Source organism: Escherichia sp. XD33 (genome assembly GCF_019375075.1).
GTDB classification, from domain to species: domain Bacteria; phylum Pseudomonadota; class Gammaproteobacteria; order Enterobacterales; family Enterobacteriaceae; genus Enterobacter; species Enterobacter flexneri_A.
Window position 1 is genome coordinate 57672 of the sequence record NZ_JAENDM010000006.1, and the last position, 57671, is coordinate 115342.

Here is a 57671-nt window from a genome sequence, read left to right on the forward strand (position 1 = left end):
CCCTGTAATTCTCGGTTTTGTTATCGTGCCATTATTGGTATGGCCGACGGTTATTGTCTTAGCCGTACTTATATTCACGTTAACTTTTCTGGCAGAAATAATATTCTCCTTTCCGCTCCTGGTTGTGCGTATTTCTCTTCAGGAATTACAACTTGAGTTAATGGTTGAATATGCACTTTTTTTCAGTGTAATGGCTGGCATCGGTTGGCAATTCTCCCGCAGAACGCCTCCTGAATTAAAAAACAGACTGCATTGCTGGCTGGTCTTTTCGCCGGTCTATTTCTGGTTAATTCTCTCGAATTTCATTCTTTATATTTCTCCAGAGAAATCAGCGTTGCTGGAAAATATCCGAAATTTCTTTCTGACGTTTGTCTGGCCTCCCCTGAATTTTTCCCCTTTTTGGCCGCAGCCTTGGACTGATTTTGTCGGCCCGATTAGTGCACAGCTTGGTTTTGCATTGGGATATTATTGCCATTGGTGCAGAAAAAATAGAAACCAGAGGAAGAAGTGGGGCGATTGGGTAACGTGCTTAAGTTTGGCGATTTTAGCTCAGGGGCCGTTATTCAATTATTTACAATGAATAGTCTAAGGAATCCAAATAGCCCGGTTGCACTTCAACCGGGCATCATCCTTACGACGCCAGCGACAACTTCTGCTGCGTATATTCCACCAGCCACTGACTCACACGAGATTGTTGATCCGCATTCAGCCACATGCCTTGTTTTGTGCGACGCCACAGGGCATCGTCGGTGCGGCGGACCCATTCGTGATCCACCAGGTATTTCAGTTCCGCTTCGTAGAACTCATGACCGAAATCCTCCCCGAGGTCGCTTATCGCCCCCGCATTGCCGAGCAGCAGCTCGCTGTTGCTGCCGTAAGTGCGTGCGTAATGACGCGCCAGCGATTCAGCCAGGAATGGATAGCGACGGCGCAGACGAGCTGCGTAATCGTCGCGGTCGCCTTCAATGGCACCACCCGGCAGCACGCTCTCTTTCGTCCATGCCGGGCCAATGCCCTGATAATACGGCGTCAGTTTTTCCAGCGCATGTTCCGCCAGTTTGCGGTAGGTGGTCAACTTACCGCCGAATACCGACAGCAGCGGTGCTTTGCCGTTTTCATCATGGATATCAAGGGTGTAATCACGGGTAATAGCCTGCGGCGAGTCGGACTCATCATCACACAGCGGACGCACACCGGAGTAGGTCCAGACGATATCGTCACGGCTAAGCTGTTTTTTAAAGTGCGCGTTATACACTTTCAGCAGGTAATTGATTTCACTCTCTTCAATCTTCACTGCTTTCGGATCGCCTTTGTATTCCACATCGGTGGTGCCGATGATGGAAAACTCGTCCATCCACGGGATCACGAACACAATACGTTTATCTTCGTTTTGCAGAATGTAGGCCTGCTTTTGGGTATGCACGCGCGGCACCACAATATGGCTGCCTTTGATCAGGCGAATGCCATAAGGCGAAGGCAGATGCATCCCGTCGTCGAAGAACTGTTTCACCCACGGGCCGGTGGCGTTAACCAGGCCGCGCGCTTGCCAGCTATATTTTTTGCCGGTATCGATATCTTCCGCTTCCACAATCCACAGGCCGTTTTCGCGACGAGCAGAAGTAGCACGAGTACGAGTAAGCACTTCGCCGCCTTTACGCACCACCATCTGGGCGTTGGCGAGCACCAGACGGGCATCGTCTACCCAACAGTCGGAATATTCGAATCCGCGCTTAATTTCCGGTTTTAACACTGAATTTGCGCCAAAACGCAAACCAGTTGATCCCGGCAGGCTGGTGCGTTTACCCAGATGATCGTACATAAACAGACCAATGCGAATCATCCACGCCGGGCGCAGATGCGGACGATGTGGCAGGCGAAAACGCATCGGGAAGGCGATATGCGGGGCCATTTTCAGTAGCACTTCACGTTCAGCCAGCGCCTCGCTGACCAGGCGGAATTCATAGTGCTCAAGGTAGCGCAGGCCACCGTGAATGAGTTTTGAACTGGCGGAAGAGGTCGCACAAGCGAGATCCTGCGCCTCCAGCATCAGCACGGATAAACCGCGTCCAGCGGCGTCTGCCGCGATACCAGCACCATTGATGCCGCCACCTATCACAATCAGATCTTTGGTTTCCATGCTGCCCTCATTCACTTTCGTTAAAGCTCATAAATGTTCGTTATCGAACATATTAGCAAAGAATCGCGCTTTAGGTAACATTGAAAAAACATTTTAGAGTGATATGTATAACATTATGGCGTTTATCTGCCGCTTCGACGTAAACTGTGCGGTAAATTTGCCCACTTGTTTGTAAAGAAAGAGAGACGCATGGATCAGTTCGAATGTATTAACGTTGCCGACGCGCACCAGAAGTTGCAGGAAAAAGAGGCGGTGCTGGTCGATATTCGCGATCCACAGAGTTTCGCTATGGGGCATGCGGTGCAGGCTTTCCATTTAACCAACGACACGCTGGGCGCGTTTATGCGTGATAACGACTTTGACACTCCGGTGATGGTGATGTGTTATCACGGCAATAGCAGCAAAGGGGCGGCGCAGTATCTGCTGCAACAGGGCTACGATGTGGTCTATAGCATTGACGGCGGCTTTGAAGCCTGGCAGCGACAGTTTCCCGCAGAGGTGGCGTACGGCGCGTAACGCTTTATACTGTCCCCTTTTGTGTGGAATAAGCGACAGCAACGATGTTGATGATTACCTCTTTTGCTAACCCCCGCGTGGCGCAGGCGTTTGTTGATTACATGGCGACGCAGGGTGTTATCCTCACGATTCAACAACATAACCAAAGCGACGTCTGGCTGGCGGATGAGTCCCAGGCCGAGCGCGTGCGGGCGGAGCTGGCGCGTTTTCTCGAAAACCCGGCAGATCCGCGTTATCTGGCGGCCAGCTGGCAGGCGGGTCATACCGGCAGTGGCCTGCATTATCGCCGTTATCCTTTCTTTGCTGCCTTGCGTGAACGCGCAGGTCCGGTAACCTGGGTGATGATGATCGCCTGCGTGGTGGTGTTTATCGCCATGCAAATTCTCGGCGATCAGGAAGTGATGTTATGGCTGGCCTGGCCATTCGATCCAACACTGAAATTTGAGTTCTGGCGTTACTTCACCCACGCGTTAATGCACTTCTCGCTGATGCATATCCTCTTTAACCTGCTCTGGTGGTGGTATCTCGGCGGCGCGGTGGAAAAACGCCTCGGTAGCGGTAAGCTAATTGTTATTACTCTCATTAGCGCCCTGTTAAGCGGCTATGTGCAGCAAAAATTCAGCGGGCCGTGGTTTGGCGGGCTTTCTGGCGTGGTGTATGCGCTGATGGGCTACGTCTGGCTACGTGGCGAACGCGATCCGCAAAGTGGCATTTACCTGCAACGTGGGTTAATTATCTTTGCGCTGATCTGGATTGTCGCCGGATGGTTTGATTTGTTTGGGATGTCGATGGCGAACGGAGCACACATCGCCGGGTTAGCCGTGGGTTTAGCGATGGCTTTTGTTGATTCGCTCAATGCGCGAAAACGAAAATAATTCCAGGGATTTAGAAATGAAACAAACACAACGTCACAACGGTATTATCGAACTGGTTAAACAGCAGGGTTATGTCAGTACCGAGGAGCTGGTGGAGCACTTCTCCGTCAGCCCGCAGACTATTCGCCGCGACCTCAATGAGCTGGCGGAGCAAAACCTGATCCTGCGTCACCATGGCGGTGCGGCGCTGCCTTCCAGTTCGGTTAACACGCCGTGGCACGATCGTAAAGCCACCCAGACCGAAGAAAAAGAGAGGATTGCCCGCAAAGTGGCGGAGCAAATCCCCAATGGCTCGACACTGTTTATCGATATCGGCACCACGCCGGAAGCGGTGGCGCACGCGCTGCTTAATCACAGCAATTTGCGTATTGTCACCAACAATCTCAATGTTGCTAACACGTTGATGGTAAAAGAAGATTTCCGCATTATTCTCGCCGGTGGCGAATTACGCAGCCGCGATGGCGGGATCATTGGCGAAGCGACGCTCGATTTTATCTCCCAGTTCCGCCTTGATTTCGGCATTCTGGGGATAAGCGGCATCGATAGCGACGGCTCGCTGCTGGAGTTCGATTACCACGAAGTTCGCACCAAACGCGCCATTATTGAGAACTCGCGCCACGTTATGCTGGTTGTCGATCACTCGAAATTTGGCCGTAACGCGATGGTCAATATGGGCAGCATCAGCATGGTAGATGCCGTCTACACCGACGCCCCGCCGCCAGTAAGCGTGATGCAGGTGCTGACGGACCACCATATTCAACTGGAGCTGTGCTGATCCTGCACGGCTTCCCACGTCAGACCAAAACGCGCCAGGTATTTGCGTAGCCGATCCGCGTCATTGACGCTGGCTTTGCCCTGGCGCGAAACGTCAAAAAGCTGGCGTCCGGCTGCGGAAAGCGACTTTGCCTGGCGGCAGATAGCGATAACGTGTTCCAGTTGCATACGGTCGAAGAGATCGATGTTTTCTGCCTCTGCGCCCAGCAACGCCGTAAGCGCGGAGGGGCGGCTCTCCTGCCAGTTATAGCGCAGACGGTTTATCTCATCTTCAACCACGTCCAGAGTGATGCGTCCGCTAGTGGCAAAGGTGGCCATCCGCGTGACGCTGGCAGAAAGTTCGCGAAAGTTACCGCGCCATGTTGCCTGGGGAGAGGTCGCAAAAGCCAACCAGGCACGCCGCGCTTCGGTGTTAAAACGCACGCTGTCGCCGGTGAGTGAGGCGTGGCGCTCCACTTCATAATCCAGGTTAGGTTCAATATCTTCCTGGCGCTGGCGTAGCCCCGGCAGGGTGAAGGTCCAGAGATTGATCCGCGCGTACAGATCTTCGCGGAATTTGCCTTCGGCAACCAGCTGGCGCAAATCGCGCACCGTTCCGGCGATAAGCTGAAAATCACTGCTCACCTGGCGATCGCTGCCAAACGGGTAAAAGGTTTTCTCTTCAATGGCTTTTAGCAGCATTGCTTGTTCGTCTGCGCCCAGTTCGCCAATCTCATCAAGAAACAACATTCCGCCGTTGGCGCTGCGTAATAAACCTTCACGAGATTCCCGCGCCCCGGTAAACGCGCCTTTTACATGACCAAACAGCGTCGACATGGCGGTATCGCCGCGCAGGGTGGCGCAGTTCACTTCCACAAACGCGCCGCTAAACTGATGCCGCGCCTGTTTTAACTCGAAGATGCGTCGCGCCAGAAATGACTTGCCCGCGCCGGTTGGACCGTTAAGCAGAATCGGCGCGCGGGATTTGATCGCCACTTTTTCGATCTGCTCAATCATGCGGTTGAAGTGGGGGTTACGCGTGGCAATGCCGGACTTAAGAAAATCAAGCGTTTGCTGGCGTTCCTCGGCAAAGCGGCTGGCGATGGCGTTATAACGGCTTAAATCGAGATCGATAATCGTCACTTCACCTGCGCCGCGCGGCTGTTCTTTTTTGCGCGGAGGTGAAGATTGTATCAGCCGGGCGGGCAGGTAACGCGCTTCCGCCAGCAGAAACCAGCAAATCTGCGCGACGTGGGTGCCGGTGGTAATGTGAATTAAATAGTCTTCTTTTTCTGGCTGAAACTCGTAACCACGGGCGAAATCATGCAGGCAAGCGTAAACCTCTTCGAAATCCCACGGGTTATGCAGTTCAATCTCAACGCTCACCACTTCTGTTTCTGGCGAAACGCTGGCGATATCGCGTTTAAGCGTTTCAAATAGCGAGCGCGAGCGGGCGTCATGCAATAATTCCAGTCGATCGATGACCAACGATTCTTGCTGGCATAAACAGAGTGTCGGAAGCCATTTCGACCAGCGCTGACTGCCGCGCCCGGCATAATCCAGCACGGTACCGACAAAGCCAAAAGCCACTGTTTTACGCATCTTAGATATCCTTATAAAAGACGATATTTCATTATCGGTGAATTGGTTTTGTGGAAAATCTCCGTTTACGGACGTAAAGATTTAACCTATTTAAAAACAATGAATTAAAAAATTAATCTGCTTATTTAATTTTCTGGCACGACGGTTGCAATTATCACGACAGCAAACAACGAAAAGAGAAAAACAAAATGAATTACGAATTACTGACCACTGAAAATGCCCCGGTAAAAATGTGGACCAAAGGCGTGCCGGTAGAAGCCGATGCACGTCAGCAACTTATTAATACGGCGAAGATGCCGTTTATTTTCAAACACATTGCGGTAATGCCTGATGTACACCTGGGTAAAGGTTCCACCATTGGTAGCGTGATCCCGACCAAAGGGGCGATTATTCCGGCGGCGGTGGGCGTGGATATTGGCTGTGGAATGAACGCGCTGCGTACCGCGTTAACGGCGGAAGACCTGCCTGAAAACCTGGCAGAGCTGCGTCAGGCGATTGAAACGGCCGTGCCGCACGGGCGTACCACTGGCCGTTGTAAACGTGATAAAGGTGCCTGGGAAAATCCACCTGTTAACGTCGATGCTAAATGGGCTGAGCTGGAAGCCGGTTATCAGTGGTTAACGCAAAAATATCCGCGTTTCCTGAATACCAATAACTATAAACATCTGGGAACGCTGGGAACGGGTAACCATTTTATTGAAATCTGTCTTGATGAGTCGGATCAGGTGTGGATTATGCTGCACTCCGGTTCACGCGGAATTGGTAACGCCATCGGGACTTACTTTATCGATCTGGCGCAAAAAGAGATGCAGGACCAGCTTGAAACGTTGCCGTCGCGTGATCTGGCGTACTTTATGGAAGGTACGGAATACTTTGATGATTACCTGAAAGCCGTGGCCTGGGCGCAGCTTTTTGCCAGCCTTAACCGCGATGCGATGATGGAAAACGTGGTAACGGCATTGCAGAGCATTACGCAGAAAACGGTCAGACAGCCACAAACGCTGGCGATGGAAGAGATCAACTGTCACCACAACTATGTGCAAAAAGAACAGCACTTTGGTGAAGAGATCTACGTGACGCGTAAAGGCGCGGTGTCTGCGCGTGCTGGTCAATATGGAATTATTCCCGGTTCGATGGGAGCGAAAAGCTTTATCGTCCGTGGGTTGGGAAATGAAGAGTCGTTCTGTTCGTGCAGCCACGGTGCCGGGCGGGTAATGAGCCGTACTAAAGCGAAAAAACTGTTCAGCGTGGAAGATCAAATTCGTGCCACCGCGCATGTGGAATGCCGTAAAGATGCCGAAGTGATCGACGAAATCCCGATGGCGTATAAAGATATTGATGCGGTGATGGCGGCACAAAGCGATCTGATGGAAGTTATCTACACCCTGCGTCAGGTGGTGTGCGTAAAAGGATAAATGATGAAAAGGATGATTGTGCTGGATGGCGCACAGGGCGAAGGCGGCGGACAGATCCTGCGCTCGGCGCTGAGCCTGTCGATGATAACCGGCCAGCCATTTACCATCACTGGCATTCGAGCCGGACGGGCGAAACCGGGGCTGCTGCGCCAGCATCTGACCGCGGTAAAAGCGGCTGCGGAAATTTGTAGGGCAACGGTGGAAGGTGCGGAGCTGGGATCGCAGCGTCTGCTCTTCCGGCCTGGCACCGTGCGGGGCGGCGATTACCGCTTTGCTATCGGTAGCGCCGGAAGTTGTACGCTGGTGCTGCAAACTGTGCTGCCCGCGCTGTGGTTTGCCGATGGACCTTCGCGTGTTGAAGTGAGCGGCGGTACCGATAACCCGTCGGCGCCACCTGCGGATTTTATCCGCCGGGTGCTGGAGCCGCTGCTGGCGAAAATGGGAATTCATCAGCAAACCACGCTGTTACGCCACGGTTTTTACCCTGCCGGAGGCGGTGTGGTGGCAACGGAAGTCTCGCCCGTGGCATCGTTTAACACCTTGCAACTTGGCGAGCGCGGGAACATTGTGCAGATGCGTGGAGAAGTTCTATTAGCTGGTGTGCCGCGCCATGTTGCTGAGCGTGAAATCGCTACACTGGCGGGGAGTTTTTCCCTGCATGAACAGAATATTCATAACCTGCCGCGCGACCAGGGGCCGGGTAATACCGTCTCGCTTGAAGTCGAAAGTGAAAATATCACCGAACGCTTTTTTGTCGTCGGTGAAAAGCGCGTCAGTGCCGAGGTGGTTGCGGCACAGTTGGTGAAAGAGGTGAAACGCTACCTGGCAAGCACGGCGGCGGTGGGGGAATATCTTGCTGACCAACTGGTGCTACCGATGGCGCTGGCGGGCGCGGGGGAATTTACGGTCGCCCATCCCTCATGCCATCTGCTGACCAATATCGCGGTGGTGGAGCGTTTCTTGCCGGTGCGGTTTAGTTTGATAGAAACAGATGGCGTAACGCGGGTGAGCATTGAATGATGCAGAGATGTAAGCCGGATCTGGCGCGTTATCCGGCTAAACTTACACGCCGTACCCCATCATCTTCAGCAATTGCTGGGCGTGTTGTACCGCATCCTGGCGATGGGCCACGCCGAGTTTCTGATACAGATTGCGGATATGCGTTTTGATGGTGGTTGCCGCGACTTCCAGTTCTCCGGCAATTTGCTCATTGCTGTAACCAGAGTAGATCAGCCCCAGTACCTGCCATTCACGTTGCGTCAGCGGGCTGGTGCGGATCAGTTCAGGTACTTCAGGATGATTTAGCAGACGTTCAACGAAATTCTCATCGAAATGGGCGAATTTATGCCGATGATGTTGATTGATTTCTCGCAGAATACGCTGCGCGCGATGCTGTTCCAGTTCCGGCAGCGTATTAAGCTGAATCAGCTGACGCAGTTGTTGCGCCATCGCTTCGCCTTCGATGACAAAATGGCTGATAAATCCGGTGCGATTCGCCAGTTTTAATGCGTCCAGCAACACGCGCTGGGCGTCACTTTTACGTCCGGCCTGCCAGTACAGTTGATTAAGCAGCAACAGGTTACGGTTGAGATCGCTCATCAACCGCAGACTCCGGGCATTTTCATTGAGTTCTTCGAGAACAATTTCTGCCGGTTCAAACTCGCCCAGCAAGATTTGTGCACGGGCAATGTTGCGCCATTGACCTTGCAGGAAGTGGTTGTTCGCAAACTCTGGTTTAGCCGTATGACGCAACCAGTTGGCAGCGGCGGCTTTATCGCCGGTCATTTGCCAGTAAATCACCCGGACTTTGTTGGCGTTAGAGATCCAGTCGCTGTGATATTTGCCATTCCCCAGCAGGTTTTCCAGACGGTTCAGCTGGCTACGGGCGTTATCTAAATCACCACGGGCCAGCGAGCATTGAATCAACATTGCCAGGCACTGAAGCTGTTGCTGTGGCTGATAAGACGACAAGACTTCAATCCCGCTACGCGCCGACGCTTCGGCTTCATCCAGCCGCGCCCAGGCCCATAACAGCTGCGCACGAATGCGCACCAGAAACTCATGCATTGGCAGCTGTTCCAGATGCTGCTCGTTGATCAGCTGGAATGCTTTTTCCTGCGTTTCCCACGCGGTTTGCAGGAACCCTTGGGCAAACAGAATTTCACTTTGCTGGATTAAACTCCACAAAGCGTAGTGCCAGACATCGTGCTGGCGTGCCATCTGTTCGGTTTGCTGCATTAGCGCCAGTGAGCGGGTCAATTCGCCTTTGCAGTGCAGCACTTCACCCAGCACCGAGGTTGCCACAATGCGGCTATAGAACCAGCCCGGCGGCAGCTCTTCCAGTGCCAGTTTTGCCAGCCGTTCCGCTTCATCCGGATTACCATCGTTAATCGCCACCTGGGCGCGCAGAGCGTTAAATTCTGCGTGCATGGTGTCTTCTCTGATGTCCTTGATTTCATGTTCAGCACGGGCTAGCAGGGTGTTAACTTCGCCGTAGCGATGTTGGCTTTGCATCAGCCACGCCTGCAATAACACCAACTGCGGATTTTCCAGCAAGCTGTCCCACGGCAGGGCCTTAAGCGACTCTTCCAGCAGCGACAGTTCGCTATGGTTGAACAGACTCCAGGCGTGATTAAGCAGAATATCGCGCAGCATCAGCGCATCGCCTGCCGCCAGCGCATGATGAATCGCTTCGCTGGGAAATCCCTGGGCCATCCAGCTTTCTGCGGCGGCACGGTGGATTTCCGGCAGCTCCGCCGCCAGTTCCCACTGGCAGCGCTGGCGCAGGAAGTTACCAAACAGCGGGTGATAGCAGAACCACTCGCCGGTATCATCCATCCGCTGTAAAAACAGCCCCTGACGCTCAATCTCTTCGAGGCGCATTTGTCCGTTTTCTTCGCCGGTCACACGGGTGATGAGTGCATCGTTCATTGAGCGCAAAATGGCGCTTTTCAACAGAAAATGGCGCGTTGCGAGATCGACGTTATCCAAAACCTCATCGACCAGATAATCCGAAAGATGGCTGGCATTGATTCCCGCCAGGCGGCGTGCCGACTTATGGGCTGAGTGGGTATTCTGCCGGGCGGAGAGGGCGATTAGCTGTAGTGCCGTCGCCCAACCGGAAACGTCATCGCAAATCCGACTGCTTTCTGCGGCTTCAATCGGCGATGACAGACGGCAATCAAAAAACTGCTTCGCTTCCTGATGGGTAAATGCCAGTTGCTGACTGCCAATTTCCAGCAGTTGATCACGAACACGCAGATTGGCAATGCCCAGTTGCGGAAGGTTGCGTGACAACACCACCAGGGTGAGATTTTCTGGTTGATGGCGAATAAAGAAGCGCATTGACTCGTGGATCACTGGATTAGTGATCAGATGATAGTCATCGATGACCAGATAAAGTGGGCTATGCCATTCCGCCAGCTCAATGAAAAGCTGGGCGAAGAGTGACGTCAGGCTGGCATATTGCCGTTTTTGCGCCATCGTCTCACATATCGCACAGTGACCGTTGGTTGCCTGCTGCACGGCGGCAATGAGATAGCTGGCGAAACGCTCTTGCTGGTTATCACCTTCATCCAGCGAGTACCAGCCGATATCGTTTTTGCCTGCCGCCCACTGGGAAATGAGGGTGGTCTTTCCGTAGCCCGCAGGACTCGTGATCAGCGCCAGCCGGAAGTTGTTCGCGCCGGAAAGTTTAGCCAGCAGGCGCTCACGAACCACGGTATGGTCGAGTCGAACCGGACGACTGAGTTTTGACGGAATCAGCATAGTTAATCACTTCACTGTGGAAAATGAGGAAATATTATTTTTTTTGCGCTTCGTAATTAATGGTTATAAGGTCGGCCAGAAACCTTTCTAATGCAAGCGATGACGTTTTTTTATGTGTCTGAATTTGCACTGTGTCACAATTCCAAATCTTTATTAACAACTCACCTAAAACGACGCTGATCCAGCGTGAATACTGGTTTCCCTTATGTTCATCAGATTCATTTAAGCAAGGGTTTCTTCTTCATTCCTGATGAAAGTGCCATCTAAAAAGATGATCTTAATAAATCTATTAAGAATGAGATGGAGCACACTGGATATTTTACTTATGAAACTGTTTCACTCCTTTACTTAATTTATAGAGTTACCTTCCGCTTTTTGAAAATACGCAACGGCCATTTTTTGCACTTAGATACAGATTTTCTGCGCTGTATTGCATTGATTTGCTGCTAATCCTGTGGTTTGCACTAGCTTTAAGTGGTTGAGATCACATTTCCTTGCTCATCCCCGCAACTCCTCCCTGCCTAATCCCCCGCAGGATGAGGAAGGTCAACATCGAGCCTGGCAAACTAGCGATAACGTTGTGTTGAAAATCTAAGAAAAGTGGAACTCCTATGTCACAACCTATTTTTAACGATAAGCAATTTCAGGAAGCGCTTTCACGTCAGTGGCAGCGTTATGGCTTAAATTCTGCGGCTGAAATGACTCCTCGCCAGTGGTGGCTGGCAGTGAGTGAAGCACTGGCCGAAATGCTGCGTGCTCAGCCATTCGCCAAACCGGTGGCGAATCAGCGACATGTTAACTACATCTCAATGGAGTTTTTGATTGGTCGTCTGACGGGCAACAACCTGTTGAATCTCGGCTGGTATCAGGATGTACAGGATTCGTTGAAGGCTTATGACATCAATCTGACTGACCTGCTGGAAGAAGAGATCGACCCGGCGCTGGGTAACGGTGGTCTGGGACGTCTGGCGGCGTGCTTCCTCGACTCAATGGCAACTGTCGGTCAGTCTGCGACGGGTTACGGTCTGAACTATCAATATGGTTTGTTCCGCCAGTCTTTTGTCGATGGCAAACAGGTTGAAGCGCCGGATGACTGGCATCGCAGTAACTACCCGTGGTTCCGCCACAACGAAGCACTGGATGTGCAGGTAGGGATTGGCGGTAAAGTGACGAAAGACGGACGCTGGGAGCCGGAGTTTACCATTACCGGTCAAGCGTGGGATCTCCCCGTTGTCGGCTATCGTAATGGCGTGGCGCAGCCGCTGCGTCTGTGGCAGGCGACGCACGCGCATCCGTTTGATCTGACTAAATTTAACGACGGTGATTTCCTGCGTGCCGAACAGCAGGGCATCAATGCGGAAAAACTGACCAAAGTTCTCTATCCAAACGACAACCATACTGCCGGTAAAAAGCTGCGCTTGATGCAGCAGTACTTCCAGTGTGCCTGTTCGGTAGCGGATATTTTGCGTCGCCATCATCTGGCGGGGCGTAAACTGCACGAACTGGCGGATTACGAAGTTATTCAGCTGAACGATACCCACCCAACTATCGCGATTCCAGAACTGCTGCGCGTGCTGATCGATGAGCACCAGATGAGCTGGGATGACGCCTGGGCCATTACCAGCAAAACTTTCGCTTACACCAACCATACCCTGATGCCAGAAGCGCTGGAACGCTGGGAGGTGAAACTGGTGAAAGGCTTACTGCCGCGCCATATGCAGATTATTAACGAAATTAATACTCGCTTTAAAACGCTGGTGGAGAAAACCTGGCCGGGCGATGAAAAAGTGTGGGCCAAACTGGCGGTGGTGCACGATAAACAAGTGCATATGGCGAACCTGTGTGTGGTTGGCGGTTTCGCGGTGAACGGTGTTGCGGCGCTGCACTCGGATCTGGTGGTGAAAGATCTGTTCCCGGAATATCACCAGCTATGGCCGAACAAATTCCATAACGTCACCAACGGTATTACCCCACGTCGCTGGATCAAACAGTGCAACCCGGCACTGGCGGCTCTGTTGGATAAATCACTGAAAAAAGAGTGGGCTAACGATCTCGATCAGCTGATCAATCTGGAAAAATTCGCTGATGATGCGAAATTCCGTCAGCAATATCGCGAGATCAAGCAGGCGAATAAAGTCCGTCTGGCGGAGTTTGTGAAAGTTCGTACCGGTATTGAGATCAATCCACAGGCGATTTTCGATATTCAGATCAAACGTCTGCATGAGTACAAACGCCAGCACCTGAATCTGCTGCATATTCTGGCGTTGTACAAAGAAATTCGTGAAAACCCGCAGGCTGATCGCGTACCGCGCGTCTTCCTCTTCGGCGCGAAAGCGGCACCGGGCTACTACCTGGCGAAGAATATTATCTTTGCGATCAACAAAGTGGCTGACGTGATCAACAACGATCCGCTGGTTGGCGATAAGTTGAAGGTGGTGTTCCTGCCGGATTATTGCGTTTCGGCGGCGGAAAAACTGATCCCGGCGGCGGATATCTCCGAACAAATTTCGACTGCAGGTAAAGAAGCTTCCGGTACCGGCAATATGAAACTGGCGCTCAATGGTGCGCTTACTGTCGGTACGCTGGATGGGGCGAACGTTGAAATCGCCGAGAAAGTCGGTGAAGAAAATATCTTTATTTTTGGTCATACCGTGGAACAAGTGAAGGCAATTCTGGCCAAAGGCTACGACCCGGTGAAATGGCGGAAGAAAGATAAGGTGCTGGACGCAGTATTGAAAGAGCTGGAAAGCGGCAAATACAGCGACGGCGATAAGCATGCCTTCGACCAGATGCTGCACAGTATCGGCAAACAGGGCGGCGATCCGTATCTGGTGATGGCGGATTTCGCAGCTTATGTAGAGGCACAAAAGCAGGTGGATGTGCTGTACCGCGACCAGGAGGCCTGGACTCGCGCGGCGATCCTCAATACCGCCCGCTGCGGTATGTTTAGCTCGGATCGCTCTATTCGCGATTATCAGGCTCGTATCTGGCAGGCAAAACGCTAAGGAAGCTCGATGGAAAGCAAACGTCTGGATAATGCCGCGCTGGCGGCGGGGATTAGCCCCAATTACATCAATGCCCACGGTAAACCGCAGTCGATTAGCGCCGAAACCAAACGGCGTTTGCTTGACGCGATGCATCAACGTACCGCCACGAAAGTGGCGGTAACGCCAGTCCCGAATGTCATGGTTTATACCAGCGGCAAAAAAATGCCGATGGTGGTGGAGGGCAGCGGCGAATATAGCTGGCTGCTGACCACCGAAGAAGGAACGCAGTACAAAGGCCATGTAACTGGGGGCAAAGCGTTCAATCTACCGACGAAGCTGCCGGAAGGTTATCACACGCTGACACTCACCCAGGACGACCAGCGCGCGCATTGCCGGGTGATTGTCGCCCCGAAACGCTGTTACGAACCGCAGGCGTTGCTGAATAAACAAAAGCTGTGGGGTGCCTGCGTTCAGCTTTATACGCTGCGATCGGAAAAAAACTGGGGTATTGGGGATTTTGGCGATCTCAAAGCGATGCTGGTGGATGTGGCAAAACGTGGCGGGTCGTTCATCGGCCTGAACCCGATTCATGCGCTCTATCCGGCAAATCCGGAGAGTGCCAGCCCATACAGCCCGTCTTCTCGCCGTTGGCTGAATGTGATTTATATCGACGTTAACGCCGTTGAAGATTTCCATCTTAGCGAAGAGGCTCAGGCCTGGTGGCAGTTGCCGACCACGCAACAGACGCTGCAACAGGCGCGCGATGCCGACTGGGTCGATTACTCCACGGTTACCGCCCTAAAAATGACAGCATTACGAATGGCGTGGAAAGGTTTCGCGCAACGTGATGATGAGCAGATGACCGCGTTTCGCCAGTTTGTTGCAGAGCAGGGCGACAGCCTGTTCTGGCAGGCAGCCTTTGATGCGCTACATGCCCAGCAAGTGAAAGAGGACGAAATGCGCTGGGGCTGGCCTGCATGGCCAGAGATGTATCAGAACGTGGATTCACCAGAAGTGCGTCAGTTCTGCGAAGAACATCGTGATGACGTCGATTTTTATCTCTGGTTGCAGTGGCTGGCTTACAGCCAGTTTGCCGCCTGCTGGGAGATAAGCCAGGGCTATGAAATGCCGATTGGCTTGTATCGTGATCTGGCGGTTGGCGTAGCGGAAGGTGGGGCGGAAACCTGGTGTGACCGTGAACTATATTGCCTGAAAGCGTCGGTTGGCGCGCCGCCGGATATCCTCGGCCCGTTGGGGCAGAACTGGGGATTACCGCCAATGGACCCGCATATCATCACCGCGCGTGCCTATGAACCGTTTATCGAGCTGTTGCGTGCCAATATGCAAAACTGCGGCGCATTACGAATTGACCATGTGATGTCGATGCTGCGTTTGTGGTGGATACCGTATGGCGAGACGGCAGATCAGGGCGCGTATGTTCACTATCCGGTGGATGATCTGCTCTCGATTCTGGCACTCGAAAGTAAACGTCATCGCTGTATGGTGATTGGTGAAGATCTCGGTACCGTACCGGTAGAGATTGTCGGTAAGCTGCGCAGCAGCGGTGTGTACTCCTACAAAGTGCTCTATTTCGAAAACGACCACGAGAAGACGTTCCGTGCACCGAAAGCGTATCCGGAGCAGTCGATGGCGGTTGCGGCGACACATGACCTGCCTACGCTACGCGGCTACTGGGAGAGCGGGGATCTAACGCTGGGCAAAACCCTGGGGCTGTATCCGGATGAAGTGGTACTGCGCGGTCTGTATCAGGATCGTGAACTGGCGAAACAAGGACTGCTGGATGCTCTGCATAAATATGGTTGCCTGCCAAAACGTGCCGGGCATAAGGCATCGTTGATGTCGATGACGCCGACGCTTAATCGAGGTTTGCAGCGCTACATTGCCGACAGTAACAGTGCTCTGTTAGGACTACAGCCGGAAGACTGGCTGGATATGGCCGAACCGGTGAATATTCCTGGCACCAGTTACCAGTATAAAAACTGGCGACGCAAGCTTTCCGCAACGCTTGAGTCGATGTTTGCCGATGATGGCGTGAACAAGTTGCTGAAGGATTTGGACAGACGCCGCAGAGCTGCAGCGAAGAAGAAGTAGAGTGCGGTTGATGCCGGATGCGATGCTTGACGCGTCTTATCCGGCCTACTAATTCATCCCGAATCGTAGGCCGGATAAGGCGGTCACGCCGCATCCGGCAGTCAGTGTTATCAAATCACCATATTCAGCAGCAGACAGCCTACCAGACCGCACACCGAGATAATGGTTTCCAGCATCGACCAGGATTTGATGGTCTCGCCGATAGTCAGGTTAAAGTACTCTTTGAACAGCCAGAAGCCCGGATCGTTCACATGAGAGAAAATCACACTACCGGAACCAACCGCAATAACCATCAGCTCCGGGCTAACACCCGTCGTTGCAATCAGCGGTGCCGCGATACCACCCGCAGTGATTGCCGCAACGGTTGCGGAACCCAGCGCGATACGCAGTACGGCAGCAATCGACCAGGCCATCAGCAGCGGAGAAATGTTGGTTTCGTGCATCATGGAAGCAATGTATTTGTCCACGCCGCTGTCTACCAGCACCTGCTTGAACGCACCGCCACCACCGATGATCAACAGCATCATCGCAATGATTTTGATGGAAGAAACCAGCGTGTCGTTAATCTGATCCATTGAACGACCACGGTTTAGACCAAAGGTGAACATCGCAATCAGCACGGCAATCAGCGTAGCCATTACCGGGTCACCGAGGAACTCCGCTACCGGCAGGAAAGTGTGACCTTTCGGCAGGATCATTTCGGCAATCGCACGCATCGCCATCAGTACTACCGGCACCAGAGAGGTCCAGACGCTGACGCCAAAGCTCGGCATCTCTTCTTCACTGAAGGTTTTCGCGCTGTAGAGACCTTCCGGAATTGGCTTATCGATACCTTTCAACACGCGAGCGTAAACCGGACCGGCGAGAATCACGGTCGGGATTGCCAGAATAGTACCGTACAGCAGGGTTTTACCCATATCGGCATTGAAAATGGTGGCAATCGCAGTCGGACCCGGATGCGGTGGCAGGAAGCCGTGGGTCACAGACAGTGCAGCTGCCATTGGTACACCAACATACAGCAGTGGAATATTCGCAGAAGCCGCGATGGTAAACACCAGCGGCAGCATCAGCACAAAGCCCACTTCATAGAACAGGGCAAAACCAACGGTAAAACCGGTCAGTACCACCGCCCACTGGATGTGTTTTTTACCAAATTTGGCAATCAGCGTGGTGGCGATACGTTGTGCGCCACCGCAGTCTGCCAGCATTTTGCCCAGCATTGCGCCAAAACCCATGATCAGGGCAAGGCTACCGAGCGTCCCGCCGACACCGGCTTTGATGGAGCCAATAACTTTATCCAGCGGCATTCCTTGCATTAATCCAACAGCAAGCGCCACGAGGACGAGAGCGATGAAGCCGTTCATTTTGAAGCGGATCATCAGGAGCAACAACAAGATTACACCGATAGCAACAATGACTAATGGCATGATTTACCTGGCCTTTCATTTGTTATGGGTAACGTCAATTTTCTGACGACAAACTCTAATTATCCCAATCGGGAACAGAGATATTGCGGCACCACGACTGATACCCACTAAAACTAATTATTGTAGTCAGATGTCAGGAGTATGTTTGGTACCCATGTGAATGATACGGGTAACATCTGGCGTTTGAGAATCACCAGAGCGGGGTAAATTTAAATTATGAGAGGTTGGTCATATTATCGCGGGGAAACGAACCGAGGATTTGCCAAAGCAAGGCTGCGCCAACGTCTGGCACATGTTCAACGTAGGCCCGAAATGACGCTTTAGCGTCGCATCGGGCAATCTACAAAAGACGGGATAACTTAGTAGTAGGAGTGTTCGCCGCGCTGGTGTTCGGTGAGATCGCGCACACCTTTCAGCTCCGGGAATTCGTTCAGCAGCTGCTTCTCGATCCCTTCTTTCAGCGTCACATCGACCATGGAACAACCGTTACAGCCGCCGCCAAATTGCAGAATGGCGTAACCGTCTTCGGTGATTTCCATCAGCGAAACGCGACCACCGTGACCAGCAAGCTGTGGGTTGATCTGCGACTGCAGCATATACTCCACGCGCTCCATCAGCGGTGCATCGTCTGCCACTTTACGCATTTTGGCGTTCGGGGCTTTCAGTGTTAGCTGAGAACCCAACTGGTCGGTAACAAAATCGATCTCTGCATCTTCCAGGTAAGGAGCGCTTAACTCATCAACATACGCGGTCAGCAGGTCAAATTTCAGGGCAGTGTCGGTGGCTTCTACGGCATCCGGCGGACAATAAGAAACACCACATTCAGCGTTAGGCGTGCCAGGGTTAATCACAAATACGCGGATTTGTGTCCCTTCTTCCTGGTTTGCCAGCAGTTTGGCAAAGTGCGCTTGTGCAGCATCGGAAATACGGATCATAGTAATGGCCTAATAGTTGACTATTTTAGTTGGTTATAATACGCCCATCATCGAGGCTCTACAAGGTTCGACAAAGGCACCAGACCTGGACAGTCGCCGCACCATTGCGTAAAAGCAACTGCGCAATCTCTGCGACGGTACTTCCGGTGGTAACGACATCATCCACAATCACCATATGGCGACCTTGCACGGGCAATTCAAGACGAAAGGCATTTTTCAGGTTGCGCTTGCGTAGCCGGGCACTGAGAAAATGCTGGGTCGCAGTGGCCCGTGTTCGTGTGACGGCTTCGCTATCCCATCGGCAGTGCAACCAGCGTGATAACGGCTGACACAGCAAATCGCTCTGATTAAATCCCCGACGCCAGTGACGCCGCTGCCATAACGGAACGCTGATGATGCGATCCGGCAATTGCAACCCGGTGGTGCGACGAGCGTGTAAGACTTCCAATAGTAACAGACGTGACAGGGCGCTGGCGATTTCACTGCGCCGGGAAAATTTAAGCTGGTGGATTAGCGGACTTAACGGCGGCGCATAGTCCGCAACCGTGACCAGTCTTTGCCAGGGCGGCGGTTTTTGCAGGCAACGACCGCAGGGAAGATGGGAGTGTGTGGCGGGTAATCCACATTGTGGGCATAACGTTTTATCTGTACGGGCGGCGCGTGAACAGACCGAACAAATCCCCCAATGACCTAACGCCAGTGGCATTCGGCATAGCCAGCATAATCCCGGTACTGTTAGCATATGTTCATCCTTGTAAGTCAAAAGAGAACAATAGCGGATGAATAACATCTGGTGGCAGACCAAAGGTCAGGGGAATGTTCATCTTGTGCTGCTGCACGGATGGGGACTGAATGCCGAAGTGTGGCGTTGCATTGACGAGGAACTTAGCTCGCATTTTACGCTGCACCTTGTTGACCTGCCCGGCTTCGGGCGTAGCCGGGGATTTGGTGCGCTGTCACTTGCTGATATGGCCGAAGCCGTGCTGCAACAGGCACCTGATAAAGCCATTTGGTTAGGCTGGAGTCTGGGCGGGCTGGTGGCAAGCCAAATTGTTTTAACCCATCCCGAGCGTGTTCAGGCGCTGGTCACCGTGGCGTCGTCACCTTGTTTTAGTGCTCGTGACGAGTGGCCGGGGATAAAACCGGACGTGCTGGCGGGATTTCAGCAGCAACTCAGTGATGATTTTCAGCGTACAGTGGAGCGGTTCCTGGCGTTACAAACCATGGGGACTGAAACGGCGCGCCAGGATGCGCGGGCGTTGAAGAAAACCGTTCTGGCGTTACCGATGCCGGAGGTTGACGTGCTTAATGGCGGGCTGGAAATCCTGAAAACGGTCGATCTCCGTCAGCCGCTGCAAAACGTGTCCATGCCGTTTTTGCGATTGTATGGCTATCTCGACGGTCTGGTGCCGCGCAAAGTGGTGCCGATGCTGGATAAACTTTGGCCTCACAGCGAATCATATATCTTCGCCAAAGCGGCCCATGCGCCGTTTATTTCGCATCCGGTCGAGTTTTGTCACCTGCTGGTGGCGTTGAAGCAGAGGGTGTAGGCAACTTTTGAAATGGCGAGACAGAAATTTACTGGCTCGCCGCAGCCAACTCTTCTTCTGACACCCCGGTAAAGCGCATGATGTCTGTAAGAGGGACTCCGGATTCAAGCATTATTTGGGCTATATGCAGGGCTTTGGATTGTTCCCCCTCCTGCCGCAATCTTTCCGCAATTGTCATTAAACTCTCCTTGTGTTTCGGTGAACGTTCGGCAACGCCGTCGATAAAATCGTTAAAACGTACCGCGTCGCCGGTTTGCAGTATGTAATTAAACAGCCCTTTGATTTGTCTGTCATTAGCGTATCCACTACTTAATAAGCAGGCCATTTGCTCTACCAGCCCCATCAGATCGCGTTGACGAATATGTTTTTGAATTAACTCCAGCAGCGCCATACGTCGGTGCTGCATGATTTCATCATCAGGCATGACGGTGACATCAATCAGCGGAAATGCGGAGGCATAAAGCTGCCTTGCCAGTTTGGGATCGGCGAAACAATCCAGCCAACACAGCGAATAGGGATAGGGGCTTTCAATACCGTGGTAAAACAACAATGGCACCACCATCGGCAACGTTTTGTATCCAGCATCAAGGTGATTTTGCATTGCGGCAATAGCGTAACGCATCATGCGAAATGCGATCAGTTTGTTTGAGGTGCTTTGATGTTCAATCAGACAATAGATGTATCCTGGTCCTTGTTCCGTTTTCACCGACCACAGCACATCGGAATAGCTTTCACGCAGATCGTCATCAATAAAGCTGCTCGACTCCAGCTTGAGGGTTTTCATATCACAAAGCGCGTGAATGGGTGCCGGTAAATGAAACGCAAGAAAATCACGAGCCGTGTCCGGTTGGCGTAAAAAGAGTTTGAACAGCGCATCGTGTGGGGTGGAACTCTGCTTTTTGCTCATGGCGTTCCTTCACCTGTTGTTTGAATGCCGCGACTCTACGCGCCACTCCACACCTGTGTATTAGCGAGTTTTCATCCCTGCGAGATGCTTTCAAAGGAACTTACGCCGTGCTGCAAGAGTTGCATTTTTATGGAAAGCCGCACGCAAAAAAGCCCGGATGCAGACGCATACCGGGCTTTCCAAAACAGGCGATGGAGTAAGGTTAACGCAGCGCCCACCACTCGCGCAGACAGGCTTTTCCTTCCGGGCAGCTTTTACAACTGCCAGAGAGGCAGCCGTCAGGTTCTTCCTGAATCCGCACGGCTTTGCCCATACTTTCCAGTTGTTGCAGCATGGCGTTAATCATTGGCTGTGGAGTGTTCAATGTCTGGCTTATCTGGGCCGCTTCCATACGGCCCCGTAACGCCAGCAAATCGCGCACCTGAATAAGTGAAGCCATTAATGGCAATCACCGGTGGTGCTGGCTGCGCAGCAACTGCTTACCGACTTGCGGGTTGCCAGCAGTTCGATATCCACCCGGCTACGCGCGCGGCGCAGCAGACCGATAACCACGATGTTAAACAGGATAACCGCCAGAATGCACACCAGGCTGTAAGTTGGATGCTGACTGTAGCTGGCGACCTGATAGAACAATGTTGCCAGTGAGTAAGCGATATTCAGCCCCCACAGGATGGAGAAGCCCATCCAGCCACGGCTTGATTCACGGGCGATAGCCCCCATCACCGAGATACATGGTACATACAGCAGGACGAAAATCAGGTAGCTGTAAGCTGCTGCTGCGCTACCGAATTTCTGATCCATCACGCCCATCGCCCCGGTACCCATTTCGCCGTCGCCTTTGCTGGCTTCAATGGGGTTCATCAGTACGCTAAGGCTGAAGGTGTCTTTCAGGCTCTGCCAGGTTTCATCTATCGCACTGAACAGCTCTTCACCGAGGTTAAATTCTGCCGGATTGAACTCTTCGTCCTGAATATTTTCTGCGGTGTAGAGGGTGTTGAGCGTACCCACTACCACTTCTTTCGCCATGGCACCTGTAAACAGGCCAACCGTTGCCTGCCAGTTATCTTCATGCACGCCAATTGGCTTGAAGACCGGGGTGATCACCCGGCTGACGGACGCCAGCGCCGAGTCGTTGATGTTATCGACGATTTTCCCGCTCAGCGAGAAGCTGTTGAAAGCGCTCAGGAAAATGCTGACGATGATGATCACTTTACCAGCACGCAGAACGAAGCCTTTCAGACGCTGCCAGGTCTGGATAATCAGGCTTTTAACGTGTGGTACATGATAGACCGGCAACTCCATGACAAACGGCGTCGCTTCACCGCGCATGATGGTGTACTTGAGCATCAGGCCAGTCAGCACCGCCATCACAATACCCAGCATATACAGCGAGAAGACCGCCAGCGCACCGTTCTGCCCGAAGAAGGCAGCCGCGAATACTGCGAAGATAGCCAGACGCGCGCCGCAGGACATAAACGGTGCCATCATGATGGTCATCAGACGTTCACGCGGTGCATCAAGCGTACGTGCACCCATTACCGACGGTACGTTACAACCGAAACCGACGATCAGCGGCACAAAGGATTTCCCCGGCAAGCCCAGCGCCTGCATCAGACGGTCCATCACAAACGCCGCACGCGCCATATACCCGGAGTCCTCAAGGAAGGAGAGGAACAGGTACATCATGCCAATCTGCGGCACCAGTGGCAGCACGGTGTTAATGCCGCCACCCAGGCCCTGGGCGAGGAAGATAGTCAGCCAGTCCGGGAAGTGGAGCGTGTAGCCAATCCATTGAATACCATGCACAAATAGCGCCACGGAGCCGACGTCAAACAGCGGCTGTAACGCCCCGCCGATGTTGATAGCCAGCAGGAACATCAGGTACATCACAAAGAGGAAAATCGGCAGACCGAGGAAACGGTTGAGCACGATTTTATCTACCGCAGTGGTGAAACGGCTGGGTTCTGCCGTCAGGGTGTTGCTTACCACATCACAGATGGCAGCAATGCACTGGTAACGCGCATCGGCAATGTGCAGCGCCGGATCGTCCATCTCATTACGCAGACGGGCGAGGGCGGCATCAAGATGCTGCGACGCTTCACCGGCGTAGGCGCGGCTGTAGATATCGCCTTCCAGCATTTGCAGGCCCAGCCAGCGACGTTGTTTCAGCGGGATGTCGGAAGGCATCACTTTTGCCAGTGAATCTGCTTCGTTGAGTAGCGGCTGTGCGTAATGTACCAGTTCCACATTCTCGTTAGCTTTATAGCGATCAATCGCCAGCTTGAGCGCTTCAATACCGCGACCACGGGTTGAAACCAGCGGGATCACCGGACAGCCCAGACGCGCCGACAGAGCATCAATTTCAATACGAATATTTTGCTTCTCGGCAATGTCGAGCATGTTCAGTGCCACAATGCAGGGAATGCCGAGTTCCAGCAGTTGTAGCGTCAGGTACAGGTTACGCTCAAGGTTAGACGCATCCACCACGTTAATCAGCAGGTCGGCGTCGCCACTCAAAATGTAGTGACAGGCGATTTGCTCATCGAGCGAGGTCTGCGATGAGATGGTGGTCAGAGAATAGGTGCCGGGCAGGTCCACCAGCGTGACCTGATGATCGGTGGTGGAGAATTGCCCTTCTTTACGTTCGACGGTAACGCCAGCCCAGTTACCTACACGCTGACGTGCGCCAGTGAGCTGGTTAAATAAGGTTGTCTTGCCAGAATTTGGATTACCAATTAAGCCTATGGTTAATTTTTTCATTGTTGTTATCACCGTATTAACAGGAAACCGCTTCCACTTCTAATAAGGCCAGATCTTTTTTGCGTAATACCAGGCTCACACGACGGGTTTCGATATGAATGGGGTCGCCGAGTGGAGCGACGCGCACCACATTAAAAGAGGAGCCAGGTAACATGCCAAGAGAAAGCAGTTTTTGGCGATATGCCGGGCTGATTTCACGGGAAAAGCCAGTGATTTTCCACGCAGTATCTGGAGTGTATTGCATAGGTGCCTACTTGTTTCTCATTAACTGGATAACTACCTCATGGGGCGTTTGACAGCGACATGAGACCAGATGATTTGCCAACAAAGGAGAGATTAAATAATCAACAACACAATGATAATGAGAATGGTTTCTATCAGCAATACTTAAAATGTGTGCGAATGTTGGTTTGAATAATAATCTGACTCAATGTTGATGTGGCTCAAGGTTATATCGCAGCGAAAATATAATTCGAATAGTGAATTACCCGGACTGGCTAATGTTTAATTAAGGTTTCAGTTGTTAATGAAGTGATAAATATTGCCGGAATATATTATGAGTTTGGTTGTGGAATAAAAAGGCCGGAGATATTCTCCGGCACTTTTATGTCAGGCAAGGCGTTCGTTGCCAGATGCGGCGTGAACGCCTTATCGCGCAGGTTTAGGGGCCAGTCCGGGCGTTTAACGTTTTTTGCCCATTGCCGCCGCCAGCGCATCCATCATCGCGCTATTACCGGCAGGCTGCGCTTCACGACCGCGTGGTTTGGCTGCCGGGCGGTTGTTTTGCGGGCGTTCATTACCGCCGCCGCGACGGGCGTTGGTTTCGCCAGGCTGCTCGTCCAGACGCATAGTCAGGGCGATACGTTTACGCTGAAGATCCACTTCCAGCACTTTCACCTTCACAATGTCGCCCGCTTTCACCACGGTATGCGGATCTTCCACAAACTTGTTCGACAATGAAGAGATGTGAACCAGGCCGTCCTGATGCACGCCGATATCGACAAACGCGCCAAAGTTGGTGACGTTGGTCACCGCACCTTCGAGGATCATACCCGGTTGCAGGTCGTTCATTGTCTCGACGCCATCGGCAAACTGAGCGGTTTTAAATTCCGGACGCGGATCGCGACCCGGTTTTTCCAGCTCTTTGATGATGTCAGTTACTGTCGGCACACCGAATTTTTCATCAGTAAAGTCAGACGCTTTCAGGTTACGCAGTTCGCTGCTGTTACCCATCAGATCTTTCAGTGCCTGCTGTGTTGCTGCCAGAATGCGTTCCACCACCGGATAGGCTTCCGGGTGGACGGTAGAAGCATCCAGCGGGTTATCACCGTGGTTAATGCGCAAGAAGCCCGCGCACTGCTCGAAGGCTTTCGGCCCCAGACGGCTGACTTTCAGCAGTTGCTGACGGTTCTGGAACTGGCCGTTCTCATCGCGCCAGGCCACGATGTTTTGCGCCATCATGCGCGTCAGGCCCGCCACGCGGGTTAACAGCGGAACAGAAGCAGTGTTGAGATCGACGCCAACGGCGTTTACGCAGTCTTCTACTACTGCGTCCAGTTTGCGGGCCAGTTGCGTCTGGCTGACGTCATGCTGATACTGACCTACGCCGATAGATTTCGGATCGATTTTCACCAGCTCCGCCAGCGGATCCTGCAAACGGCGGGCGATAGACACCGCGCCACGCAGCGAAACGTCGAGATCCGGAAACTCCTGCGCTGCCAGCTCGGAAGCCGAGTAAACCGACGCGCCAGCTTCGCTGACGATCACTTTCTGTGCGGTCACTTTCGGGAACTGCTTCTGCACGTCGAGATAGAAACGTTCGGTTTCGCGGGAAGCTGTACCGTTGCCGATCGCCACCAGTTCAACGTTATGCTTTTCACACAGCGCAGCAACAGTCATCGCTGCTTTTGCGGCTTGTCCGGTGTGCGGGTAAATGGTATCGGTCGCTACCAGTTTGCCAGTGGCATCGACCACCGCCACTTTTACCCCAGTACGCAGACCCGGATCGAGGCCCATCGTTGCACGCAGTCCGGCAGGGGCCGCCATCAGCAGATCGTGCAGGTTACGGGCAAAGACGTTGATTGCTTCATCTTCCGCGCGTTCGCGCACGGTACCCATCAGTTCGGTTTCCAGATGCATCAGCACCTTGATGCGCCACGTCCAGCTCACCACGCCTTTGCGCCAGCTATCCGCCGGGGCATTGTTCAGGCGCAGGCCAAGGTGATCCATGATGATTTGCTCGCAATAGCTCTCTTTCGGCGGCTCATCGAACTGTGGATCGGCATTCAGCGAAAGCTGGAGTACGCCTTCGTTACGCCCACGGAACATCGCCAGCGCGCGGTGAGAAGGCACCGTGGACAACGGTTCGTGATGATCGAAATAGTCGCGGAATTTCGCCCCTTCCTCTTCTTTACCGCTCACCACCGTAGAAACCAAATGCGCGTTCTTCCACAGATAATCACGCACTTTCGCCAGCAGCGCGGCATCTTCGGCAAACCGTTCCATCAGGATATAGCGCGCGCCATCCAGCGCGGCTTTGGTATCTGCCACGCCTTTATCGGCATCAACATATTGTGCAGCGGCGACTTCTGGCGTGTGTGACGGATCGCTCCACAGCAGGTCAGCCAACGGCTCAAGCCCTGCTTCAATGGCGATTTGCCCGCGGGTGCGGCGTTTAGGTTTGTAGGGCAGGTAGAGGTCTTCGAGTTCGGTTTTGCTTAGGGTGGCGTTGATGGCCTTCGCCAGATCATCGGTGAGTTTGCCTTGCTCGGAAATGGACTTGAGGATCGCCTGACGTCTCTCTTCCAGCTCGCGCAGATAGCTCAGACGCGTTTCCAGATTACGCAGCTGCGTGTCATCCAGACCGCCGGTGATTTCCTTACGATAACGTGCGATAAACGGCACGGTATTCCCTTCGTCAAGCAGGCGAACGGCAGCGTCAACCTGTTCCGGGCGCGCCTGAATTTCACCCGCAATAATGCGGCAGAACGAATCATTCATCATGGTTTGAGTTCATCTTTTCGGATCAAAAATCAGGGGATAGTTATACGGACTGGCTGGCAAAAATGCCAGCCATCGGCAGGAGGTTAAGACTCTTCCTTACGGTTTCACGTACTCGATAGCATTAACATACCAGCTCGCTTCCCCGGCAGGGGTATTCACCACCGCCAGATCGCCGACTTCTTTTTTCAGCAATGCGCGGGCCATCGGGGAATCGATAGAGATGTAATCTTTACGGCCAAAAATTTCATCGTAGCCGACAATACGGAAACGGTGAGTCACGCCATCGTCGTTTTCAATCTCCACCCACGCGCCAAAAAAGACTTTGCCTTCCTGCTGAGGGGAGTAATCGACGATTTTGAGATTTTCCAGGCATTTAGTGAGATAGCGCACGCGACGGTCGATTTCACGCAGACGCTTTTTATTATACTGATAGTCAGCATTTTCGCTGCGGTCGCCCAGACTTGCGGCCCAGGTCACCTTTTTTGTGACCTCCGGGCGTTCTTCACGCCAGAGATAATTAAGCTCTTGTTTGAGTTTTTCATACCCTTCCCGGGTAACCAGGGGCGTTTTCATCTCGTTGATTCCCTTTGTCTGTTTGATAATGCGCACATTGGGTATAACGTGATCATATCAACAGAATCAATAATGTTTCGCCGAATAAATTGTATACTTAAGCTGCTGTTTAATATGCTTTGTAACAATTTAGGCTGAAATTCATACCAGATTTAGCTGGTGACGAACGTGAGCTTTTTTAAGAATACACGCTTACAAATTGTTGCGAACCTTTGGGAGTACAAACAATGCAAGAGAACTACAAGATTCTGGTGGTCGATGACGACATGCGCCTGCGTGCGCTGCTGGAACGTTATCTCACCGAACAAGGCTTCCAGGTTCGAAGCGTCGCTAATGCAGAACAGATGGATCGCCTGCTGACTCGTGAATCTTTCCATCTTATGGTACTGGATTTAATGTTACCTGGTGAAGATGGCTTGTCGATTTGCCGACGTCTTCGTAGTCAGAGCAACCCGATGCCGATCATTATGGTGACGGCGAAAGGGGAAGAAGTGGACCGTATCGTAGGCCTGGAGATTGGCGCTGACGACTACATTCCAAAACCGTTTAACCCGCGTGAACTGCTGGCCCGTATCCGTGCGGTGCTGCGTCGTCAGGCGAACGAACTGCCAGGCGCACCGTCACAGGAAGAGGCGGTAATTGCTTTCGGTAAGTTCAAACTTAACCTCGGTACGCGCGAAATGTTCCGCGAAGACGAGCCGATGCCGCTCACCAGCGGTGAGTTTGCGGTACTGAAGGCACTGGTCAGCCATCCGCGTGAGCCGCTCTCCCGCGATAAGCTGATGAACCTTGCCCGTGGTCGTGAATATTCCGCAATGGAACGCTCCATCGACGTGCAGATTTCGCGTCTGCGCCGCATGGTGGAAGAAGATCCAGCGCATCCGCGTTACATTCAGACCGTCTGGGGTCTGGGCTACGTCTTTGTACCGGACGGCTCTAAAGCATGAGGCGATTGCGCTTCTCGCCACGAAGTTCATTTGCCCGTACGTTATTGCTCATCGTCACCTTGCTGTTCGCCAGCCTGGTGACGACTTATCTGGTGGTGCTGAACTTCGCGATTTTGCCGAGCCTCCAGCAGTTTAATAAAGTCCTCGCGTACGAAGTGCGTATGTTGATGACCGACAAACTGCAACTGGAGGACGGCACGCAGTTGGTTGTGCCTCCCGCTTTCCGTCGGGAGATCTACCGTGAGCTGGGGATCTCTCTCTACTCCAACGAGGCTGCCGAAGAGGCAGGTCTGCGTTGGGCGCAACACTATGAATTCTTAAGCCATCAGATGGCGCAGCAACTGGGCGGCCCGACGGAAGTGCGCGTTGAGGTCAACAAAAGTTCGCCTGTCGTCTGGCTGAAAACCTGGCTGTCGCCCAATATCTGGGTACGCGTGCCGCTGACCGAAATTCATCAGGGCGATTTCTCTCCGCTGTTCCGCTATACGCTGGCGATTATGCTATTGGCGATAGGCGGGGCGTGGCTGTTTATTCGTATCCAGAACCGACCGTTGGTCGATCTCGAACACGCAGCCTTGCAGGTTGGTAAAGGGATTATTCCGCCGCCGCTGCGTGAGTATGGCGCGTCCGAGGTGCGTTCCGTTACCCGTGCCTTTAACCATATGGCGGCTGGTGTTAAGCAACTGGCGGATGACCGCACGCTGCTGATGGCGGGGGTAAGTCACGACTTGCGCACGCCGCTGACGCGTATTCGCCTGGCGACTGAGATGATGAGCGAGCAGGATGGCTATCTGGCAGAATCGATCAATAAAGATATCGAAGAGTGCAACGCCATCATTGAGCAGTTTATCGACTACCTGCGCACCGGGCAGGAGATGCCGATGGAAATGGCGGATCTTAATGCAGTACTCGGTGAGGTGATTGCTGCCGAAAGTGGCTATGAGCGGGAAATTGAAACCGCGCTTTACCCCGGCAGCATTGAAGTGAAAATGCACCCGCTGTCGATCAAACGCGCGGTGGCGAATATGGTGGTCAACGCCGCCCGTTATGGCAATGGCTGGATCAAAGTCAGCAGCGGAACGGAGCCGAATCGCGCCTGGTTCCAGGTGGAAGATGACGGTCCGGGAATTGCGCCGGAACAACGTAAGCACCTGTTCCAGCCGTTTGTCCGCGGCGACAGTGCGCGCACCATTAGCGGCACGGGATTAGGGCTGGCAATTGTGCAGCGTATCGTGGATAACCATAACGGGATGCTGGAGCTTGGCACCAGCGAGCGGGGCGGGCTTTCCATTCGCGCCTGGCTGCCAGTGCCGGTAACGCGGGCGCAGGGCACGACAAAAGAAGGGTAAATAAACGGGAGGCGAAGGTGCCTCCCGTTTTGCTTTCTATAAGATACTGGATAGATATTCTCCAGCTTCAAATCATTACAGTTTCGGACCAGCCGCTACCAGCGCGGCACCCGCAGGGGTGTCGGTGTATTTATCGAAGTTGTCGATAAACAGTTTCGCCAGGGTTTCGGCTTTTTCCTGCCACTGTTCCGGAGAAGCGTAGGTGTTACGCGGATCGAGAATCTTCGTGTCTACGCCCGGCAGTTCGGTTGGGATCGCCAGGTTAAACATCGGCAGAGTGAAGGTTTCTGCATTATCCAGCGAACCGTTGAGGATGGCGTCGATAATGGCGCGGGTATCTTTAATCGAGATACGTTTGCCAGTGCCGTTCCAGCCAGTGTTAACCAGATAAGCCTGCGCGCCCGCCGCCTGCATACGTTTCACCAGCACTTCTGCGTACTGAGTCGGGTGCAGCGACAGGAATGCCGCGCCGAAGCAAGCGGAGAAGGTTGGCGTCGGTTCGGTGATGCCACGCTCAGTACCGGCCAGTTTGGCGGTGAAGCCAGAGAGGAAGTGATACTGGGTTTGATCGGCAGTCAGGCGAGAAACCGGCGGCAACACGCCGAAAGCATCAGCAGTCAGGAAGATAACCTTAGTCGCGTGGCCCGCTTTGGAAACCGGCTTAACAATGTTATCGATGTGATAGATCGGATAAGAAACGCGGGTGTTCTCGGTTTTTGAACCATCATCAAAGTCGATAGTGCCATCTTCACGCACGGTGACGTTTTCCAGCAACGCATCACGACGGATAGCGTTGTAGATTTCAGGTTCCGCTTCTTTCGACAGCTTGATAGTTTTTGCGTAGCAGCCGCCTTCGAAGTTAAACACGCCGTCATCGTCCCAGCCGTGTTCGTCATCGCCAATCAGGCGACGTTTCGGGTCGGTGGAAAGGGTGGTTTTACCGGTGCCGGAAAGGCCGAAGAACACCGCAACATCGCCTTTCTCACCAACGTTGGCGGAGCAGTGCATAGAAGCGATACCTTTCAGCGGCAGCAGGTAGTTCATCATCGAGAACATCCCTTTCTTCATTTCGCCGCCGTACCAGGTGCCGCCAATCAGCTGCATGCGCTCGGTCAGGTTAAACGCCACGAAGTTTTCGGAGTTGAGACCCTGTTCTTTCCACTGCGGGTTAGTGCACTTCGCGCCGTTCATAACGATAAAGTCTGGTTTGAAACCTGCCAGTTCTTCATCGCTCGGGCGAATAAACATGTTTTTGACAAAATGCGCCTGCCAGGCCACTTCGGTGATGAAACGGACGGAAAGACGAGTATCCGGGTTCGCACCACAGAAAGCGTCGACAACGAACAGACGTTTGCCGGAAAGCTGCCTGGTCACCAGGCCTTTCAGATGCTGCCAGGTTTCCGGAGAGAGAGGTTTGTTGTCGTTCTTACCTTTGCCTTTGTCTGCCCACCAGAAAGTATCGCGAGTGGTATCGTCACGGACGATATACTTATCTTTTGGTGAACGACCGGTGAAGATCCCGGTATCGACGGCAACGGCACCCAGATTAGTTAACACCCCGCGCTCATAACCTGTCAGGCTCGGATCGAGCTCTTCCTGATACAGCAGGTCGTAGCTTGGGTTGTAAACGATATCATGTACGTCACTGATACCATAAGCCTCGAGTTCTTGCGGGGTCAAACCATTGTTAACGCGCATTTCACTGCTCCTTAGCCAATATGTATTGCCTGAATAGTAAAGTCTTTTTGGGGGTGTTAACCGCGACAAGGCTCATAGATTTACGTATCTGGAGAAATTCATATTTGACAAAAAACTCCGTGATTCCTGTCACGAAACGGTTGCTATTATCGCAGAAATAGCATTTTAGGTGTGGAAAATGTTCTCAAAAGGTTAAATCTTGGTTTATATGGCGGGAATATTGTGAGTGGAATCGCATTCCTGAATGAAATTGATGCAAATTCAACCGGTAAAGTATCGATTCACCACGCTAACTTTTTTTGATTATTTTCTGAAAAAAGCAAAATACTACTGCCCGGATGCGATAATTAACCCACCTTTTGATTCTGGATAACCAACATGGATAACGTTGAACTTTCACCCGCAACACGCTGGGGGATGATTGCTACCGGATTACTTCAGGGTCTGGTTTGCTACCTGCTGATCGCCTGGCTTTCCGGAAAAAATCACAGTTGGATTGTTTATGGCGTGCCTGCGACCGTCGCGTTTTCATCCGTTTTACTCTTCTCCGTGATCTCTTTTAAACAGAAGCGCCTTTGGGGATGGCTGGCGCTAGTGTTTATTGCCACGCTGGGGATGAGCGGCTGGCTGAAGTGGCAAACTGATGGCATGAACCCCTGGAGAGCTGAAAAGGCGCTTTGGGATTTTGGTTGCTATCTGCTGTTGATGGCAATGTTGTTGCTACCGTGGATACAACAAAGCCTTCGCATCCGCAATGACAGTAGCCGCTATCGCTATTTTTACCAGTCAGTATGGCATAACGTACTTATATTACTGGTGATTTTTCTCGCCAATGGCTTGACGTGGCTGGTGCTTTTACTGTGGAGTGAGTTGTTTAAACTTGTTGGCATCACGTTTTTCAATACGCTCTTTTTTGCAACCGACTGGTTTATTTATCTCACGTTAGGTCTGGTTACCGCGCTGGCGGTGATCCTCGCGCGAACACAGTCACGTTTAATCGACTCTATTCAAAAGTTGTTCACGTTAATCGCCACGGGGTTGCTGCCGTTAGTATCATTGCTAACCCTGATGTTTATCATCACCCTGCCGTTTACGGGCCTGAGCGCGATTTCTCGCCACATCTCCGCCGCCGGGTTGCTGTTGACGCTGGCCTTTTTGCAATTGATCTTAATGGCTATTGTCCGCGATCCGCAAAAAGCGTCACTTCCCTGGACAGGGCCGTTGCGTTGCCTGATTAAAACCGCTTTGCTGGTTGCTCCGCTGTATGTGTTCGTCGCCGCCTGGGCGTTATGGCTGCGGGTCGCTCAGTACGGCTGGACTGTCGACCGCTTGCAGGGCGTGCTGGCGGTGCTGGTGTTACTGGTGTGGTCGCTGGGGTATTTTGTCAGCATCGTCTGGCGTAAAGGGCAAAATCCCGTTGTTCTTCAGGGCAAAGTGAACCTTGCGGTTTCGTTATTGGTGTTGGTGATACTGGTGCTTCTTAATTCGCCGGTGCTGGACAGTATGCGCATTAGCGTGAACAGCCATATGGCGCGTTATCAGAGCGGCAAAAACACGTCAGACCAGGTAACTATCTACATGCTCGAGCAGAGCGGTCGCTATGGACGTGCTGCGCTTGAGTCGCTGAAAAGCGATGCCGGGTTTATGAAAGACCCGAAACGCGCGCGGGATCTGCTGATGGCGTTAGATGGAGAGCAACATCTTCAGCAACAGGTATCGGAAAAAGTATTAGCCGATAATGTGTTAATTGCCCCTGGTTCTGTTAAACCTGATGCGACATTCTGGTCGGCCTTAATCCAGGATCGCTATAACGTGATGACCTGTATTGAAAAAGACGCCTGCGTCCTGGTCGAGCAAGATCTGAATAGTGATGGTCAGGCGGAGCGGATCCTGTTTGCTTTTAATGATGACAGAGTCATTGTCTATGGCTTTGACTCAGACAGAAAAGAATGGGACGCGCTTGATATGAGTTTACTTCCGAACGAAATAACGAAAGAAAAATTACTCACAGCTGCGAAGGATGGAAAACTGGGGACGAAGCCTAAAGCGTGGCGCGATCTTGTAGTGGATGGTGAAAGGCTGAATGTGAATCTGAATGAGTGACAAAGCGCATCAGGTGTATTAGTCGTAAAATCCGGCAGAGCCCTCTCTGCCGGACATACTCATTAATGAACTTGCGGATCTGCCGGAGACGCGTTGTTGCGGATTTCAGCAATATCCATCGCATTGAACAGATAGTGGTTACCGCAGTAATCACAATGCATGTCAATTTCGCCATCTTCCGCCAGGATGCTATCAACTTCTTCATCAGGCAGCGTTTTCAGCGCATCGGCGCAACGTTCACGCGAGCAGGTGCATTTGAACTCCACATCCTGCGGATCGTAAACCGTCACCTCTTCTTCGTGATACAAACGCCACAACACTTCGTTTGCCGGTAAGGTCAGCAGTTCTTCGGTTTTGATGGTTTCGGTTAGCGTCGCCAGGTGGTCAAAGTCGTCCTGCTGGGCATTTTGCGCAGGCATTACCTGCAACAACATACCGCCTGCAGCCGGTTTGCCGTCTACGTCGCCGGTGCGAATAAACAGGCGCGTCGGCAGCTGTTCAGAACGCATAAAGTAATCTTCCAGGCAGGCCGCCAGGGTATCACCTTCCAGACCAACTACGCCCTGATAGCGTTCGCCTTCGCTCGGGGTAATGGTGATCACCACGTAACCATTGCCGACCAGCGTTTTCAGGTCGGCATTTTCTGGAATTTCGCCCTGCACGCGCGCCACACCGCGCATCTGCTGGTTATTGTTACCGTTAATAACCGCCAGATTCATCGGACCGTCGCCCTGCAGCTGTACGGTGATATCACCATCAAACTTCAGCGTAGCGGTTAACAGGCTGGTCGCAACCAGCAGTTCTGCCAGCACGTTTTTAACGGGCTGCGGATAATCGTGGTTCTCAAGGATCTGTTGCAGGGTTTCCGAAACGGTTACCAGTTCGCCGCGCACGGCAAAGTTTTCAAACAGATAGCGATGTAATTGGTCATGTTGCGGCATAATCATCTCTCTTGCAGGTGACAGTTATTCACTGTCGCCGTGTTTAAATCGTAACAGGTCGCGGCGCTCTTTTTTGTCCGGGCGTCGGTCCGGGTGCGGCATGGTTAAGGCATTAAGTTTACGTGCCAGCGCCATTTTTTCGCGTTTCTCTACACTTTCCGCAGTCTCTTCATACAGCAAGGCTGCCTCGCTGGCGGGGCGACGCTGTTCAGTAATCGCCTTTACAATCACCGTGCGTTCGTCATTTCCCTGGCGCAGAGTGAGCGTGGCATTCAGCTCGACGATTTTGCTCGGCTTGCTGCGCTGCCCGTTGTAATGCACCTTACCGCCTTCAATCATTTCACGGGCCAGCGCGCGGGTTTTATAAAAACGGGCAGCCCATAGCCATTTATCCAGTCGAACCTCAACAGCAGGTTTTTCTTTCATGGCGTCTCCTTCACATTAGCGAGGGGATCAGGCGGCGGTAGTCATTCAGTGACGGATGGCGTTGATACTGTTTCTCGGCAATCCCGGAATCAGGATTAGTCACGCCGAGGCAGTAACGAATACCAAATTGCGCGGCAGCATCGAGAATCGCTTCGCTGTCATCAATAAACAGCGTTCTTTCAGCTTTCAGACCCGTAGCTTCGGCCACTGCATGCCATAACCGCTGATCCTCTTTCGGATAACCAAATGTGTGGGTGGAAAGTAATAAATCAAGGTGTGCGTCCAGACCCGTATGCTCAAGTTTTACCGACAGGTTGTGCGGATGCGCATTGGTGAGCAAAATTCGCTGCTTACCGCTGGCTTTCAGTGCCTCAAGAAACGGAATGGTATCTTCACGCAGTACGGCACGCGGTCCCATCTCGGTGGTCATCGCACAGATATCCAGACCCAGTTGCTCACTCCAGTAATCAAGACAGTACCAGTTTAGCGTATGCTGTACGTCGTGATATTGCTGGCGCATATATTCCATCGCTTCCTGTGGCGTAACCCCGTTTTTCGCGCCCCATGTTTCAGGCACCAGCTTTTGCCAGAAATAGTTATCGAAGGCGAGGTCGAGCAACGTGCCGTCCATATCCAGCAGAACGGTATCTACGTCCTGCCAGGCAATGTTGATATGCATGAGGGAAATCTCCAGAGTGAAGCAATTTGCGCGACAGGGTAGCATAACCTGCCGCGCAAACGTGTTATTCGATAAGGCTTTCTGAAGGGGTGATCAGTTGCGGGTTCAGGCAGCTTTCATAATAGGCCTGAATCTCCATCATGCGAGTGCGATGACGCTGGTAACGACGCCAGGCCTGTACGCCATTGTAAATGGCGCTACCCAGCATCGTCAGTAGCAGCAATGTGGTGCTGAGATAGCGCCACAGGCCGGAACGATCCGGGATCGGATGAAGGCCAATATGCTGCGTACCATTGGCGTCAGTGAAGATTTTTGTGACGATACCCTCGGCGTTAAACGGCGTATGCATCAGCATTTGTGCCAGTTTCTGGAAAGCGTTCCACTGTTCTTGCGGCGGGTAGTCGTAAAGTGATGCCGAAGGCCAGGGCTGATCAACAAAATCGCTGCCTTCGTCGCTGACAATCAGGAATCCGCCGGGGGCCGGACTGTTTAGTGATTGTGCCGCTCGCGCCGTTTCATGCGTGATAAACGGCGCGGTGGAGGTTGCCACCAGGTTATCCAGCGATTCCGCACTCACCGGGCGTAATAACACATTCACGCCATCGAGCTTCCCGGTGTTGGCGCGTTTTACCAGCGCGTCCCAGTCTTTACTGTTGCCGAGATTGACCAGCGCATTTTTCAGTCGCACACAGTCATCTTTGGCAGAACATAAATCCGCTGTCTTCAGTACAATGTCGCCAAAATCATCAAGCAATACCATGCCGGATTTTTGAATCGCTGAACGTAATGAGGCACTGACGCGAGATTCATCTTCGGGTTTAGGGTGCAGCTGGCGATTAACTGCTTCGGTCAATGCCGTCGCTTTGTTGACCAGTTCAGATTCTGGTAATGGTAATGAGCGGGCGTCGTTCCAGATGATCTGCGAGCAGTCAAACGGTAAAAAAGGTGAATTGGTTTTCGCGCTCCAGGTTCCGGAAGTGCGAATATTACACATTCCCGTACCGCTAATACGCAATGTATCGCCTACCCGCACGCCAGCGTCAGCCAGTTGTTTTACGCTGGTGGCTTCAATGGTCTGCGCGCCTTTCATCCATGAGAGAGTGAATTTCAGCGGCATATCCAGCGGGATCCAGAATAACAGCATAAACAGCACCAGCAGCGAGCCCGCAGCGATAATCGTACTGCGCAGCCAGTGCTGTAACGGAAAGTTTTTTACTTCATCATGCAGCGAAAGATATCGTCCCTGACGCACTACATGGCGGTCGAGATAGATATCGATATCGGTTTGTTGACCGAGATCCTGAGCAATGTATGGCTGCCAGTGTGCGGGATAGACCAGGTCGATAATACCGAGTGAAATATTGTTGATCTGTTCCTGATCGTTTTCGCCAAACAATCCCCAACGACGGGGTGTACCGCGCAGACAATGAATTTCCCGCAGGGAGGATTTTGCCGGGGGTGCGAATAGCCCCCACAGACCTGCGCCCAGCAGCAGTAACGCGCCGCCTGCCAGCCACGGAACAAATACATCCGGGGTAATCAGGCAGAAAAAGAACATCAGGAAGGAGGCGACGATCAGCAACGCTTCACGCAGCCCGCGCGGACGACTCAGCGCATATTCTTCATGCGTTTCTTTGCGAATATTGAGTAGCTCGATTTGCTCACTCTCTTCCCCGCGAATCGACGCCTGCGTTGACGGAACAGGTTGCAAGGCATAGCCGCGAGTTTCCTGCATGTACTCCTGCAGCGTATGACCGTTGAGTGAAATAACCAGCGGCAGCGAATCGGTATGAATCAGTTCAACGGTATTCTCATCGTTGATGTACTGTTCCCAGAAAGGGGGCAGGTGGACTTCTACCGAATCGAGGTAGTAACGCCATTTATTCGGATCGTCGGTAGAGATGCCGTAACGCGTGATAGCGTGTGTCAGCATCATGACGTTGTTGCTTTCGGCATTCAGCGCCAGAGAGATCGGTGCCGCGCTGGCTCCCGTTGGGCCAGGCACCTGTAATACCTGCGTCAGGCTCTCAAGATAATTTTCAACGGCGCTACGTTCTTCAGGTGTGAGTTTACGCGTTTGCGCATCCGCGAAGGCGTTGGTCCAGGGCAGCTGACGCCGTCTGGATCGCACTTTTATCAGCCATCCCGCAAGTAGTGAGCAGGCCAGCAAAGCAGCTAAAAAAATCACAATGGTGCTCATGCTTTCCCCATCTTACTTAGTCTGTCAGGCGTGGTCAGTCGCACCGGACACAATACATGATTCTGCGGTTGGCTATCGGCAAGCGTGGAGTTTAACTTGAGCATCATTAAGCACATCACAGTAACCGCTGATCATAGCAAACCCTCTGAAGGCGGAATATCAGCAAATTCCTGGAGTTATTTCAACCTATTGACTTTTAATTTGATTTGAGGACGATTATTTATTAAGTTACATAAATGTAAATAACATGCAATTCACATTGCCGAAAGCGTGTCCGATATCGCACAATAACCGCTGATTTCACAGCATAGATCCCACGATGAGCAAATCATTACAAAAACCCACCATTCTGAATGTTGAAACTGTAGCCCGTTCCCGACTGTTTACCGTCGAGAGCGTGGATCTGGAGTTCAGCAATGGCGTGCGGCGTGTTTATGAACGAATGCGTCCAACCAACCGGGAAGCAGTGATGATTGTGCCGATTGTGGACGATCACCTGATCCTGATCCGCGAATACGCAGTGGGAACTGAATCCTACGAATTAGGTTTTTCGAAAGGATTAATTGATCCGGGTGAAAGCGTCTACGAAGCCGCTAACCGCGAGCTAAAAGAAGAGGTTGGATTTGGTGCGAACGATCTGACTTTTTTGAAGAAGCTCAGCATGGCACCGTCTTATTTTTCCAGCAAAATGAATATCGTGGTAGCGCAAGATCTCTACCCGGAATCACTGGAAGGCGATGAGCCAGAGCCGCTACCACAGGTGCGCTGGCCGCTGGCGCATATGATGGATTTGCTGGAAGACCCTGACTTCAACGAAGCGCGTAATGTCAGCGCGCTGTTCCTCGTGCGCGAATGGTTGAAAGGGCAGGGGCGAGTGTAAATGCGTAAAGTTCGCCTGATGCATAATGCTTATCAGGCTTACGAAGTTTCTGCAATATATTGATTTTTCTAGATGTTGCTAGACGGGTAAAGTGTTCACGCCGTATCCGGTATAAACAAAGTGCACTTTGTCAGCAAACTGAAAAAGGCGCCGAAGCGCCTTTTTAATCAGAACAATTCCTGTGCTTCGCCATTATCGATAATGGTCGTACCCACCTCGTGCACCGCTTGTTGTGTCGGCTGCGTACCTTCGATGAAATACTCTTCGCGGCTGTTGCCACCATTAGCTAACTGCCCGGTGCTGCGATCGATATTCACCGTCACAATACCCGGTGGCGGCGTTAGCGGCTGCTCCGGCACACCTTCAAGAACGGCTTTCATATAAGCGTCCCATGCAGGCTGGGCACTCTTGGCACCGCCTTCGTAACCTGAGATCTGATCTTTAATCGCTCCGGAAGCCGTTGTATGACCGAGATTACGACGGTGATCATCAAAGCCAATCCAGACCGAGGTCACAACACCCGGACCGTAACCCGAGAACCACGCATCTTTCGAACTGTTAGTGGTACCGGTTTTCCCGCCGATATCGCGACGCTGCAAATCACGACCTGCACGCCAGCCGGTACCCTGCCAGCCTGGCTCACCAAAGATATTGGTGTTCAAAGCACTCTTAATCAGGAATGCCAGCGGAGTGTTGATGACGTGCGGTGCGTACTCCTGCGCGCCAGTCTTCGCCACTAACGCCTGATTAGCCTGCTCCAGCTGCGGCATTGGTACAGAAACATTCTGCTGCTCGCGGGAGATAGCGACATCTTCAACATCGTTATTTTCCAGCACGTTCGATTTCTGCGTATCACCGTAAATCACCGGAATATCACATTCCGGGCAAGCTACTTTCGGTTTCGCTTCGAAAATCACGCCGCCCTGATCGTTTTCAATTTTGCTGATAAACCACGGGTCCACCAGGAAGCCGCCGTTCGCCATGACCGCGTAGCCACGCGCCACCTGCATTGGGGTAAAGGACGCTGAACCCAGCGCCAGCGATTCGGTGTGGACAATGTTTTGCGCCGGGAAGCCGAAGCGTTGCAGATATTCTGCAGCGTAGTCGACGCCCATCGCCCGCATTGCGCGTACCATCACCACGTTTTTCGACTGACCCAGCCCCTGACGTAAGCGAATTGGACCGGCATATTGTGGCGGCGAGTTCTTCGGCTGCCAGTCAGAACCGGCACCTGCATCCCAGCGGGAAATTGGCACATCGTTCAACATACTTGCCAGCGTCAGACCTTTATCCATCGCCGCGGTGTAGAGGAACGGTTTGATGTTGGAACCCACCTGACGCAGTGCCTGGGTGGCGCGGTTAAACTTGCTCTGATTGAAATCAAAGCCACCGACCAGCGCCATAACGGCACCATTTTGCGGATTGATCGACACCAGCGCCGAGTTCACTTCCGGCACTTGTGCCAGCCACCATGCATCGCCGACCTGACGAACCCAGATTTGCTGTCCCGTTTGCAGAACATCGGTCACTTTACGCGGCGTCGGTCCCTGCTGAGTATCCGAACGGTAAGGACGCGCCCAGCGAACGCCGTCCATACTCAATGCGACAGTCGACCCGTCCGCCAGCATTGCCGTCGCTTCCTGAGGATTGGCGCTGGTGACTGCGGCAGGCTGCAGCGGACCATAGGTCGGCAGCGCCTTCAGCGTATCGGTAATCTTGTTGTTATCCCACGCCGACTCGCCCACTTTCCACAGCACATTTGCCGGGCCGCGATAGCCGTGGCGCATGTCGTAGTCCAGCACGTTATTACGTACCGCCTGCTGCGCGGCCTGCTGCACTTTGCGGGTGATGGTGGTGTAAATGCGATAACCGTCTTCATAGGCACTTTCGCCATAACGGTTATACATCTCCTGGCGCACCATTTCGCTCAGGTACGGCGCAGAGAAAGCAATCTCCGGCGCGTGATAGTTAGCGTTAATCGCCTCAGTGCGTGTCTGATCGAACTGTTGTTGGGTGATATACCCTTCATCCAGCATCCGCGACAGCACGACGTTACGCCGCGCGACGGCACGATCCATCGAGTAGAGCGGGTTGAAGGTGGAAGGCGCTTTCGGCAGCCCGGCTATCACCGCCATTTCGTTCAGCGTCAGTTGGTCGACCGTTTTTCCGAAATAGACTTGTGCCGCAGCACCGACACCATAGGCGCGGTAACCAAGGTAAATCTTGTTCAGATAAAGCTCGAGGATCTCGTCTTTCGTCAGCAGCTGTTCAATGCGAATCGCGAGGAAGACTTCCTTAATCTTACGCATCAGCGTGCGTTCTGGACTGAGGAAGAAGTTTCTCGCCAGCTGCTGGGTAATGGTACTTGCCCCTTGTGACGCGTGACCGGAGAACAGCGCCACGCTTGCTGCACGGAAGATCCCCACCGGGTCAACGCCGTGATGCTCGTAGAAGCGGCTGTCTTCTGTCGCGATAAAGGCTTTCACCATCTCCGGTGGGATTTGATCCAACGTAACCGGAATACGACGTTTCTCACCGTATTGAGCAATCAGCTCGCCATCGGCGCTGTAAATCTGCATCGGAATTTGCAGGCGAACATCTTTTAATGTCGCCACATCCGGCAGTTGTGGCTCGATGTAGCGGTATAGGCCATAAATCGAGCCTGCTCCCAGCAGAATGCAACAGACTGCAAGGATCAAAAAATACTTTACGAACTTCACTGGAAATTTCCCATTTAGTTTCATTTGGGCAGTTTATAAACAAACGCGCGGTAGTATAAAGGCAAGCCAGACGCATTGATATACCCGTCAGAGTGACGGGTGATAAGGAGATCATCACAATGGCATTTAAGATCTGGCAAATTGGTTTGCATTTACAACAGCAAGAAGCGGTAGCGGTTGCGATCGTGCGGGGCGCAAAAGAATGCTTTTTGCAACGCTGGTGGCGGTTGCCGCTGGAGAACGACATTATCAAAGATGGGCGGATTGTTGATGCGCAGCAGCTGGCTAAAACGTTGTTACCGTGGAGTCGCGAACTGCCGCAGCGTCATCACATTATGTTGGCGTTTCCCGCCAGTCGCACATTACAGCGGTCATTTCCGCGCCCGTCGATGTCCCTTGGTGAGCGGGAGCAAACGGCCTGGCTGTCAGGGACGATGGCCCGCGAGCTGGATATGGATCCGGACTCCCTGCGCTTCGATTACAGCGAAGACTCACTCAGTCCCGCCTATAACGTGACTGCCGCGCAAAGCAAAGAGCTGGCAACGCTGCTTACTCTGGCAGAAAGGTTGCGTGTTCATGTGAGCGCGATCACCCCGGATGCCAGTGCATTACAGCGATTCCTGCCTTTTTTACCTTCTCATCAGCAATGTCTGGCCTGGCGTGATAACGAACAGTGGCTGTGGGCGACGCGCTATAGCTGGGGGCGCAAACTGGCGGTGGGGATGACTAGCGCGAAGGAGCTGGCGGCAGCGTTATCCGTTGATCCCGAAAGCGTCGCGATATGTGGCGAAGGCGGATTTGATCCCTGGGAGGCCGTTTCTGTTCGTCAGCCGCCGCTACCGCCGCCAGGTGGAGACTTTGCCATCGCGCTGGGGCTGGCGCTTGGGAAGGCGTACTGATGAACCCGCCAATTAATTTTTTGCCCTGGCGACAGCAACGCCGGACCGCTTTTCTGCGTTTCTGGTTGCTGATGTTCGTTGCGCCTCTGCTGCTGGCCGTCGGGATAACGCTAATACTGCGTCTGACAGGCAGCGCCGAAGCGCGCATAGACGCAGTTTTGCTTCAGGCGGAACAACAACTCGCCCGCAGCTTACAGATAACGAAGCCACGTTTGCTGGAGCAACAGCAGTTACGCGAACAGCGTTCGCAACGGCAGCGCCAGCGACAATTTACCCGCGACTGGCAATCTGCGCTGGAAGCACTGGCGGCGCTTTTACCCGAGCACGCCTGGCTGACAACGATAAGCTGGCAGCAGGGAACGCTGGAGATCAAGGGGCTGACAACAAGCATTACCGCGTTAAACGCACTAGAAACGTCACTCCGCCAGGATGCATCTTTTCATCTCAATCAGCGGGGAGCCACGCAGCAGGATGCGCAGGGACGCTGGCAATTTGAGTATCAGTTAACAAGGAAGGTTAGCGATGAACATGTTCTTTGACTGGTGGTTCGCCACATCACCCCGCCTCCGCCAGCTTTGCTGGGCATTCTGGTTGCTGATGTTAGTTACGCTCATTTTTCTGTCATCGACACACCATGAAGAGCGCGACGCATTAATTCGACTACGGGCAAGTCATCACCAGCAGTGGGCCGCACTGTATCGCCTGGTAGACACCACTCCCTTCAGCGAGGAAAAAACGCTGCCCTTTTCGCCACTGGATTTTCAGTTATCCGGCGCGCAACTGGTTTCCTGGCATCCATCCGCGCAGGGAGGCGAGTTGGCGTTGAAAACGCTGTGGGAAGCAGTGCCGTCGGCATTTACACGGCTGGCAGAGCGCAACGTCAGCGTGAGCCGTTTTTCGTTAAGCGTGGAAGGTGATGATCTTTTGTTCACGCTACAACTGGAGACGCCGCATGAGGGTTAAACGCTGGTTGTTGGCAGGTATTGCATTGTGCCTTTTAACCGGTATGCGTGACCCTTTTAAACCGCCGGAAGATCTATGCCGGATTAGCGAACTTAGCCAGTGGCGCTATCAGGGGATGGTAGGGCGAGGCGAGCGCATCATCGGTGTAATAAAAGACGGGCAAAAGAAATGGCGACGGGTGCAGCAAAACGATGTGCTGGAAAACGGCTGGACAATTTTACAGCTGACGCCAGACGTACTAACGCTGGGTACCGGGACAAACTGCGAACCGCCACAATGGTTGTGGCAACGGCAAGGAGATACAAATGAAGCAATGGATAGCCGCACTACTGTTGATGCTGATACCCGGCGTACAGGCGGCAAAGCCGCAAAAAGTGACGCTGATGGTGGATGACGTTCCGGTAGCTCAGGTGTTGCAGGCGCTGGCTGAACAGGAGAAGTTGAACCTGGTCGTGTCGCCAGACGTCAGCGGTACGGTGTCGTTACATCTAACAGATGTTCCCTGGAAGCAGGCACTACAAACTGTAGTGAAAAGCGCCGGACTGATAACGCGGCAGGAAGGCAACATTCTCTCAGTGCATTCCATTGCCTGGCAGAATAACAATATCGCCCGCCAGGAGGCGGAGCAGGCGCGGGCGCAGGCAAATCTGCCGCTGGAAAATCGCAGTATAACCCTGCAATACGCCGACGCGGGAGAACTGGCGAAAGCGGGGGAGAAGCTACTGAGTGCCAAAGGGAGTATGACCGTCGATAAACGCACCAATCGCCTTTTGCTACGAGATAACAAAACGGCGTTAAGCGCGCTTGAACAGTGGGTAGCGCAAATGGATCTGCCGGTCGGGCAGGTTGAGCTGTCGGCGCATATTGTCACCATTAATGAAAAAAGTTTGCGTGAGTTAGGCGTGAAATGGACGCTGGCCGATGCGCAACACGCTGGTGGCGTTGGGCAAGTCACCACGCTTGGTAGCGACCTCTCCGTAGCGACGGCGACAACGCATGTCGGTTTTAACATTGGGCGCATCAACGGACGCTTGCTGGATCTTGAGCTTTCCGCGCTCGAACAAAAACAGCAGCTGGATATTATCGCCAGTCCGCGTCTGCTGGCCTCACATCTTCAGCCTGCCAGCATTAAACAGGGGAGCGAAATTCCATATCAGGTTTCCAGCGGGGAAAGTGGCGCGACGTCGGTGGAATTTAAAGAGGCCGTCCTGGGGATGGAGGTCACGCCCACGGTGTTACAAAAAGGTCGCATCCGGCTGAAATTACACATCAGCCAGAACGTTCCGGGGCAGGTGCTACAGCAGGCCGATGGCGAAGTGCTGGCGATTGATAAGCAGGAGATCGAAACGCAGGTCGAGGTCAAAAGCGGAGAAACGTTGGCGCTGGGCGGCATTTTTACCCGTAAAAATAAATCGGGTCAGGATAGCGTACCGTTGCTTGGCGACATTCCCTGGTTCGGGCAATTATTTCGTCATGACGGAAAAGAAGATGAACGACGCGAGTTAGTGGTGTTTATCACGCCACGACTGGTTTCCAGTGAGTAAACAGCCGTAAAAGCGGTAATGTTTTTACGCTGAACGTGTTTCATCTATTTGACGCGCGCAGGTATTTAGCATACAAGGAGTACCGATTTGAGAGTTGGTGCTCTTCGCTGCCTGCGTTCCATGATGATGATTTATCATTCAGGCGGCATTTTGCTGTCTTTTTTACGCTAATCTTACCCGGTGATTTATCGCCAGAGCGGTGGTAGCAAGGCAGCGCGCTTGCAGCGACCAGATATGCAGAGGGATGGGTGATTTATTCAGTTGCCAAACCCGCTGGAGTATTGAGATAATTTTCAGTCTGACTCTCGCAATATCTTATGAGGTTTCAGTTCATGTCCTGCGGCGCTCTCTGAGCGAAGCGGGTTTATCATTAACGAATAGTCTTAGTAGTACCGAAAAAATGGCAGAGAAACGCAATATCTTTCTGGTTGGGCCTATGGGTGCCGGAAAAAGCACTATTGGGCGCCAGTTAGCTCAACAACTCAATATGGAATTTTACGATTCCGATCAAGAGATTGAGAAACGAACCGGAGCTGATGTGGGCTGGGTTTTCGATTTAGAAGGCGAAGAAGGCTTCCGCGATCGCGAAGAAAAGGTCATCAATGAGTTGACCGAGAAACAGGGTATTGTGCTGGCTACTGGCGGCGGCTCTGTGAAATCCCGTGAAACGCGTAACCGTCTTTCCGCTCGTGGCGTTGTCGTTTATCTTGAAACGACCATCGAAAAGCAACTTGCACGCACGCAGCGTGATAAAAAACGCCCGTTGCTGCACGTTGAAACACCGCCGCGTGAAGTTCTGGAAGCGTTGGCCAATGAACGCAATCCGCTGTATGAAGAGATTGCCGACGTGACCATTCGTACTGATGATCAAAGCGCTAAAGTGGTTGCAAACCAGATTATTCACATGCTGGAAAGCAACTAATTCTGGCTTTATATACACTCGTCTGCGGGTACAGTAATTAAGGTGGATGTCGCGTTATGGAGAGGATTGTCGTTACTCTCGGGGAACGTAGTTACCCAATTACCATCGCATCTGGTTTGTTTAATGAACCAGCTTCATTCTTACCGCTGAAATCGGGCGAGCAGGTCATGTTGGTCACCAACGAAACCCTGGCTCCTCTGTATCTCGATAAGGTCCGCGGCGTACTTGAACAGGCGGGTGTTAACGTCGATAGCGTTATCCTCCCTGACGGCGAGCAGTATAAAAGCCTGGCTGTACTCGATACCGTCTTTACGGCGTTGTTACAAAAACCGCATGGTCGCGATACTACGCTGGTGGCGCTTGGCGGCGGCGTAGTGGGCGATCTGACCGGCTTCGCGGCGGCGAGTTATCAGCGCGGTGTCCGTTTCATTCAAGTCCCGACGACGTTACTGTCGCAGGTCGATTCCTCCGTTGGCGGCAAAACTGCGGTCAACCATCCCCTCGGTAAAAACATGATTGGCGCGTTCTACCAACCTGCTTCAGTGGTGGTGGATCTCGACTGTCTGAAAACGCTTCCCCCGCGTGAGTTAGCGTCGGGGCTGGCAGAAGTCATCAAATACGGCATTATTCTTGACGGTGCGTTTTTTAACTGGCTGGAAGAGAATCTGGATGCGTTGTTGCGTCTGGACGGTCCGGCAATGGCGTACTGTATTCGCCGTTGTTGTGAACTGAAGGCAGAAGTTGTCGCCGCCGACGAGCGCGAAACCGGGTTACGTGCTTTACTGAATCTGGGACACACCTTTGGTCATGCCATTGAAGCTGAAATGGGGTATGGCAATTGGTTACATGGTGAAGCGGTCGCTGCGGGTATGGTGATGGCGGCGCGGACGTCGGAACGTCTCGGGCAGTTTAGTTCTGCCGAAACGCAGCGTATTATAACCCTGCTCAAGCGGGCTGGGTTACCGGTCAATGGGCCGCGCGAAATGTCCGCGCAGGCGTATTTACCGCATATGCTGCGTGACAAGAAAGTCCTTGCGGGAGAGATGCGCTTAATTCTTCCGTTGGCAATTGGTAAGAGTGAAGTTCGCAGCGGCGTTTCGCACGAGCTTGTTCTTAACGCCATTGCCGATTGTCAATCAGCGTAACAACAAGAAAGGTCAGGCCGCTTATCAAGCGGTCTATTAGCTTCAGGTTAATTGCAACGTGGTAAGCATTAACCTTTTAGTGGGGTGTTAAATGGATGAATTCAAACCAGAAGACGAGCTGAAACCCGATCCCAGCGATCGTCGTACTGGTCGTTCTCGTCAATCTTCTGAACGTTCTGAGCGTACTGAACGTGGCGAACCGCAGATCAATTTTGATGATATTGAACTTGATGACACTGACGATCGCCGTCCGACTCGTGCGCAAAAAGAGCGCAATGAGGAACCGGAAATCGAAGAAGAAATTGACGAATCCGAAGATGAAACCGTGGATGAAGAGCGCGTAGAGCGTCGTCCGCGTAAGCGCAAAAAAGCAGCCAGTAAACCCGCTTCTCGTCAGTATATGATGATGGGCGTCGGCATTCTGGTTCTACTGCTGTTGATCATCGGTATCGGTTCTGCGCTAAAAGCCCCCTCGACCACTTCCAGCGATCAAACCGCGTCTGGCGAGAAGAGTATTGATCTTGCTGGCAATGCGACCGATCAGGCGAATGGCGTGCAGCCAGCGCCGGGAACCACGTCTGCGGAAAATACTCAGCAGGATGTTTCTCTGCCACCGATCTCTTCTACGCCGACTCAAGGGCAAACCCCGGTGGCAACGGATGGTCAACAACGTGTTGAAGTGCAGGGTGACCTGAACAATGCGCTGACCCAGCCACAAAATCAGCAACAGCTGAACAATGTGGCGGTCAATTCCACGTTGCCGACTGAACCCGCAACGGTTGCGCCTGTTCGCAATGGCAATGCATCGCGTGACACGGCGAAAACGCAAACCGCTGAACGTCCGTCCACTACGCGCCCAGCTCGTCAGCAGGCGGTGATTGAACCGAAAAAACCGCAAGCAACCGTGAAAACGGAGCCGAAGCCGGTAGCACAGACGCCGAAGCGTACTGAACCAGCTGCCCCTGTGGCGAGCACGAAGGCACCGGCTGCGACTTCTACGCCAGCACCAAAAGAGACGGCGACTACGGCTCCAGTACAGACGGCATCCCCGGCGCAAACCACAGCAACACCCGCTGCTGGGGCGAAGACCGCAGGTAATGTTGGTTCGTTGAAATCGGCACCGTCCAGCCATTACACTCTGCAGCTGAGCAGTTCCTCTAACTACGACAACCTGAACGGTTGGGCGAAGAAAGAGAATCTGAAAAACTACGTTGTCTATGAAACGACGCGTAATGGTCAGCCGTGGTATGTCCTGGTTTCTGGCGTGTACGCTTCGAAAGAAGAGGCGAAAAAAGCGGTATCTACATTGCCAGCAGATGTCCAGGCCAAAAACCCGTGGGCGAAACCGCTGCGTCAGGTACAGGCCGATCTGAAGTAATCAAGGTTATCTCCCGCAATGGTTTATCGTTGCGGGAGTTGCCTGAAGCGCTGGATGCTGTCGGAGCTTTCTCCACAGCCGGAGAAGGTGTAATTAGTTAGTCAGCATGAAGAAAAATCGCGCTTTTTTGAAGTGGGCAGGGGGCAAGTATCCCCTGCTTGATGATATTAAACGGCATTTGCCCAAGGGCGAATGTCTGGTTGAGCCTTTTGTAGGTGCCGGGTCGGTGTTTCTCAACACCGACTTTTCTCGTTATATCCTTGCCGATATCAATAGCGACCTGATCAGTCTCTATAACATTGTGAAGATGCGTACTGATGAGTACGTACAGGCCGCACGCGAGCTGTTTGTTCCCGAAACAAATTGCGCCGAGGTTTACTATCAGTTCCGCGAAGAGTTCAACAAAAGCCAGGATCCGTTCCGTCGGGCGGTACTGTTTTTATATTTGAACCGCTACGGTTACAACGGCCTGTGTCGTTACAATCTGCGCGGTGAGTTTAACGTGCCGTTCGGCCGCTACAAAAAACCCTATTTCCCGGAAGCAGAGTTGTATCACTTCGCTGAAAAAGCGCAGAATGCCTTTTTCTATTGTGAGTCTTACGCCGATAGCATGGCGCGCGCAGATGATGCATCCGTCGTCTATTGCGATCCGCCTTATGCACCGCTGTCTGCGACCGCCAACTTTACGGCGTATCACACAAACAGTTTTACGCTTGAACAACAAGCGCATCTGGCGGAGATCGCCGAAGGTCTGGTTGAGCGCCATATTCCAGTGCTGATCTCCAATCACGATACGATGTTAACGCGTGAGTGGTATCAGCGCGCAAAATTGCATGTCGTCAAAGTTCGACGCAGTATAAGCAGCAACGGCGGCACACGTAAAAAGGTGGACGAACTGCTGGCTTTGTACAAACCAGGAGTCGTTTCACCCGCGAAAAAATAATTCTCAAGGAGAAGCGGATGAAACAGTATTTGATTGCCCCCTCAATTCTGTCGGCTGATTTTGCCCGCCTGGGTGAAGATACCGCAAAAGCCCTGGCAGCTGGCGCTGATGTCGTGCATTTTGACGTCATGGATAACCACTATGTTCCCAATCTGACGATTGGGCCAATGGTGCTGAAATCCTTGCGTAACTATGGCATTACCGCCCCTATCGACGTACACCTGATGGTGAAACCTGTCGATCGCATTGTGCCTGATTTCGCTGCCGCTGGTGCCAGCATCATTACCTTTCATCCAGAAGCCTCCGAGCATGTTGACCGCACGCTGCAACTGATTAAAGAAAATGGCTGTAAAGCGGGTCTGGTATTTAACCCGGCGACACCTCTGAGCTATCTGGATTACGTGATGGATAAGCTGGATGTGATCCTGCTGATGTCCGTCAACCCTGGTTTCGGCGGTCAGTCTTTCATTCCTCAAACACTGGATAAACTGCGCGAAGTACGTCGTCGTATCGACGAGTCTGGCTTCGACATTCGACTGGAAGTGGACGGTGGCGTGAAGGTGAACAACATTGGCGAAATCGCTGCGGCGGGCGCGGATATGTTCGTCGCCGGTTCGGCAATCTTCGACCAGCCAGACTACAAAAAAGTCATTGATGAAATGCGCAGTGAACTGGCAAAGGTAAGTCATGAGTAAGTTTGAAGATATTCGCGGCGTCGCTTTTGATCTCGACGGTACGCTGGTGGACAGTGCTCCCGGTCTTGCTGCTGCGGTAGATATGGCGCTGTATGCGCTGGAGTTGCCCGTCGCAGGTGAAGAACGCGTTATTACCTGGATTGGTAACGGCGCAGATGTTCTGATGGAGCGCGCATTGACCTGGGCGCGTCAGGAACGTGCGACTCTGCGTAAAACAATGGGTAAACCGCCCGTTGATGACGACATTCCGGCAGAAGAACAGGTACGTATTCTGCGTAAACTGTTCGATCGCTACTATGGCGAGGTTGCCGAAGAGGGGACGTTTTTGTTCCCGCACGTTGCCGATACGTTGGGCGCGTTGCAGGCTAAAGGCCTGCCGCTAGGCCTGGTCACCAACAAACCGACGCCGTTCGTCGCGCCGCTGCTCGAAGCCTTAGATATCGCCAAATACTTCAGCGTGGTGATTGGTGGTGATGATGTGCAAAACAAAAAACCGCATCCGGACCCGCTGTTACTGGTGGCTGAGCGGATGGGAATTGCTCCACAACAGATGCTGTTTGTTGGCGACTCACGCAATGATATTCAGGCAGCAAAAGCGGCAGGTTGCCCATCAGTTGGCTTAACCTACGGATATAACTACGGCGAGGCTATCGATCTCAGCCAGCCTGATGTAATTTATCAGTCTATAAATGACCTTCTGCCCGCATTAGGGCTTCCGCATAGCGAAAATCAGGAATCGAAAAATGACTAAGCCCATCGTTTTTAGTGGCGCACAGCCCTCAGGTGAATTGACCATTGGTAACTACATGGGTGCGCTGCGTCAGTGGGTAAACATGCAGGATGACTACCATTGCATTTACTGTATCGTTGACCAACACGCGATCACCGTGCGCCAGGATGCACAGAAGCTGCGTAAAGCGACGCTGGATACGCTGGCCTTGTATCTGGCTTGTGGTATCGATCCTGAGAAAAGCACCATTTTTGTTCAGTCCCACGTGCCGGAACATGCACAGTTAGGCTGGGCACTGAACTGCTATACCTACTTCGGCGAACTGAGTCGCATGACGCAGTTTAAAGATAAATCTGCGCGTTATGCCGAGAACATCAACGCTGGTCTGTTTGACTATCCGGTGCTGATGGCAGCGGACATCCTGCTGTATCAAACTAATCTGGTACCGGTGGGTGAAGACCAGAAACAGCACCTCGAACTGAGCCGCGATATTGCCCAGCGTTTCAACGCGCTGTATGGCGAGATCTTTAAGGTGCCGGAGCCGTTTATTCCGAAATCTGGCGCGCGCGTAATGTCGCTGCTGGAGCCGACCAAGAAGATGTCCAAGTCTGACGATAATCGCAATAACGTTATCGGCCTGCTGGAAGATCCGAAATCGGTAGTGAAGAAAATCAAACGTGCGGTCACTGACTCCGACGAGCCGCCGGTAGTTCGCTACGATGTGCAGAACAAAGCGGGCGTTTCCAACCTGTTGGATATCCTTTCAGCGGTAACGGGCCAGAGCATCCCAGAACTGGAAAAACAGTTCGAAGGCAAGATGTATGGTCATCTGAAAGGTGAAGTGGCTGATGCCGTTTCCGGTATGCTGACTGAATTGCAGGAACGCTATCACCGTTTCCGCAACGATGAAGCCTTCCTGCAACAGGTGATGAAAGATGGCGCGGAAAAAGCCAGCGCGCACGCTTCCCGTACGCTAAAAGCGGTGTACGAAGCGATTGGTTTTGTGGCGAAGCCGTAATTCACTATTGCTGGCAAATTGCGCTTTGTTCATGCCGGATGCGGCGTGAACGCCTTATCCGGCCTACAAAGTAATGCACATATTGCAAGGAAATGTAGGCCTGATAAGCGTAGCGCATCAGGCAATTTTGCTTTTATCATCACTCTGAAACCGGGGAAACCCGGTTTTTTTATCCTCATTTGCAATAATCCGAAAAAATGTGAAGTGCCTCGCCGTTTCCACATCTCGCTGTTGCGCCTTATCTTCAAATTCCTGAAGATATAAATATTCAATTTACTGAAAATTTATTATGCGTCGAACGTTTATCAAAAAAGAAGGCGTCGTCATCACGACGCTGGCCCGTTATTTGTTGGGTGAAAAGTGCGGTAATCGATTGAAAACCATAGATGAGCTGGCAAATGAATGCCGTTCATCCGTTGGCCTGACGCAGGCCGCGTTGAAAACGCTGGAATCAAGCGGAGCGATACGGATTGAACGCCGTGGGCGCAATGGCAGTTATCTGGTCGAGATGGATAACAAAGCATTGCTGACTCATGTGGATATCAACAACGTGGTATGTGCAATGCCCTTGCCCTATACCCGTTTGTACGAAGGCCTGGCGAGCGGATTGAAAGCCCAGTTTGATGGCATTCCTTTTTACTATGCGCACATGCGTGGCGCGGATATTCGCGTGGAGTGTCTGCTTAATGGCGTGTATGACATGGCGGTGGTTTCGCGACTAGCGGCGGAAAGTTATCTCACGCAAAAAGGCTTATGCCTCGCGCTGGAGTTGGGGCCGCACACCTACGTTGGCGAGCACCAGTTGATTTGCCGTAAAGGCGAGTCCGCAAACGTGAAGCGCGTGGGGCTGGATAACCGTTCGGCGGATCAGAAAATCATGACCGATGTTTTTTTTGGCGGTAGTGATGTGGAACGAGTCGATCTCTCTTATCACGAGAGTTTACAACGCATTGTTAAAGGCGATGTCGATGCGGTGATCTGGAACGTGGTGGCGGAAAACGAACTGACCATGCTGGGATTAGAGGCGACGCCGCTCACAGACGATCCGCGATTTTTACAGGCCACCGAAGCCGTGGTCCTGACGCGAGTCGATGATTACCCAATGCAACAACTGCTGCGTGCCGTTGTAGATAAACACGCCCTGCTCGCCCATCAACAACGGGTAGTGAGTGGGGAACAGGAACCGAGTTATTAAACGAAAGGCATCTGATATGGAAACCAGACTCAACCTGCTTTGCGAGGCAGGCGTTATTGATAAGGACATCTGCAAAGGCATGATGCAGGTCGTCAACGTACTGGAAACAGAGTGCCATCTGCCGGTGCGCAGTGAGCAAGGAACGATGGCGATGACACATATGGCGAGTGCACTGATGCGCAGTCGCCGTGGTGAAGAAATAGAGCCGCTGGATAACGAGTTGCTGGCAGAACTGGCGCAATCCAGCCACTGGCAAGCCGTTGTGCAATTGCATCAGGTGTTGTTGAAGGAATTCGCACTGGAAGTTAACCCGTGTGAAGAAGGCTATTTGCTGGCCAACCTTTATGGATTATGGATGGCTGCTAACGAAGAGGTTTGAAGCTCCCGACAAATCCACGTCGCACAACCTAAATATTCAAAAAAATGAATATTTAATTCAAGGAACAGAAACGAGGCAACAAGATGTTTGTAGAAGCATTGAAACGCCAGAACCCGGCGCTGATTTCCGCCGCACTAAGCCTGTGGCAGCAGGGCAAGATCGCCCCGGACAGCTGGGTGATCGACGTGGATCAGATACTGGAAAACGGTAAGCGGCTGATTGAGACGGCGCGGCTTTACGGCATTGAACTGTATCTGATGACCAAGCAGTTTGGTCGTAATCCGTGGCTGGCGGAAAAATTGCTGGCATTAGGCTACAGCGGCATTGTGGCGGTGGATTACAAAGAGGCGCGAGTCATGCGCCGCGCTGGTTTGCCTGTGGCGCATCAGGGGCATCTGGTACAAATCCCTTGTCATCAGGTTGCTGACGCCGTTGAACAGGGCACCGACGTCATCACCGTGTTTACTCTCGACAAAGCGCGGGAAGTTTCTGCGGCGGTGGTGAAGGCCGGGCGAATCCAGTCTGTGCTGCTTAAAGTTTATAGCGACGATGATTTTCTTTATCCGGGCCAGGAGAGCGGTTTTGCCCTCAAGGTGTTGCCGGAGATTGTCGCCGAAATCCAGAATCTGCCAGGGCTGCATTTAGCCGGACTTACCCATTTCCCTTGCCTGCTTTGGGATGAGGCTGTCGGAAAAGTTTTGCCGACACCGAATCTTCACACGCTGATACAGGCACGGGATCAACTGGCGAAATCTGGTATTGCACTTGAGCAACTGAACGCGCCTTCAGCGACCAGCTGCACTTCGCTGCCATTACTGGCGCAATACGGTGTGACTCATGCCGAACCCGGTCATGCGCTGACGGGCACTATTCCGGCAAACCAGCAGGGCGATCAGCCTGAACGTATCGCGATGCTCTGGTTAAGTGAAATCTCCCATCATTTCCGTGGCGACAGCTACTGCTACGGCGGCGGTTACTATCGTCGTGGTCATGCGCAACATGCGTTGGTGTTTACGCCAGAAAATCAAAAGATTACTGAAACCAATCTCAAAACTGTGGATGACAGCAGTATCGACTACACCCTGCCGCTGGCAGGCGAGTTTCCGGTAAGCAGTGCAGTGGTGCTCTGTTTTCGCACGCAGATTTTTGTCACCCGTAGCGATGTGGTGCTGGTGTCCGGTATTCATCGTGGCGAACCGGAAATCGTCGGTCGTTATGACAGTCTTGGAAACTCTCTGGGGGCGTAATGGCGCGATTTGTGGTGTTAGTGATTGATAGCTTTGGCGTAGGGGCAATGAAAGATGTCACGCTGGTGCGTCCGCAAGATGCGGGAGCGAATACATGTGGTCACATCCTGAGCCAGTTGCCGCATTTGCAGCTACCAACGCTGGAGAAGCTGGGGCTAATCAACGCATTGGGTTATGCGCCAGGCGATATGCAGCCGTCAGATTCCGCAACCTGGGGCGTGGCAGAGCTGCAACATGAAGGTGGCGATACCTTTATGGGGCATCAGGAAATTTTAGGCACGCGCCCGTTACCGCCGCTGCGGATGCCTTTTCGCGATGTGATTGACCGTGTTGAGCAGGCATTAGTTTCCGCTGGCTGGCAGGTGGAGCGCCGTGGCGATGATCTGCAATTTCTGTGGGTCAATCAGGCGGTTGCGATTGGCGATAATCTCGAGGCGGATTTAGGCCAGGTCTATAACATTACCGCCAATCTCTCTGTGATCTCTTTTGACGACGCAATCAAAATTGGTCGTATCGTGCGTGAGCAGGTACAGGTCGGTCGGGTCATTACATTTGGTGGCCTGTTAACCGACAGTCAACGCATTCTCGATGCCGCAGAAAGCAAAGAAGGGCGCTTTATTGGTATCAATGCGCCGCGTTCTGGCGCTTATGACAACGGTTTCCAGGTCGTGCATATGGGCTATGGCGTCGATGAAAAAGTGCAGGTGCCACAAAAACTGTATGAAGCAGGCGTGCCAACCGTGCTGGTGGGTAAGGTGGCAGATATCGTCAACAATCCTTATGGCGTGAGCTGGCAAAATCTGGTGGATAGCCAGCGGATTATGGATATCACCCTCAACGAATTTAACACCCATCCGACGGCGTTTATTTGCACCAACATTCAGGAAACCGACCTCGCTGGTCATGCAGAAGACGTCGCACGTTATGCCGAACGTTTGCAGGTCGTTGACCGTAACCTTGCCCGGCTTGTTGAGGCGATGCAGCCAGATGATTGCCTGGTCGTGATGGCGGATCACGGCAACGATCCGACCATTGGTCACAGCCACCATACCCGCGAAGTGGTGCCAGTGCTGGTTTATCAGCAAGGGATGATCGCTACGCAGCTCGGTGTGCGCACCACGCTTTCTGATGTGGGGGCTACCGTGTGTGAATTTTTCCGCGCGCCACCGCCACAAAATGGTCGCTCTTTTCTTTCCTCCCTCCGGTTTGCAGGAGACACCCTATGAGTTTTGATCCGACGGGTTACACCCTCGCCCATGAGCATCTGCATATTGATCTCTCCGGCTTTAAAAACAACGTGGACTGCCGCCTTGATCAGTATGCGTTCATTTGCCAGGAGATGAACGACCTGATGACCCGGGGCGTGCGTAATGTGATTGAGATGACCAACCGTTACATGGGGCGCAATGCGCAATTTATGCTTGATGTAATGCGCGAGACGGGGATCAACGTGGTGGCCTGTACCGGTTATTACCAGGACGCGTTTTTCCCGGAACATGTGGCGACCCGCAGCGTGCAGGAACTGGCGCAGGAGATGGTCGATGAAATTGAACAGGGTATCGATGGCACGGAGCTGAAAGCCGGGATCATCGCGGAGATCGGCACCAGCGAAGGAAAGATTACGCCGCTGGAAGAGAAGGTATTTATTGCCGCTGCGCTGGCGCATAACCAGACCGGACGCCCGATCTCCACGCATACGTCGTTCAGCACGATGGGGCTGGAGCAACTGGCGTTGCTACAAGCCCACGGGGTTGATCTTTCGCGCGTCACCGTTGGTCACTGCGATCTGAAAGACAACCTCGACAACATTTTGAAGATGATCGATCTCGGCGCGTACGTGCAGTTCGACACCATCGGCAAGAACAGTTACTACCCGGACGAAAAGCGTATTGCGATGCTTCATGCGCTACGCGACCGTGGGTTGCTGAACCGCGTCATGCTGTCGATGGATATTACGCGCCGCTCCCATTTAAAAGCCAACGGTGGTTATGGCTATGACTATTTACTAACCACCTTTATTCCGCAATTGCGCCAGTCAGGATTCAGTCAGGCCGATGTGGATGTGATGTTACGTGAAAATCCCTCTCAATTTTTCCAATAAGGACAGACTCATGAAAAAGATTGGCGTTGCAGGCTTACAGCGTGAGCAGATTAAAAAAACTATTGAAGCGACGGCTCCTGGCTGTTTTGAAGTTTTCATTCACAACGACATGGAAGCGGCAATGAAGGTGAAATCCGGGCAACTGGATTATTACATCGGCGCGTGTAATACCGGTGCGGGCGCGGCATTGTCGATTGCCATCGCGGTGATAGGCTATAACAAAAGTTGCACCATTGCCAAACCAGGCATTAAAGCGAAAGACGAGCATATCGCCAAAATGATCGCTGAAGGAAAAGTGGCGTTTGGCCTTTCCGTTGAGCACGTCGAACACGCGATTCCGATGCTGATTAACCATCTGAAATAAAAGGCACGACTATGGATCTGTATATTCAGATTATCGTGGTGGCGTGCCTGACGGGTATGACATCGCTTCTGGCGCATCGCTCGGCGGCTGTTTTTCATGACGGCATCCGCCCGATCCTGCCGCAACTGATTGAAGGCTATATGAACCGTCGCGAGGCGGGGAGTATCGCTTTTGGTCTGAGCATTGGTTTTGTGGCCTCGGTGGGGATCTCTTTTACCCTGAAAACCGGGCTGCTCAACGCATGGTTACTCTTTCTTCCTACCGATATCCTCGGCGTCCTGGCGATAAACAGCCTGATGGCGTTTGGTCTTGGCGCTATCTGGGGCGTGTTGATCCTTACTTGCCTGTTGCCAGTAAACCAGCTGCTGACCGCGCTGCCGGTGGATGTATTAGGTAGCCTGGGGGAATTAAGCTCGCCGGTGGTTTCAGCTTTTGCACTGTTCCCGCTGGTGGCGATTTTCTACCAGTTTGGCTGGAAGCAAAGTCTGATCGCCGCCGTGGTGGTACTGATGACCCGTGTGGTAGTCGTGCGCTATTTCCCACATCTTAACCCTGAATCCATCGAAATCTTTATTGGCATGGTGATGCTGCTGGGGATCGCGATAACTCACGACCTGCGTCATCGTGATGAAAATGACATTGATGCCAGCGGGCTTTCGGTGTTTGAAGAACGCACGTCACGGATTATCAAAAACTTACCCTATATCGCCATCGTGGGAGCATTGATTGCCGCCGTTGCCAGCATGAAGATTTTTGCTGGCAGTGAAGTGTCGATCTTCACACTGGAGAAAGCATATTCCGCAGGCGTAACGCCGGAACAATCGCAAACGCTGATTAATCAGGCGGCTCTGGCAGAATTTATGCGCGGACTGGGGTTTGTGCCGT

At 52.7% G+C, this 57671-nt stretch carries 50 protein-coding genes (2 of these 50 cut by a window edge); 32 read left to right on the top strand and 18 right to left on the bottom strand.

Annotated elements, in window-relative coordinates:
* A protein-coding gene (locus tag K0778_RS05770) for a hypothetical protein (protein WP_000589359.1) crosses the window boundary here: on the top strand, positions 1-580 show its 3' portion. The gene continues 26 nt to the left of window position 1, outside the view; only the last 580 of its 606 coding nucleotides appear in the window; the start codon falls outside the window, past its left edge; it ends in the stop codon at positions 578-580.
* Positions 581-631: 51 nt separating this feature from the next.
* On the opposite strand, the gene glpD is transcribed toward K0778_RS05770, so the two are convergent.
* Positions 632-2137 carry a glycerol-3-phosphate dehydrogenase gene (gene glpD, locus K0778_RS05775; RefSeq protein ID WP_001401234.1) on the bottom strand — a complete coding sequence of 502 codons (1506 nt, stop codon included), beginning with the start codon at positions 2135-2137 and terminating at the stop codon, positions 632-634.
* A gap of 189 nt (positions 2138-2326) precedes the next feature.
* On the opposite strand from glpD, the gene glpE reads away from it, so the two are divergent.
* From glpE to K0778_RS05790, 3 genes are read left to right on the top strand one after another with little or no spacing between them, the layout of a single operon-like run.
* On the top strand, positions 2327-2653 hold the full coding sequence (glpE, locus tag K0778_RS05780) for a thiosulfate sulfurtransferase GlpE (RefSeq protein ID WP_000371928.1): 327 nt from the start codon (positions 2327-2329) through the stop codon (positions 2651-2653).
* 44 nt (positions 2654-2697) lie between these two features.
* Positions 2698-3528, top strand: a complete 831-nt coding sequence (gene glpG / locus K0778_RS05785) for a rhomboid family intramembrane serine protease GlpG (protein WP_000928723.1) — start codon at positions 2698-2700, stop codon at positions 3526-3528.
* 16 nt (positions 3529-3544) lie between these two features.
* Positions 3545-4303: a DeoR/GlpR family transcriptional regulator gene (locus K0778_RS05790; RefSeq protein ID WP_000815099.1), complete on the top strand. Its 759-nt coding sequence runs from the start codon at positions 3545-3547 to the stop codon at positions 4301-4303.
* Here K0778_RS05790 and rtcR read toward each other — a convergent pair.
* On the bottom strand, positions 4285-5883 hold the full coding sequence (gene rtcR, locus K0778_RS05795) for a DNA-binding transcriptional regulator RtcR (protein ID WP_001618923.1): 1599 nt from the start codon (positions 5881-5883) through the stop codon (positions 4285-4287). The two genes, K0778_RS05790 and rtcR, sit on opposite strands and share 19 nt — an antisense overlap.
* 188 nt (positions 5884-6071) lie before the next feature.
* On the opposite strand from rtcR, the gene rtcB reads away from it, so the two are divergent.
* Both rtcB and rtcA read left to right on the top strand, forming a co-directional pair.
* Complete coding sequence (gene rtcB, locus K0778_RS05800; RefSeq protein ID WP_153449064.1) at positions 6072-7298, top strand: RNA-splicing ligase RtcB; 1227 nt, start codon at positions 6072-6074, stop codon at positions 7296-7298.
* 3 nt (positions 7299-7301) lie between these two features.
* A complete protein-coding gene (rtcA, locus tag K0778_RS05805; protein ID WP_001618921.1) occupies positions 7302-8318 on the top strand; it encodes an RNA 3'-terminal phosphate cyclase in 1017 nt (338 codons plus the stop codon).
* 42 nt (positions 8319-8360) lie between these two features.
* On the opposite strand, the gene malT is transcribed toward rtcA, so the two are convergent.
* Positions 8361-11066 (bottom strand): HTH-type transcriptional regulator MalT, encoded by a 2706-nt coding sequence (gene malT, locus K0778_RS05810; RefSeq protein WP_000906961.1) that lies wholly within the window; start codon positions 11064-11066, stop codon positions 8361-8363.
* A gap of 611 nt (positions 11067-11677) precedes the next feature.
* On the opposite strand from malT, the gene malP reads away from it, so the two are divergent.
* Together malP and malQ are read left to right on the top strand one after the other, a co-directional pair.
* Entirely contained in the window at positions 11678-14071 is a 2394-nt protein-coding gene (gene malP / locus K0778_RS05815; protein WP_001411461.1) for a maltodextrin phosphorylase, read from the top strand.
* A gap of 9 nt (positions 14072-14080) precedes the next feature.
* Positions 14081-16165, top strand: a complete 2085-nt coding sequence (gene malQ, locus K0778_RS05820) for a 4-alpha-glucanotransferase (RefSeq protein ID WP_000444350.1) — start codon at positions 14081-14083, stop codon at positions 16163-16165.
* Positions 16166-16275: 110 nt separating this feature from the next.
* On the opposite strand, the gene gntT is transcribed toward malQ, so the two are convergent.
* The 3 genes from gntT to gntX all read right to left on the bottom strand — a co-directional run bounded on the left by gntT (position 16276) and on the right by gntX (position 19269).
* Positions 16276-17592: a gluconate transporter gene (gntT, locus tag K0778_RS05825; RefSeq protein WP_063084818.1), complete on the bottom strand. Its 1317-nt coding sequence runs from the start codon at positions 17590-17592 to the stop codon at positions 16276-16278.
* A gap of 359 nt (positions 17593-17951) precedes the next feature.
* Positions 17952-18527, bottom strand: a complete 576-nt coding sequence (nfuA, locus tag K0778_RS05830; RefSeq protein WP_000619389.1) for a Fe-S biogenesis protein NfuA — start codon at positions 18525-18527, stop codon at positions 17952-17954.
* A gap of 58 nt (positions 18528-18585) precedes the next feature.
* Positions 18586-19269 (bottom strand): DNA utilization protein GntX, encoded by a 684-nt coding sequence (gntX, locus tag K0778_RS05835; protein ID WP_001308099.1) that lies wholly within the window; start codon positions 19267-19269, stop codon positions 18586-18588.
* A 37-nt stretch (positions 19270-19306) separates the two neighbouring features.
* On the opposite strand from gntX, the gene bioH reads away from it, so the two are divergent.
* On the top strand, positions 19307-20077 hold the full coding sequence (bioH, locus tag K0778_RS05840) for a pimeloyl-ACP methyl ester esterase BioH (RefSeq protein WP_001060076.1): 771 nt from the start codon (positions 19307-19309) through the stop codon (positions 20075-20077).
* A gap of 28 nt (positions 20078-20105) precedes the next feature.
* Here the strand turns inward: bioH and rpnA are convergent, their stop codons facing one another.
* From rpnA to greB, 6 genes are all read right to left on the bottom strand, one after another.
* Positions 20106-20984, bottom strand: a complete 879-nt coding sequence (gene rpnA / locus K0778_RS05845) for a recombination-promoting nuclease RpnA (RefSeq protein ID WP_063084819.1) — start codon at positions 20982-20984, stop codon at positions 20106-20108.
* 202 nt (positions 20985-21186) lie between these two features.
* Positions 21187-21423, bottom strand: a complete 237-nt coding sequence (gene feoC / locus K0778_RS05850; RefSeq protein WP_000157586.1) for a [Fe-S]-dependent transcriptional repressor FeoC — start codon at positions 21421-21423, stop codon at positions 21187-21189.
* Positions 21423-23744 (bottom strand): Fe(2+) transporter permease subunit FeoB, encoded by a 2322-nt coding sequence (gene feoB, locus K0778_RS05855; RefSeq protein ID WP_000737007.1) that lies wholly within the window; start codon positions 23742-23744, stop codon positions 21423-21425. The genes feoC and feoB overlap by 1 nt, the downstream gene beginning before the upstream one ends.
* 16 nt (positions 23745-23760) lie before the next feature.
* Entirely contained in the window at positions 23761-23988 is a 228-nt protein-coding gene (feoA, locus tag K0778_RS05860) for a ferrous iron transporter A (protein ID WP_001200455.1), read from the bottom strand.
* 437 nt (positions 23989-24425) lie between these two features.
* Positions 24426-26747, bottom strand: a complete 2322-nt coding sequence (locus tag K0778_RS05865; protein WP_000980706.1) for a Tex family protein — start codon at positions 26745-26747, stop codon at positions 24426-24428.
* A gap of 96 nt (positions 26748-26843) precedes the next feature.
* On the bottom strand, positions 26844-27320 hold the full coding sequence (gene greB / locus K0778_RS05870) for a transcription elongation factor GreB (protein ID WP_000856737.1): 477 nt from the start codon (positions 27318-27320) through the stop codon (positions 26844-26846).
* A gap of 227 nt (positions 27321-27547) precedes the next feature.
* Between greB and ompR the strand changes: the two genes are divergently transcribed.
* Positions 27548-28267: a two-component system response regulator OmpR gene (ompR, locus tag K0778_RS05875; protein WP_001157751.1), complete on the top strand. Its 720-nt coding sequence runs from the start codon at positions 27548-27550 to the stop codon at positions 28265-28267.
* A complete protein-coding gene (envZ, locus tag K0778_RS05880; RefSeq protein WP_001253696.1) occupies positions 28264-29616 on the top strand; it encodes a two-component system sensor histidine kinase EnvZ in 1353 nt (450 codons plus the stop codon). The genes ompR and envZ overlap by 4 nt, the downstream gene beginning before the upstream one ends.
* Before the next feature lie 75 nt (positions 29617-29691).
* Here envZ and pckA read toward each other — a convergent pair whose 3' ends face one another.
* Positions 29692-31314, bottom strand: coding sequence for a phosphoenolpyruvate carboxykinase (ATP) (gene pckA / locus K0778_RS05885; RefSeq protein WP_001265681.1), 1623 nt, complete (start codon positions 31312-31314; stop codon positions 29692-29694).
* 378 nt (positions 31315-31692) lie between these two features.
* Here pckA and K0778_RS05890 point away from each other — a divergent pair, with 378 nt between their 5' ends.
* Positions 31693-33417, top strand: a complete 1725-nt coding sequence (locus K0778_RS05890; protein ID WP_000370879.1) for a DUF4153 domain-containing protein — start codon at positions 31693-31695, stop codon at positions 33415-33417.
* A 62-nt stretch (positions 33418-33479) separates the two neighbouring features.
* Here the strand turns inward: K0778_RS05890 and hslO are convergent, their stop codons facing one another.
* The 4 genes from hslO to igaA form a co-directional block, all read right to left on the bottom strand.
* Complete coding sequence (hslO, locus tag K0778_RS05895) at positions 33480-34358, bottom strand: Hsp33 family molecular chaperone HslO (RefSeq protein ID WP_001135574.1); 879 nt, start codon at positions 34356-34358, stop codon at positions 33480-33482.
* A 24-nt stretch (positions 34359-34382) separates the two neighbouring features.
* Positions 34383-34784 carry a ribosome-associated heat shock protein Hsp15 gene (gene hslR, locus K0778_RS05900; protein WP_000660483.1) on the bottom strand — a complete coding sequence of 134 codons (402 nt, stop codon included), beginning with the start codon at positions 34782-34784 and terminating at the stop codon, positions 34383-34385.
* Between the two features lie 10 nt (positions 34785-34794).
* Positions 34795-35463, bottom strand: coding sequence for a GMP/IMP nucleotidase (gene yrfG, locus K0778_RS05905; protein WP_001300440.1), 669 nt, complete (start codon positions 35461-35463; stop codon positions 34795-34797).
* Between the two features lie 64 nt (positions 35464-35527).
* Positions 35528-37663, bottom strand: coding sequence for an intracellular growth attenuator protein IgaA (gene igaA / locus K0778_RS05910; protein WP_000104525.1), 2136 nt, complete (start codon positions 37661-37663; stop codon positions 35528-35530).
* A 319-nt stretch (positions 37664-37982) separates the two neighbouring features.
* Between igaA and nudE the strand changes: the two genes are divergently transcribed.
* Complete coding sequence (gene nudE, locus K0778_RS05915; RefSeq protein ID WP_000045744.1) at positions 37983-38543, top strand: ADP compounds hydrolase NudE; 561 nt, start codon at positions 37983-37985, stop codon at positions 38541-38543.
* A 167-nt stretch (positions 38544-38710) separates the two neighbouring features.
* Here the strand turns inward: nudE and mrcA are convergent, their stop codons facing one another.
* The gene (gene mrcA, locus K0778_RS05920; RefSeq protein ID WP_021559555.1) at positions 38711-41263 is read right to left on the bottom strand and encodes a peptidoglycan glycosyltransferase/peptidoglycan DD-transpeptidase MrcA; all 2553 of its coding nucleotides are present in this window, start codon (positions 41261-41263) and stop codon (positions 38711-38713) included.
* A gap of 119 nt (positions 41264-41382) precedes the next feature.
* Between mrcA and hofM the strand changes: the two genes are divergently transcribed.
* The 19 genes from hofM to K0778_RS06015 form a co-directional block, all read left to right on the top strand.
* Positions 41383-42162 carry a DNA utilization protein HofM gene (hofM, locus tag K0778_RS05925; RefSeq protein ID WP_001295166.1) on the top strand — a complete coding sequence of 260 codons (780 nt, stop codon included), beginning with the start codon at positions 41383-41385 and terminating at the stop codon, positions 42160-42162.
* The gene (gene hofN, locus K0778_RS05930; protein ID WP_001069315.1) at positions 42162-42701 is read left to right on the top strand and encodes a DNA utilization protein HofN; all 540 of its coding nucleotides are present in this window, start codon (positions 42162-42164) and stop codon (positions 42699-42701) included. Before hofM ends, hofN begins: the two co-directional genes overlap by 1 nt.
* Positions 42685-43125 (top strand): DNA utilization protein HofO, encoded by a 441-nt coding sequence (gene hofO, locus K0778_RS05935; RefSeq protein ID WP_001055760.1) that lies wholly within the window; start codon positions 42685-42687, stop codon positions 43123-43125. The genes hofN and hofO overlap by 17 nt, the downstream gene beginning before the upstream one ends.
* A complete protein-coding gene (gene hofP / locus K0778_RS05940; protein WP_001264141.1) occupies positions 43115-43519 on the top strand; it encodes a DNA utilization protein HofP in 405 nt (134 codons plus the stop codon). The genes hofO and hofP overlap by 11 nt, the downstream gene beginning before the upstream one ends.
* Positions 43431-44669: a DNA uptake porin HofQ gene (gene hofQ / locus K0778_RS05945; protein WP_000815987.1), complete on the top strand. Its 1239-nt coding sequence runs from the start codon at positions 43431-43433 to the stop codon at positions 44667-44669. The genes hofP and hofQ overlap by 89 nt, the downstream gene beginning before the upstream one ends.
* A gap of 400 nt (positions 44670-45069) precedes the next feature.
* Positions 45070-45591 (top strand): shikimate kinase AroK, encoded by a 522-nt coding sequence (gene aroK / locus K0778_RS05950; protein WP_000818618.1) that lies wholly within the window; start codon positions 45070-45072, stop codon positions 45589-45591.
* 56 nt (positions 45592-45647) lie between these two features.
* On the top strand, positions 45648-46736 hold the full coding sequence (aroB, locus tag K0778_RS05955; RefSeq protein ID WP_000439848.1) for a 3-dehydroquinate synthase: 1089 nt from the start codon (positions 45648-45650) through the stop codon (positions 46734-46736).
* 91 nt (positions 46737-46827) lie between these two features.
* Positions 46828-48114 carry a cell division protein DamX gene (gene damX / locus K0778_RS05960; protein WP_000343215.1) on the top strand — a complete coding sequence of 429 codons (1287 nt, stop codon included), beginning with the start codon at positions 46828-46830 and terminating at the stop codon, positions 48112-48114.
* A gap of 106 nt (positions 48115-48220) precedes the next feature.
* Complete coding sequence (gene dam / locus K0778_RS05965; protein ID WP_000742143.1) at positions 48221-49057, top strand: adenine-specific DNA-methyltransferase; 837 nt, start codon at positions 48221-48223, stop codon at positions 49055-49057.
* A gap of 17 nt (positions 49058-49074) precedes the next feature.
* Positions 49075-49752: a ribulose-phosphate 3-epimerase gene (gene rpe / locus K0778_RS05970; protein WP_000816280.1), complete on the top strand. Its 678-nt coding sequence runs from the start codon at positions 49075-49077 to the stop codon at positions 49750-49752.
* Entirely contained in the window at positions 49745-50503 is a 759-nt protein-coding gene (gene gph / locus K0778_RS05975; protein ID WP_000032691.1) for a phosphoglycolate phosphatase, read from the top strand. Before rpe ends, gph begins: the two co-directional genes overlap by 8 nt.
* Positions 50496-51500 carry a tryptophan--tRNA ligase gene (trpS, locus tag K0778_RS05980; RefSeq protein WP_000165552.1) on the top strand — a complete coding sequence of 335 codons (1005 nt, stop codon included), beginning with the start codon at positions 50496-50498 and terminating at the stop codon, positions 51498-51500. The genes gph and trpS overlap by 8 nt, the downstream gene beginning before the upstream one ends.
* A 289-nt stretch (positions 51501-51789) precedes the next feature.
* Positions 51790-52695, top strand: a complete 906-nt coding sequence (gene yhfZ / locus K0778_RS05985; protein ID WP_001254790.1) for a GntR family transcriptional regulator YhfZ — start codon at positions 51790-51792, stop codon at positions 52693-52695.
* A gap of 16 nt (positions 52696-52711) precedes the next feature.
* Positions 52712-53074 (top strand): PRD domain protein, encoded by a 363-nt coding sequence (locus tag K0778_RS05990; protein ID WP_001295165.1) that lies wholly within the window; start codon positions 52712-52714, stop codon positions 53072-53074.
* An 83-nt stretch (positions 53075-53157) separates the two neighbouring features.
* Complete coding sequence (locus K0778_RS05995; protein WP_063084821.1) at positions 53158-54321, top strand: YhfX family PLP-dependent enzyme; 1164 nt, start codon at positions 53158-53160, stop codon at positions 54319-54321.
* Entirely contained in the window at positions 54321-55547 is a 1227-nt protein-coding gene (locus tag K0778_RS06000) for a phosphopentomutase (RefSeq protein ID WP_000090611.1), read from the top strand. The genes K0778_RS05995 and K0778_RS06000 overlap by 1 nt, the downstream gene beginning before the upstream one ends.
* Entirely contained in the window at positions 55544-56422 is an 879-nt protein-coding gene (locus K0778_RS06005) for a phosphotriesterase-related protein (RefSeq protein WP_000007010.1), read from the top strand. The genes K0778_RS06000 and K0778_RS06005 overlap by 4 nt, the downstream gene beginning before the upstream one ends.
* 10 nt (positions 56423-56432) lie before the next feature.
* Positions 56433-56786: a DUF2620 domain-containing protein gene (locus K0778_RS06010; protein WP_000719728.1), complete on the top strand. Its 354-nt coding sequence runs from the start codon at positions 56433-56435 to the stop codon at positions 56784-56786.
* A gap of 11 nt (positions 56787-56797) precedes the next feature.
* Positions 56798-57671: the 5' portion of a YhfT family protein gene (locus K0778_RS06015; protein WP_000366862.1), read on the top strand. 431 nt of this gene lie beyond the right edge of the window; only the first 874 of its 1305 coding nucleotides appear in the window; it begins with the start codon at positions 56798-56800; the stop codon falls past the right edge of the window.

Bases quoted from the DNA above. Each gene is read 5' to 3' on its own strand.
- glpD (WP_001401234.1), bottom strand. From the start codon at position 2,137: ATGGAAACCAAAGATCTGATTGTGATAGGTGGCGGCATCAATGGTGCT.
- glpE (WP_000371928.1), top strand. From the start codon at position 2,327: ATGGATCAGTTCGAATGTATTAACGTTGCCGACGCGCACCAGAAGTTG.
- glpG (WP_000928723.1), top strand. From the start codon at position 2,698: ATGTTGATGATTACCTCTTTTGCTAACCCCCGCGTGGCGCAGGCGTTT.
- K0778_RS05790 (WP_000815099.1), top strand. From the start codon at position 3,545: ATGAAACAAACACAACGTCACAACGGTATTATCGAACTGGTTAAACAG.
- rtcR (WP_001618923.1), bottom strand. From the start codon at position 5,883: ATGCGTAAAACAGTGGCTTTTGGCTTTGTCGGTACCGTGCTGGATTAT.
- rtcB (WP_153449064.1), top strand. From the start codon at position 6,072: ATGAATTACGAATTACTGACCACTGAAAATGCCCCGGTAAAAATGTGG.
- rtcA (WP_001618921.1), top strand. From the start codon at position 7,302: ATGAAAAGGATGATTGTGCTGGATGGCGCACAGGGCGAAGGCGGCGGA.
- malT (WP_000906961.1), bottom strand. From the start codon at position 11,066: ATGCTGATTCCGTCAAAACTCAGTCGTCCGGTTCGACTCGACCATACC.
- malP (WP_001411461.1), top strand. From the start codon at position 11,678: ATGTCACAACCTATTTTTAACGATAAGCAATTTCAGGAAGCGCTTTCA.
- malQ (WP_000444350.1), top strand. From the start codon at position 14,081: ATGGAAAGCAAACGTCTGGATAATGCCGCGCTGGCGGCGGGGATTAGC.
- gntT (WP_063084818.1), bottom strand. From the start codon at position 17,592: ATGCCATTAGTCATTGTTGCTATCGGTGTAATCTTGTTGTTGCTCCTG.
- nfuA (WP_000619389.1), bottom strand. From the start codon at position 18,527: ATGATCCGTATTTCCGATGCTGCACAAGCGCACTTTGCCAAACTGCTG.
- gntX (WP_001308099.1), bottom strand. From the start codon at position 19,269: ATGCTAACAGTACCGGGATTATGCTGGCTATGCCGAATGCCACTGGCG.
- bioH (WP_001060076.1), top strand. From the start codon at position 19,307: ATGAATAACATCTGGTGGCAGACCAAAGGTCAGGGGAATGTTCATCTT.
- rpnA (WP_063084819.1), bottom strand. From the start codon at position 20,984: ATGAGCAAAAAGCAGAGTTCCACCCCACACGATGCGCTGTTCAAACTC.
- feoC (WP_000157586.1), bottom strand. From the start codon at position 21,423: ATGGCTTCACTTATTCAGGTGCGCGATTTGCTGGCGTTACGGGGCCGT.
- feoB (WP_000737007.1), bottom strand. From the start codon at position 23,744: ATGAAAAAATTAACCATAGGCTTAATTGGTAATCCAAATTCTGGCAAG.
- feoA (WP_001200455.1), bottom strand. From the start codon at position 23,988: ATGCAATACACTCCAGATACTGCGTGGAAAATCACTGGCTTTTCCCGT.
- K0778_RS05865 (WP_000980706.1), bottom strand. From the start codon at position 26,747: ATGATGAATGATTCGTTCTGCCGCATTATTGCGGGTGAAATTCAGGCG.
- greB (WP_000856737.1), bottom strand. From the start codon at position 27,320: ATGAAAACGCCCCTGGTTACCCGGGAAGGGTATGAAAAACTCAAACAA.
- ompR (WP_001157751.1), top strand. From the start codon at position 27,548: ATGCAAGAGAACTACAAGATTCTGGTGGTCGATGACGACATGCGCCTG.
- envZ (WP_001253696.1), top strand. From the start codon at position 28,264: ATGAGGCGATTGCGCTTCTCGCCACGAAGTTCATTTGCCCGTACGTTA.
- pckA (WP_001265681.1), bottom strand. From the start codon at position 31,314: ATGCGCGTTAACAATGGTTTGACCCCGCAAGAACTCGAGGCTTATGGT.
- K0778_RS05890 (WP_000370879.1), top strand. From the start codon at position 31,693: ATGGATAACGTTGAACTTTCACCCGCAACACGCTGGGGGATGATTGCT.
- hslO (WP_001135574.1), bottom strand. From the start codon at position 34,358: ATGCCGCAACATGACCAATTACATCGCTATCTGTTTGAAAACTTTGCC.
- hslR (WP_000660483.1), bottom strand. From the start codon at position 34,784: ATGAAAGAAAAACCTGCTGTTGAGGTTCGACTGGATAAATGGCTATGG.
- yrfG (WP_001300440.1), bottom strand. From the start codon at position 35,463: ATGCATATCAACATTGCCTGGCAGGACGTAGATACCGTTCTGCTGGAT.
- igaA (WP_000104525.1), bottom strand. From the start codon at position 37,663: ATGAGCACCATTGTGATTTTTTTAGCTGCTTTGCTGGCCTGCTCACTA.
- nudE (WP_000045744.1), top strand. From the start codon at position 37,983: ATGAGCAAATCATTACAAAAACCCACCATTCTGAATGTTGAAACTGTA.
- hofM (WP_001295166.1), top strand. From the start codon at position 41,383: ATGGCATTTAAGATCTGGCAAATTGGTTTGCATTTACAACAGCAAGAA.
- hofN (WP_001069315.1), top strand. From the start codon at position 42,162: ATGAACCCGCCAATTAATTTTTTGCCCTGGCGACAGCAACGCCGGACC.
- hofO (WP_001055760.1), top strand. From the start codon at position 42,685: ATGAACATGTTCTTTGACTGGTGGTTCGCCACATCACCCCGCCTCCGC.
- hofP (WP_001264141.1), top strand. From the start codon at position 43,115: ATGAGGGTTAAACGCTGGTTGTTGGCAGGTATTGCATTGTGCCTTTTA.
- hofQ (WP_000815987.1), top strand. From the start codon at position 43,431: ATGAAGCAATGGATAGCCGCACTACTGTTGATGCTGATACCCGGCGTA.
- aroK (WP_000818618.1), top strand. From the start codon at position 45,070: ATGGCAGAGAAACGCAATATCTTTCTGGTTGGGCCTATGGGTGCCGGA.
- aroB (WP_000439848.1), top strand. From the start codon at position 45,648: ATGGAGAGGATTGTCGTTACTCTCGGGGAACGTAGTTACCCAATTACC.
- damX (WP_000343215.1), top strand. From the start codon at position 46,828: ATGGATGAATTCAAACCAGAAGACGAGCTGAAACCCGATCCCAGCGAT.
- dam (WP_000742143.1), top strand. From the start codon at position 48,221: ATGAAGAAAAATCGCGCTTTTTTGAAGTGGGCAGGGGGCAAGTATCCC.
- rpe (WP_000816280.1), top strand. From the start codon at position 49,075: ATGAAACAGTATTTGATTGCCCCCTCAATTCTGTCGGCTGATTTTGCC.
- gph (WP_000032691.1), top strand. From the start codon at position 49,745: ATGAGTAAGTTTGAAGATATTCGCGGCGTCGCTTTTGATCTCGACGGT.
- trpS (WP_000165552.1), top strand. From the start codon at position 50,496: ATGACTAAGCCCATCGTTTTTAGTGGCGCACAGCCCTCAGGTGAATTG.
- yhfZ (WP_001254790.1), top strand. From the start codon at position 51,790: ATGCGTCGAACGTTTATCAAAAAAGAAGGCGTCGTCATCACGACGCTG.
- K0778_RS05990 (WP_001295165.1), top strand. From the start codon at position 52,712: ATGGAAACCAGACTCAACCTGCTTTGCGAGGCAGGCGTTATTGATAAG.
- K0778_RS05995 (WP_063084821.1), top strand. From the start codon at position 53,158: ATGTTTGTAGAAGCATTGAAACGCCAGAACCCGGCGCTGATTTCCGCC.
- K0778_RS06000 (WP_000090611.1), top strand. From the start codon at position 54,321: ATGGCGCGATTTGTGGTGTTAGTGATTGATAGCTTTGGCGTAGGGGCA.
- K0778_RS06005 (WP_000007010.1), top strand. From the start codon at position 55,544: ATGAGTTTTGATCCGACGGGTTACACCCTCGCCCATGAGCATCTGCAT.
- K0778_RS06010 (WP_000719728.1), top strand. From the start codon at position 56,433: ATGAAAAAGATTGGCGTTGCAGGCTTACAGCGTGAGCAGATTAAAAAA.